We start from the raw sequence: 55842 nt of genomic DNA, 5'->3' as shown, positions 1-55842 counted from the left end.
AGGTCTCCGGAGCCGGGCTTTTGCCAAGTGTGCTCTATGGTTTTCTGGGTGCGCTGTGCACATATGGTGTTCTTTTATTGCTCTCCCGGATTCCCGGTTTGTTCCCGGATAACCTTGATCGACAAATGCGTGGCCTTTACAGGTTTGCATCCGGCTATTCTTGGTCTGTGCTTCTTCTGCTTTCAATCTTTGCCGGTGTAGGCGAAGAACTCCTGTTCCGGGGAACAGTGCAGGGGTGGCTCGCCGTGCACACCAATGCCACTACCGCTGTGCTGGCTGCATCCGTGCTTTTCGGTTTAGTGCACTGCGTTTCCTTTGCATACTTTGTTATCGCTACAGGCCTTGGGCTGGTGCTTGGGTTGGCTTACGCAATAACCGACAGTATTCTGCTAGTCATGATCTGGCACAGTGTTTACGACATGATAGCGCTGTTCTGTCTGCTTCGATTTCCTGAGTGGTTTGGTATCCGCGTGCGACAGAAAAGCTAAGGGTTTGCCGCCTTCAACGCAGCCGTTAGCCGCTCCATAACATTCCCGCTGTGACGCCAGAAGTGCCAGTAAAGCTGAACATCAAGGGATTGGCCAGGAGCAATGCTAATCAATCGGCCCGCCTTGATCTCCGGCCTCGCCTGAATCTCCGGGATCATTCCGTAACCCATGCTCGCCAACGCCAGTTTTACAAAGCCTTCAGAAGAAGGGCACAAATGATAGGGGAAGGGGCCGTGGTAGCCACTCTGAGCCAAGAATCGGTGCTGTAACTGATCATTTGGCCCGAATACAATCGCAGGTGCTGACTGCAGGCTTTGTTCATTAAAGCCTTGGTTGAAATACCGTGTTTTATACGAAGGTGTCGCTAGGGGCATGTAAGTCATGGTGCCAAGTGGAACGCAGCGGGCCCCGGCGACGGCCTGTGGATTGCTGCACAGGCAGGCGGCGACATCACCTTCGCGCATCCGTCGCAGCGCTATGTCCTGATCTTCAACCACCATATCCAGCAACAGTGTTTCCTCATCACAGAACTCACCAATGGCGTCTGCCCACCAAGTTGCGAGGCTGTCGGCATTGAGCGCGATACGTAACCGTGCGGCAGGCTCGGAAAGCGTAGGCAACGATTTCGCCAGATCTCGCTCAAGAAGCTGAACCTGCTGAACGTGGTTCAGCAGCTGCTGCCCGGCCGGTGTGGCTCTGGGAACAGGGCTGCGTAACAGAACCGGTTGTCCGATGCGAACCTCTAGGGTGCGGATACGCTGAGAAATAGCAGATTGACTCAGGCCAAGCACAGCGCCTGCGCGCTCAAAACCACCGGTCTCAACAACCGTGGCAAGGGCTTCTAGTAATTTATAATCGATCATAAGAAAAACTGATGCGTCATTAGGAATATGAATTTCAAGTATAGCGGTAAGTCGTTATTCTTGCGGCATCAAAATGGAGAAAACAGCGGTGCTTGAGAATTACCTAGAGAGTTACTTAACGGGTTTGATTGTCTGCGGCGGAATGATCGTTGCTATTGGAGCGCAGAATGCTTACGTGCTGAGCCAGGCGATCCGGCGCGAGCACCACTGGTGGGCGGCCGGTCTGTGCATGGCATCGGATATTGCTCTTTTCACGCTTGGCATGTTCGGAGTCAGCGCGGCTTTGATGGCCATGCCCCAGGCATTGGAAGTCTTGCGCTGGCTTGGGGTGATTTTTCTTGGGTGGCTGGCTATCCAGGCCTTTGTTCGAGCTGGCCGGGGTAGGGCTGTGCTTGAAGCCGGCGAGGTGTCTCGCCGAAGCCTTAAGGGCGTTCTACTAACCACGCTCGCGGTTACCCTGCTGAACCCTCAGGTGTATCTGGATACGCTTTTGCTGATCCCAGCGGTAGGTGCACAGCAGGACAACGCAACGACGTTTGTGGCGGGCGCCAGCAGCGCGTCTGTTCTGTGGTTTGGTTTGTTGGCTTGGAGTGGGTCTGCTTTGGCGCCTATTCTTTCACGCCCGCTGGCCTGGCGGATAATAGATGGCGTTATTGGTTTGATGATGGCAGCCATCGCGTTTCATCTTGCGTTCAACGGCGGCCTTTAGCGTCAATAAAGAGTTTTAATACAAAGAGTTAATCAAACCGTCGAGCGCTGGAGAATCGGTCTTTCCAATAATAGCCGTTCAGTTCCGACATGATCACGCCGGAGGATGTGGACGCGTGGATAAAGCGGTTGTCACCCATATAGATGCCAGCATGCTGGTCTTTTCCTGCGATTCTGAAAAACACGATGTCGCCGGGCTTAACATCTCTGGGCTGAACCACATCACCGTAGCGCAGCATTTGCGAGGTTGTACGTGGCAGTTGTTGCCCAAGGCCCTCGCGATAGGCCGTAGTGATAAAGCCTGAGCAGTCGAACCCGCGGCCTGTGGTGCCGCCGTATTGGTAAGGCGTGCCTTCATAGCGCTCAAATGCCTGCCAGAGTTTTTCCGCCTTCGCAGATCCAGGTACGGACTCAACAGGTGAGTATTGAGAGTGCGCAGTGCGGGGCTGAAAGCTCTGATTGCTGGCGCAGCCGCCCATCACAAGGGACGAGAAGACCAAAATGAAGGCATACCTGAAAGTCTGAGCCATGCAAAATCCTGAGCTACGGTTCTTTGTCTCCACTGTATTATCGAATTGCCGGGATGTCAGGTTACGGTTTGCGGTATTTGGTATCCTTGGGCCATGTTGAAAATATCAAATGCTGTTGAAATTGCTGACTGGGAACTAGAAATTACCCAGATTAGAGCTCAGGGCAATGGTGGCCAGAACGTTAATAAAGTGGCATCGGCCGTGCATCTTCGCTTCGATATTCAAAATTCCGCCCTGCCTCCGTTCTATAAGGAGCGTCTTCTGGCGCTTCAGGGTCAGCGCATAAGTAAGGAGGGCGTTATTATTATCAAAGCCCAGTCGCATCGTACGCTGGAGCTGAATAAGGACGATGCGCTTGAACGCCTGAAGGAGTTGATACAGGAGGCAGTCAAAGTACAGAAGGCGCGTCGCGCTACCCGACCCTCAAAATCCGCTCGGCGTAAAAGGGTTGATCGCAAGACACAGAAAGGCAAAACCAAATCCCTCCGGGGCAAGGTTCAGGTCTGAGCCAACTCTGGTTGCGCTTTGTGTGATTCAAGCTTGCTGACAAACAATTCTATATCGGCGAAGGCTTCTTCGGCTTCCGGCAGCATGGGCGTGAAAATCTGCCAGACATGAACCATGCCGGGCCAAGTGTGCAGCGTCACTTGGGAGCCCTGAGCGTTTGCCTTTGCAGCGTAGCGTCGGGCGTTGTCCAGTAGCATCTCCGTATCGCTGACCTGAATCAGAATGGGAGGCAGGTTGGCGAGGCTGCCCAAGAGCGGCGATGCAACTGGGCTGGTGGGGGAAACACGAAATGCGGCGAACGTCGCCCACCAGATAACCGGCCGGGGGATTTTGGATAGACTGCCAAATGCAGGGCCTAATAGGGGGTCTGTCGCGATGTTGTTGCGGTTGCTGGGTGCCGAGAGGGTGAGGTCTGTAGAGGGCGAAAACGCAACGGCACCGTCGGCCTGGCGCAGCCCGCTTTCCCGAATCCAGGCCAGAAGCCCAAGGGTATGGCTGCCGCCTGCTGAATCTCCCGCCACCAGAATAAACGTGGCTTCACTTGGGCCGTCTGGGCCATTTTCTGTCAGCCAAGTATAGGCTTTACGGCAATCGCGCACGCCGTCCATAAACCGGTGTTCTGGCATAAGGCGGTAATCCACCACAAAGACGGCTGCTTTGGCAGCATGGGACAGGCGATCCGTAATGGCCCGATGGCTGCGCGGGCTGCCCGCTGCCCAGGCACCACCGTGAATGTAAAGAATTCGCCGCTGGGTATCCGTGCCTGGCGCAATGACCCACTCACCGTTCGGATTTTCGCAATGCCGGATCTCCGATTCCAATTCTAGGCCATCACTCAGGCTGTCCATATGCTTTCGCACAGCCATTAGCCGCGCTTTGCCACGAAGGCCTTTAGCCGCCCGGCCCATGTCCCCGATGCGATCCAAAACGTCCTGGTTTTCTGCGCTGGGTGGTGTGTCGCTCACGGAATGCTCTTCTTGGTCCAGATAGGACAAATCTTCAATCCGAAACAGGAAGAGAGTGAGTGCAACGATGAGTAAGGCAACTGCAACAACAATCCAGACCATAATTTGTCCGTACTCTAAGTGTAGTGTTGGCGAAGGTTGGCCCTGTTAGCTTGGGCACACTATGCTTTAGGTAGGTTACATCGCATTTTTGCGATGAACGCCTTCAAATGTCACAAAAGGAGAAGGGCTTTGCAAATTGCATATAGGGCCAAGGACATCATTGAAGCGCATATTGTAGCTGGATTGCTGAAAGCTAATGGCATTGAAACCTACGTAGGTGGGCTCTATCTACAAGGTGCAATGGGCGAGATAGGCGCAGCTGGCTTCAGCAATGTCCATGTAGAAGATGAGGATCTTTACCCGGCCCGGCAGGTGATTACGGAGTATGAGGCGAGTAGCTGTGTTACCACAGCCGTGGAAAGTGGCGATGACAAACCGGATTCTTACGCCCGCTGGGTTTTGCTGGTTATGGCGGTGTTGGTGCTGATCTGGCTAAATTTCTGATAAGCACAGAGATACGAAACGTAGCTGATAAATGGAGTGTAAAAAGTATGGCAGATAATCCCGTTATGTTGATCACCGGCGCATCTTCCGGCATTGGTGCTGCAACGGCTCGCGCGGCCGCCAAAGAGGGCTATCGTCTTGTTCTTGCAGCCCGCTCTGCAGACAAACTGAAAGCTTTGCAGGCGGAACTCGGTGGTGACAACGAAGTGCTGATTGTTGAGTGCGATGTACAGAAGGGCGAAGATCAGAGGTCTATGGTTGAACAGGCCCTGAAAACCTTCGGTCGTATCGATTCTGTCTTTGCTAATGCTGGCCGAGGCGGGGAGCCGGGTGGCTTTAGCGAAGCCGACCCGGAGGTTTGGAAAGATATGATCCTCACCAACATTTACGGCGTGGGCCTGACCCTTCAGCATTGTCTGCCGGCCCTGCGAGAAAGTAAGGGGCACTTGTTGCTGACAGGCTCTGCCGCAGGCAGGGTCACAATTCCTGGCTCTATGTACAGCGCCACTAAATGGGCTGTTTCCGCGATTGGCTATGGCGTGCGGGAAGAGTTACGCGGTTCCGGGGTGCGGGTGACTTTGATAGAGCCCGGCATGGTTGATACGCCGTTTTTTGATAAGCCACCCGCACATGCGTTGATGCCGGAAGACATCGCCCGTGCTGTGATCTATGCGGTATCCCAGCCTTCCCACGTGGATGTAAACGAAATTTTGGTGCGGCCAACGCCGGCGGAATAGCTAGTTAGTCCCCCCCCCGGTTCAGCTTTGGCTATCGTTTGATGCTGCGCTGCCTTGGCTTTCCGGCTTTGGGGCGTTTCGACGATTTGGGCTTTTTGCCTGTTTCTGGTCTGGAACCAGGTATTTTAGGCCGGACACCCGGAGCTTTAGGCCCAGCTTTGTGGCCGAACCCCAGTGGTTTCGGTGTGTGCTTGGGTTTGCCAGCGGGTTTCTTACTTGCAGGTGCAGGCTTGTCTGGTGCGCCATCGGAAGATGAATCACGAATGGCATCAAACAGGCCTGCGAGTTCTTTCTCTGTAAGGTCGCGCCACTGGCCCACTGCTAATCCTTTCAGGTTAACGTTCATAATGCGGACGCGCTCAAGCCGCGTTACTTCAAACCCGAAATGCTCGCTCATTCTGCGAATCTGGCGGTTTAGTCCTTGCACCAGCGTTAAGCGAAATACAAAACGGCTTTCCTGCACCACTTTACATTTTTTGGTCATGGTGCCGAGGATGGGAACGCCTCCGGCCATGCCTTGAATAAACGATTTGGTAATCGGCTTATCGACCGTGACAACGTATTCTTTTTCGTGATTGTTGCCGGCGCGCAGGATTTTATTCACCAAGTCGCCGTTGCTGGTCATGAAGATCAGCCCCTGTGAGTCCTTGTCTAGGCGCCCGATTGGAAAAATGCGCGCACCGTGGCCAACAAAACGCTGAATGTTGTACTTTTCTGCGTCATCGGTGGTGCTTACGATGCCGACCGGCTTGTTCAGGGCGATAAATACCAAATCTTCTTCCGTGCGGGGCTCGATAACCTGGCCGTTTACTTTAACGGTGTCGGTCGGTAATACCTGGTCGCCTACGCTGGCCCGCTTGCCATTGATAAAGACGGCTCGCTGCTCAATGTAGCGATCCGCTTCCCGGCGGGAACACATGCCGCTTTCGCTGATGTATTTGTTAAGACGGGTGGAGTGATTGCTGGTCATCGGTTATCCGGTTACGTATCAAAGTTTGGGCATGATACCAGCCAGATTTTCTTTCTGCGCCCTTGGGCCGTATAAAAAAAGGGGGGGGAACCCGTTGAAGGGAGAGAGCCTCCGGAACACCGGAGGCTCGATTAGCCTTAGTGGCCGTATATCCGCATTGCAGTGTTCTGAACGGAGAGGTTGTCCAGAGCCACTGAGCCGATGGAGGTGCCACCAACAAGAATCTGCCCAATGGACATGTCGGCCTCAAAGGTGTTCAGGTCGATTGCCAGAGCTGAATCGCCATTGGCCCTAGTACCATGGTAGATGTCCATGTCTACTTTGGCGCCAAGTTTTGTAACTATAGGGTCGTCCGGATCTAATCTTGCGCCGGTTAGGTGCAGGTCGCGAATGCCGAGAGCTAGGAACTCAACGTCAACATCCAGATCATCGATTGCAAACAGGGTTTGCACGTTCATCTCATCAGTTGCAGTGTCGATACGGATTTTAAGTTCTGTTACCACACCGTCCATGGCGAAATTATTCGCCAGTACAGTGGAGTCGGTGTGCCCTTGCAGAGACCATTCGCCGGTTTTCACGGAAAAGTCGATGGGCGCAGCAACCAGTGGGAATACGTTGATCAACGCATCACCGTCATCTGCAATATCGATTTCGACCTTGATGTTGTCGATCAAGTCGCTGGACTCGGCGAACAGGAAGTTGCGGATTGCCGGATCGGTAAATTCAGCAAACATGTCGGTGCGATTGGCACCGCCAATGAAAATATCCTTCACGGAGAGTGAGCCTTCATCCGTGTAAATGAATTCGCCAATATTGACCTGGGTTTCCAGTTCAATAGTGACACCGGCCTGGCCGGTAATGTTACCCATATGGGCGTCTTCAAGTGGCTTGAGTTCCGCGTGTGCCGCGAACGACAGGCTTGCAATTGCTAGCACCAGTACTGATTTCTTCAGGCTTTTCATAATAATTCCTTTTTTGCTTTTGTTATGAAGGCCAGCCGGGATATGAGGCCGGCTGGCCAGGCGAGGGCTTCTTCAGAAAGCCCTCTTTTTCCTTAAAGCTCCGGAGTCAACGTTAGGTTGATAGTGTTGTCGGAACCAGACAGGAACTGGTTGAGAACGTCTGTCAACAGGCCGCAGTTTTCAAGAGGCGGCAGGTCGTATACACCGCTCACATCACCGCCAGTTGCCGGCGAGAAGTTAGAGCCTTCGTTTGAGATCAGAGTGATATCCACAGGCTGGATCGACTGGCACTGATCGCCGCCGCCAACTCTGATGGGGATGCCCCACAGCTTGAGCTGGACCTTAGGCACCTTCACATACAGGTGGGAATTGGCAGTCAGCTTTCCGTTAACCAGTGAGCCGGTCGTCATTTCGGACTGCTCGAATTCTACGTTCGCTACACCTTTCAGGCGGCTCCACAGAATTTTGATCGAGAAGTGACCAACCGTTGGGTCGATGGCTAGGTCTGCCTCAAAAGTACCACTTGCTAGCTCCAGCAGGGTTGCGATGCTGCCGTTAAGAGGCAAGGTGCTGTCTGAAGACTTGATGTAGGTAGAGCCTTTCAGGCCCAACAGAAGTTCGATTGCATCGCCCGATGCTTCGAAGCCCTCTGCACTTACTGGAACGGAGATTTCTGGGCTCTCAGCGTCGTTGGATCCGATTACTAGCTCGGCGTTACGGACGCCAGTAGCGGCAGCTGTGAAGCTCACATCAATAGCGCAGGTTTGCTCAGGTGCGACCGTGGTGCAGTTATTGGTCTGCAGGAACTCACTTGCGTCGGGGCCGGCTAGGTTGATGCTGTTGATCAGCAGGGTTTCGTTGCCGTTGTTAGAAACGGTGACCTGAGCAGATTTGCTCTGGCCCAACTGAACCTGGCCTAAGCTTACAGATGCCGGTGTAACGGCAATCTCAGGAATCGGCGCAAGAACACTGCGACCGCTCAGTGCAACGTCTACAGAGCTGTTGTCTGCGTCGGTTGAGTTGATGGTCAGTGTTGCATTCTGAGTGCCTTCGCCATCTGGAATGTAGGTAACGTTTACGTCACAGCTTTCGCCGGCAGCGATAGTGCTGCAGCTGTTGCTCTGCATAAACGAACTGGCGTTTGCGCCAGCAATTGAAACACCGTTGATGCCTAGTGCGGCATTGCCGGTGTTGCTGAGGGTAACGGTTTCATCTTTGGTTACACCAGCCTGCACATTACCAAACGCTATCTCATCACGGTTTACCGCAATGCGTGGCGTTTCGACAACGTCACCTTCCACGGTAACGGTTTGCAGCAAGTTGTCCTGACCCGCGAGCAGGGTACAGTTCGTTGTAATCTCACCGATAGGGGCCGGAGCTATATCGCCGTTGGCTGTGCGTGCAACCAAATTCAGTGTCAGCCCGCCAACGCGGATTTCTGCATTGCCTACATCTTGGTCGGTAAATGTGAATTCTGGCGCCTGGCCGTTGGCCGGAACAGTGAATGCGCCGGATTCTTCAGGGATTGGACTCTGAGGAATGGTGAGGGTAACAATCTGCTCAACGGTACGGCCTGCAGTGATGATCTGGTTGGTGTTTACCGCTGAACCTTCAACGGTTTTTGAGCCGACCAGTTTCAAACCAACGCGTGAGTCGTCGTTTACCAGTGTCATCGCCGTTACAGCAAATGAGGGGAACGGGGTGCCAACGGTTGCGCTTGTTGGGATATCTGCGCTGATTTCGGCACTGATAGGCTGTTCGCCGATCAGTGGGAATGGGCAGGTGAACTGTAGATTAGTAGATACAGGGCTGGCAAGAGCGCTTCCGGCGCCGGACATTAATGCCGCAGCTGCCAGCGCAGGCGCGATAGGCTTTGGTAAAACTTGCTTGGTCGCTGAAACCAAGCTTTTCAGCAATGGACTCCAGCGGTACATTTGTGTCGTTCAGGTAAAGGGTCGCGAAGTTTTTGCGAATTTCGTTTCTTACTTCACGAAACGATGTGCCTGCGCTGGCAAGGTGCTGGCGCAGGGTGCGTGTACTAATATTGAGCCGTCGGGCAATGTTGTTGGTGGTGCACGGTCGGCCAGGCTGGCCCATGATCATTTCGCGCACCTGCATCAGTGTTTCGTCGGCCAGCCGGACTTTTTCTCCGGCGCCTTGCCGCTTGCGGGCCAGCAGAAACTGCAGGCTGGCATTATCTTTCTGGGTAGGTTGTCCTTTAAGCGCCATGGTTATTTGGTTATAGGGCGCATCAAAGTGGAATTCGCAATCCGGGGCGAGTGACTGCCATGAGTTGGCGTCGCGTTGTGCGGGGAACGCAAATTGGATATCAAAGTGCCCGCAAACCTCTGCAGACACACGATGAATACTGCCCATATACATTTTGATTACGCAGGGGGTCAGTTCGCCTAGCCCCCAAGTATCGAGCAGGCGTATGTGAAATGTTGATCCTGTTGAGCTCAGCTCCATGTCCATCAGCGGAAGGCCAACACGGATATACTGCACAATCATGCTGATGAGTTGCCGGGGGTTGTCCTGGCCGAGTACCGCAAAGCCTAGTAAGCCATGGCTGGGCAGATCCAGTTGTTGGCCAAACTGGAAAGCAGCCCGTTCGTCATTCATCAGCCAATCGGCCTTGCGCAGCACTGAGGTTATCTGCTGCATTGTGATGCTGGAGTCGGGATCATTCAGTATGGCTTCGGTTATATCGGTATCGTTTAGAAGGGCCGCGCGTTTTACGCCCCTGCGTTCCATAAATTCAATGAAACGTCGCGCGTAGCGTGCCGAGATGAGAGGCACCTCTAAGGCCATACGATTCGAAATGTCCATATTCCTGTCCCTGGGACGGGTGTAACCCGTAACATCGTCATGTTTTACGATTGTTATTACTGGAAGCTGTATACAGCAGGCTTTCCTTAGCGAACAGTATAGGCAGGTCGGGGCTGTGTTATTTTCGGGGCCCGTCACGAAATGGTTGTCATGGCCGGATATGACAATGAAACATTCGTTAGGTCTGAGCTTAAGAGACTGGAGAGCGCTTGCAGAATTCGTCTGTAGTATCAAAAAAAGTATCAAAACAAGTATCAAAAATAGCATCGGGAATCAGCGTTTGCGACGGCACAGGCTGCACTGTTTGTGGGCAGGGCGGGCTGAGTCGCTTTCGGATAGTGAAGGGGCGGGAATACCTGCGCTGTTCCAACTGCGAAGCAACGATTATGGCGCAGGCAAGCTGGCTTACGCCCGATGAAGAGCGGGCGATTTACGATCTTCACAACAATGATTCAGACGACCCGGGTTATCGGGCTTTTCTCGAGAAACTTGTCACGCCCTTGCTTGAGCGTGTTCATGCGGGCGCTTTAGGACTGGATTTTGGCTGTGGGCCTGGCCCAGCGCTTGCAGAAATGCTGCGTGAGTCGAGAATGGATGTGGCGCTTTACGACCCCTTTTACTATCCAGAACAATCAGCCCTGAGTCGTCAGTACGACTTTATTACCTGCACAGAGGTGGTGGAGCATTTGCACCGCCCTGCAAAGGTATTCAATCAATTGGATGGTTTATTAAAGCCTGGAGGATGGCTTGGCATAATGACGTGCTTTCAAACCTGCGATGACCGATTTGATAACTGGCATTACCGGCGAGATCCCACACATGTTGTGTTCTATCGTGAGGTGACACTGGCCATTATTGCCGGCCGTCTGGGCTGGACAATGTCTGTGCCCCAAAAGGATGTAGCGATCTTTCAGAAGCCTGCACCTTCTTTTTGAGCTCAGAATGTCGAAAACCCGGTTGCTTCCATCAAGCGATAGCGCCAGTAACGCAGCATCGAATCGTCGGCCCAATGTTCATAGGGAAGGCTCATAACAGTGTCGCTGCCGGGGCCAGACTGCCACTGCTGTTCAAAAAATCCGACAGCTTTTGTGGCTACCGTAGAATCTGGCAGTACCGAAACCCATACATCGGTTTCAAGATTAAGGTCGTCCAGATTGCGCCGGGTAAAGTTGGCTGAGCCCATCAGGAGTTCGGTAGGGCCGGCTTTTGGGCGCAGAATGAGCGATTTGCTATGGCACTGCTCGCCGGAGGTATTGCACCAGCGAACAGGGACGCCGGCTTTATGAAGTTCCAAAGCAACCTGTCGGTTGGGTATGCCGCTTTTTTGATGGCCGAAGGCTTCGTTGTTGGCATCGAGAAGTACGCGCAGGTTCGCGCCGCGTTCGTGGGCGTCGAGCAGGGTCGCAACAATTTCTCGGTGTGAGAGATAGAAAAACGAAAGATCCAGCCGGCTTCCGCTTTGCGCACTGTTGATCATCTGAAGTGCCGAATCCAAGATCGCAGATTCGGTTTTTACCGCAATCTTACCCGCTGTCTGTTGGCCTGCTGTCTGATTGGTATTAGCCTCACTGATCAGCCTGTCAAGCGTTGGACTGGTCTGGCCGGACATGTTCAGAACCGCTTGCTCGCTCTTCAAAACATCGATGACCGCAGGGCCAGTAAAGCTGATTGCGGTATTACTGTGCCGGCTGCTGCCATCGTGAGGATTGGCAGAGGTTACCAGGGCGCGTAGCTTTTCCCCGTCATCTGTCACCAGAACTTTGCGATGGTTTGCTTTGAAGTTGGGTAACGCAAGGTAGCTGCGGATGGTGACAGGTTGCGATCCTATGGCGTTCGGCAACCAGCCACCTTCGGGATTGTTGCCGAACCACTGACAACAGAGCCGCCAGAATGCGGACCAGCCCGGGTTGCTGTCACGAAGTGGTTGCAGGTTGGTTTCCGTTACCGAAATGCCCGCCTGACGTAATGCCTGAAACCAGGGCGACACCGAGCCTCCGTAGAGGGTGTTCAGCGGGTCAGAGATAACAACAATCTCCAGTCCCGGCTGCTCGGCCTTCCGGCTGATCAGGGCCCTAGTCAGTTGTTCTGAGAGAGGTCGGTGCTTCATGCCCTCAGGACTGCTGCTGTTGAAGAGGAACATGTCGACCAGTACGAAGGACTTGGCCTGGCTGATAAGGCGCAGTATTTCGTCAAAAATTTCATGGTCGCGCGTTTCTGACCCATCGCTGTGATGATAAGTCGCATCCACCAGCAGTGCTGCACCACTCAAGGGGAGTGCGTCGCCGCTGTGGCTAATGCCAGGAGGCAGAGGCTTGTAGGTATGATAGAGACCCACACCGACGAGCGTCAGAATAATGAGTGCGAACAATATCTTCCATGACATAAAGATCCCGTATTTACGATGCAATTTCAGCCGATTTTGTTCTCAGTAACCAAGGCGGAAAAGCGTTCGAGTAACCCCGACGCTTCTGGAGCACTGATAACCGAGTTGATCATATCCTGTGAGTCAAACCCTTCGCTTTCCAAGTCTGGAGCCTGCACGCCCAAATAGGCTCTCATGATGGCATCAGAAAACTCTGGATGAAATTGCACGCCCCAGGCGCACTTGCCCACCCGGAATGCCTGATGCGGCTCGAACTCGTTGTGGCCAAGCAACACGGCGCCCGGTGGCAGGCGTAATACCGACTGTTTGTGGGTGAGCTGTGCGCTGAAGGTGCTTGGCATGCTACCAAACAGTGGGTCATCCTGGGCACTGGCCAGCAGTTCAACGCGCTGGGTACCGCTCTCGCGCCCCTCAGGGTGATAGCCTACCTCGCCACCCAGGGCGTGTGCCAATAGTTGGTGCCCATAACATACGCCGAGTATCGGCACAGCTTGATTTGCTGCCTGTGCGAGCCATTTTGCAGCGTTCTCGCTCCAAGGCTCCCGGTTGCTGACCATGGCGGGCGAACCGGTTACCACAATGCCATCCCAGTCTGTGGGGTCTCCGGGTAGCTCTCCGGCTTCCGTATTAATCACGGTAATGTCTAGCCCGGGCGATAGACCACTCAAGAACCATTCGTCGAAATCGCCGAACTGGTCTTTGATGGCTGGATAGGTGCTACCCGTTTTAAGGATCACCACTTTTGGGTTGGGTTGGCTCACTCCGCTGGCAGCTCCGCATTGTGGAAGATGTTCTGCACGTCGTCTAGCTCGTTCAGCATATCGAGAAACTTCTCGAACATCGGGATGTCATCGCCCTCCACAACTGTGGTGGTTTTCGGCAGGAACTGGATGTCATCCACGTCGAAATCAATGTCGGCGAAGGCGTCGGTCAGTGCTTGGCGGGCTTTAGCGTATTCGGTGTTCGGCGTGAAAACGGTGATCTGGCCGTCTTCATTCTCAATATCGGTAACGTCGACATCCGCTTCCATCAGCGCTTCAAGTGCGGATTCTTCTTCACCCTTGAATACAAAAATTGCGCTGTGATCAAACATGTGGGCGACGGTGCCCGGTGTGCCGATCTTGGCTTTGGTCTTGGTGAAGGCCAGGCGAACGTCGCCGAAGGTGCGGTTGGGATTATCAGTCAGGCAGTCCACGATCACCATGCAGTTGCCGGGGCCGTAGCCTTCGTAGCGGGCAGGTGAGTAGTCTTCGCCGGCGCCGCCACGGGCTTTATCGATGGCTTTATCGATAACGTGAGAAGGCACCTGATCTTTTTTTGCGCGCTCAATCAGCCCCCGCAGTGACAGGTTGCCATCCGGGTCGGTTCCACCGGATTTTGCGCTCATGTAGATTTCACGCCCGTACTTGCTGTAGACCTTGGTTTTGGCGTCCGCAGTTTTGGCCATGGATTGTTTGCGGTTCTGATAGGCTCTGCCCATTTTTGCGCTGCCTCATGCTTGCTGGGGAAAGGGCGGGATTTTACGCAAGAATAGCAGTTTGGGACAGGCCTATTTGGTTGACCTGTCCCGTAGGGCTCATATGAGATCGCCTGACAGCCCGGGCTAGGCCAGTCGAGGCACCTGCTTGATTCCACGTCGTATAGCGTGCTCCAAGCCTGCGCTGACTAATTTCCCGGTAAACGGCACGATATCGTCAAATGAAATGCGATAGCGCACGCGGGTGTGCCCTTCGGGCGTATCCTCAAAGCGAATACGGCCCAGATGATTTCGGATCGGGCTTAAGCTGGTAATGGTGTACTCGATTAGCGAGTCGGGCTCGAAACTGGTTACGGTTTCTTCTAAGCCAATAGGCCCGATGCCAAGCTTGCGTACCGAACCAAGGCCGTTGGGATCCGCTTGATTGCTGTTCTTTATTCGCTTTACCGGTGCCCCAAGGAGTTTTCCGAAGCTTTGGTGGTCGGCAAACAGAGCAAAGACTTTGCTGCGGGGCACATTGAAGGTTTCATCAATTTCAAAGGTATGTGTATCCATTAGGATGCTCTTATTTGTCGTCGTTTGGCCAAGACTAGCGGTTTAATCTCCGCAACAAAAGTCGTCGTCAACGGGAGGCCAAGAGCCGGCCCGATGTGCTGGGTCAGTGCCGCGGCGTATGTCGGTAATCTCTGGGTGCCTGGCCCATGGTTTTCTTGAATAGCCGCGAAAAATAATAGGCGTCGTCGTAGCCAAGGCGGTGGCTTATTTCTGTAAAGCTCAGGCTTGTTGTGTCCAGCATCTGGCAGGCCCGCTCTACTTTCAAATGCAGAAAGTGCTGGATCGGGGAAGTGCCGGTCTGCTCTTTGTAGCGCGTAGCAAAGTGTGCTGGAGAAAGGCCTGCTAGGTCTGCAAGCTGTTCCAGGGTAATACGCTCGTCGAGATGTTCATGCATATAGTTATTGATGACATCCAGTTCCGCTTGTCGCTTATGGCCGGTTTCATCAACGCTGATCGGAACCGCTGCCAGCAGTTGGCGTAAACGATTGGCTGCGTGAATTAGGCCGCGGGCCCGGAAGCCTGTCTGGCGAACGGAAAGCAGGCCGTTAAAATCCACCAACAGCCTTGGCTGCCGCCCAAGATGGCGGATTGGCGTGGCGTCGTCGAACCCCATGTATTTTCGAAACTCTTCGGCCAGTGGCCCAGTGTAATGCACCCAGTAAATGGTCCAGGGGTTGTCTGGATCGGCCGTATATCGGTGATTGGCGCCAGCAGGCAGCAATAAAAGATCTCCAGCTTCCATGGTGTAAGGCTCGCCCTCTACGTTTAAAAACGCTTTTCCCTCTGTGCAGTAAATCAAAAGATTGTCGCGATGATGCTCTCGGTGCATGTGGTGGCCGGTGGCGCGGCGATAGTGGCCAAACGCTCTGGGATAGAGGTCCCGGGTGAGGGGGTGCTCAGACAAAAGCCTAATAATGGGGGCTGGTACTACGTAGCGAATGCTGTTCTTGGGGACCGGCCACTGGGAGGTTTGTGTCATGTTTATTGCTGCAGCTGTTTGTGTGTCAATCAAAAGATAGTCCATTACGAACGAAATTTAGTCAATCACCAAGTGCCATAGAAGGTGCTAAGGTCATACTATACATCGCTAAAGCAATCGTGCTTTGGCTCGCTTCCCGCACAACAACAAACAGGGGTTATGAGATGAAAAACGTTCCACTGTACCTAGCCGGTGAATTTGTTCAGAGCCAGACCAGCGAATGGATTGACGTGACCAACCCGGCCACCAACGAAGTGATCGCCAGAGCACCGTGCACCACAGACGCTGAGATGCGTAAGGCCATAGATACCGCCGGCGAGATATTCAAAACCTGGAAGGAAGTGCCGGTTTCTGAGCGTGCCCGTGTGATGCTGCGCTATCAGGCATTGCTGAAAGAGCACCACGACGAAATCGCAGAAATACTGTCTCAAGAAACCGGTAAGACGTTTGATGATGCCAAGGGTGACGTGTGGCGTGGTATTGAAGTGGTTGAGCATGCGGCCAACGTTGCTTCCATGATGATGGGCGAGACCGTTGGGAACGTTGCGCGGGGGGTGGATACCCACTCATGGATTCAGCCGTTGGGTGTGTGCACGGGTATTACGCCGTTCAACTTTCCCGCAATGATTCCGCTGTGGATGTTCCCCCTGGCGATTGCCTGCGGTAACACCTTTATACTCAAGCCCTCCGAGCAGGATCCGCTTACCCCCATGCGTCTTGCCGAGCTGTTTGAAGAAGCGGGTGCGCCCAAGGGTGTGCTTCAGGTGGTACACGGCGGCAAGGAACAGGTGGATATACTGCTCACCGATCCCGCCGTTAAGGCAATCTCCTTTGTAGGCTCCGTGCCGGTTGGCCGTTATATCTACGAAACCGGCACCAAAAACATGAAGCGTGTTCAGAGCTTCGCCGGTGCCAAGAACCATATGGTCATCATGCCGGATGCCGACAAGCAGCAGGTCCTCAACGCCTTAGTGGGCGCTTCGGTAGGCGCTGCGGGCCAACGTTGTATGGCTATTTCCGTCGCTGTGTTTGTAGGTGAAGCCCAGTCCTGGATTCCGGAACTTAAAGAAGCCATGGCGAAAGTTCGCCCGGGTGCCTGGAACGATTCTGGTGCCAGCTATGGTCCGATTATCTCCTCCAAAGCAAAAGGTCGTGTTGAATCCCTTATCGCCACCGGCGAAGCACAGGGTGCGAATCTGCTTCTGGACGGCCGCGGCTGCACAGTGGATGGTTTGCCTGATGGAAACTGGATTGGCCCTACCTTGTTCTCGGGTGTGACCACCGAAATGGACATCTACACCGAGGAAGTCTTCGGCCCTGTGCTTGCCTGCATGGAAGAGGAAAGCCTGGCTGGTGCAATCACTCTGATCAACAACAGCCCTTACGGTAACGGTGTATCTATCTTCACCGGCTCCGGCGGTGCAGCTCGTCGCTTCCAGCACGAAATTGAGGTTGGTCAGGTGGGTGTAAACATTCCCATTCCAGTACCCCTACCGTTCTTCTCGTTCACTGGCTGGAAGGGCTCCTTCTACGGTGATCAACACGCATATGGCAAGCAGGCGGTGCGCTTCTATACTGAAACCAAAACGGTTACCTCGCGCTGGTTCTCCAGTGAAGTGGAAGCCGAAGCGGAAGCGAACTTCTCGATCCAGTTGCGTTAATTGCGTTGAGGGTGGGTATGTTTAATCTGGAGCCTGACGATGGACTTTAATCTGACTGAAGATCAGCTGGCGTTTCGCGAAGCGGCCCGCACTTTTGCTGAGAAATCCATGGCGCCCCATGCGGCCAAATGGGACAACGAGCATATCTTTCCGGTCGACACGCTGAAAGAAGCCGGCGAGATGGGCTTTATGGGGATCTATACCCCGGAAGCGCTCGGCGGCATGGGTCTTTCACGGCTAGACACGTCTGTCATCGTGGAAGAGCTGGCGGCTGCCTGCCCCTCAACGGCTGCGTTCATCACCATCCACAACATGGCGACCTGGATGGTGGCAAGCTTCGCGCCTGATGACCTCAAGCAGGAAATCGTTCCGAAGCTGGCTAGTGGTGAATGGCTTGCATCTTACTGCCTGACTGAACCCGGTGCGGGCTCTGATGCGGCCAGCTTGCGAACCAAAGCGGTTCGTGACGGCGACAGTTATGTCATCAACGGCAGTAAAATCTTTATATCCGGTGCTGGCGATACCGATATTCTGGTGCTGATGGCGCGCACGGGTGCGCCGGACTCGGGCCCCAAAGGCATCTCCACCTTCGTGATTCCGGCGGATGCCGACGGCATTTCCTACGGCAAAAACGAAGAGAAAATGGGTTGGCACAGCCAGCCTACGCGAACGATTAATCTTGAGAACGTTCGTATTCCCGCAACCAGCCGGCTGGGTGAAGAAGGCGACGGCTTCGCCATTGCCATGAAAGGCCTTGATGGTGGTCGCCTCAACATTGCCACCTGTTCTCTGGGCGGCGCGCAAGCGGCGTTGCTGCGGGCCCGCAACTATATGCACGAGCGTGAACAGTTTGGTAAACCCTTGGCAGCCTTTCAGGCTTTGCAGTTCAAGCTGGCGGATATGGCGACCAACTTGGTAGCCGCCCGGCAGATGGTGCGCCTTGGGGCTTTCAAATTGGATAATGCTGATACAGAAGCCACGTTGCACTGTGCCATGGCCAAGCGCTTCGCCACCGACGCCTGCTTTGATGTGGTGAATGACGCTCTGCAGCTGCACGGCGGCTATGGTTATATCCGGGAGTATCCTCTGGAGCGCTATTTGCGCGACCTGCGTGTGCATCAGATTCTGGAGGGCACCAACGAAATCATGCGTTTAATTATTGCCCGCCGCCTGCTGGATAACGGTGTGGCCGAGGCCATTCAATAAATCGCAAGAATAACAGGAGTACGATGATGAGCGATCTGATTCAGCTCGAAAAACGCGGACACATTGCAATACTGACCATCAATAACCCGCCGGCCAATACCTGGACGGCGGACTCTCTGCCAGCGCTGACAAAAACCATTCGTGAGCTTAACGAAGACACGAACATTTTTGCGTTGGTTCTGACCGGGCAGGGCGGGAAATTCTTCTCCGCGGGCGCCGATCTTAAAACCTTTGCCGATGGCGACAAAGCCCGGGCCAATCAAATGGCCCAGCTCTTTGGTGAAGCCTTTGCAGAATTGACGGCGTTCCGTGGCGTATCCATTGCTGCGATAAACGGTTACGCCATGGGCGGTGGCCTGGAGTGCGCATTGGCTTGTGATATCCGTATCGCCGAAGAGCATGCCCAGATGGCCCTGCCAGAAGCCTCTGTTGGCCTGCTGCCCTGTGCGGGTGGCACGCAGAATCTGCCCTGGATCGTGGGCGAGGGCTGGGCCAAGCGCATGATTTTGTGCGGTGAGCGAGTCAAGGCTGACAAGGCGTTGCAAATCGGCCTGGTTGAGGAAGTTGTCCCTACGGGACAAGGCCTGGAAAAGGCGCTGGAACTGGCTGAAATGGCGTGTAAGCAAAGCCCATCTTCCGTCGCCCGCTGCAAGACTCTGGTGATGAGTTCCCGTGATGGCCGCAGCCACACCGATAGCTGGCGCATGGAGCGGGAGCTGTTTGTTGAGCTGTTCTCAACCGAAGACCAGAAAGAAGGCGTAAACGCCTTTCTCGATAAGCGCAAACCGGAATGGAAAAACCGCTAAAACCCGCAGACATACCGGTGCAAGGATTTTTATGAGTCATCAACCTGTGAATAGTCATCAACCGATTGTTTTTGAAGAGTGGAAAACCGCTGACGGCGCAATGATTGCCGTGGCTAGGCTGAATACGCCCAAAGCACTCAACTCCCTCTCTCTTGAGATGATTCGGCAGCTGACACCTCAGCTAAAACGCTGGGCTGAGGACGACAATGTTCGTGCCGTCTGGATCGAGGCGGAAGGCGATAGGGCGTTTTGTGCGGGCGGCGACATTGTGGCGCTTTATCGAAGCATGACCGAGCCACAAAGCGGAAGTGGCGCCAGCGAAGGCATAGCGTTCTTTACCGAAGAATACGAGATGGATTATCTGATCCACTCGTTCCCAAAACCGGTGGTGTGTTGGGGCCACGGCATAGTGATGGGCGGCGGCATCGGCATCATGGCCGGCGCCTCTCACCGGGTAGTAACCGAAGCATCCAAGCTGGCTATGCCCGAGAGTAGCATCGGGCTATATCCAGACGTCGCTGCGGGCTGGTTCCTGAATCGCACTCCAGGCCGCACAGGGTTGTTTTTGGGGCTGACAGGTGCCCGCATGAACGCGGCCGATGCACTATTTGTTGGCCTTGCCGATCGCTTCATCAAACATGATTTGAAAGCTGCCGTGGTCGCGGATCTGACTGCTCACAACTGGCAGGGTAAAGATGCTTTTGCGGTGGTGGGTAGTGTGCTTAGGCAGCACGAGAATCAAAGCACGGATGCATTGCCGGAGTCCCCAGTGCGGACTCATTTTGATGAGATCAACCGTGTAACCGATGCCGACAGCCTGACCGAGATGGTTGCGCAGATGATGGAGCTCTCGAACGGTGAGGGTTGGCTGGCCAAAGCAACTCGGCCGCTTGAGGCCGCGTCTCCTACGTCGCTGGCCCTGTGCTGGCAGCATCTGCGTAACTGCCGCTTAGATAGCCTTAGTGAAGTTCTTGATAAAGAACTCACGCTATCTAAGAACTGTTTGAGCAAAGGGGAGTTTGTCGAAGGGGTGCGTGCGCTCCTGATTGATAAAGACAAGCAGCCCCGCTGGCGCTACGCATCGCTGGCGGAAATGGACAGCGAGTGGATAGACAGTTTTTTCGAAAACTAGCCAAACAGGCCGACTAGCTGCTGGATAAGAGCCGCGGCCTACTCAACCGAATACAAAAACAAGGGGATGATTATGGCGACGATTACCTTTATTGGTCTGGGCAACATGGGTGGCCCTATGGCCAGCAATCTTATGAAAGCCGGCCACGACGTAACGGTGTTTGACCTGTCAAAAGACGCGGTAGCGGCATTGGTTTCCGAGGGTGCGAAAACCGCAGACACGGCTCATGACGCAGTCAAAGGAGCTGAATGCGTAATCAGCATGCTGCCAGCGGGCCAACACGTTGAGGCAGTGTACCTGGGCGATGATGGCCTGCTGGCTAGTTTGCCTGAGGGCACTCTGGTAGTGGATTCATCAACGATCGCACCAGAAACGTCTCGCGTCGTGGCTGAACAAGCTAAAGCTAAGAACATCCCATTCATCGATGCCCCTGTCTCCGGTGGTGTGGGCGGTGCCAAAGCCGGCACCCTCACCTTCATTTGCGGTGGCGACGAAGAGACCTTCAGCAAGGCAAAGCCGATTCTGGAAGCCATGGGCAAGAACATCTTCCACGCCGGCGAAAGTGGGGCGGGTCAGATTGCCAAAATTTGCAATAATATGCTGCTAGCTATCCTTATGGCAGGCACCAGTGAAGCTTTGGCCTTGGGTGTGAAAAATGGGCTGGATCCAGCAGTTCTCTCAGAAATCATGAAGCAGAGTTCCGGCGGCAACTGGGCGCTGAACGGCTACAATCCTTGGCCTGGTGTGATGGAAGCTGCGCCCGCGTCACGGGGATACGAAGGTGGCTTTTTGGTGAATCTGATGAACAAGGATCTCGGGTTGGCCTTTGATAATGCCGTAAAAAATCACGCAGCGATTCCCATGGGCTCTCTCGCCCGCAACTTATTTGAGCTCCATGCCGGGCAGGGCAACGGAACACTGGATTTTTCCAGCATCCAGCGTCTTTATAATCCGGAATAGGGCATGCCGGGGCACGGCTTTCTGTGCCCCGTAATCCCACCCCGCAACGACTTATGTCTGGATCGGTCAGCACAATAACTATTGAGCAAGATAACTATAAGGAGGAGAATGAATCCTCTTAATGTTGGATCGGTAGCGAGTTAAACGTAGCCGGTTTTTGATTACGGTTGCAGGCCTCTCTACCTATGCTGACGAATACCTTTGTGCTCTATTTATCGACGGTGTTGATCTGGGGATCGACGTTTATTGCGATACCTTTGCAGCTGGGGGAAGTGCCCGGTGACGTGTCCATTGCCTACCGATTTGGGCTGGCCGCGTTGGTGCTGATGCTCTGGTGCTGCCTGACCAAACGTAATATGAAATTCGGCTTTCAGCAGCATCTATGGATGGCAGGCCAAGGCCTGATGTTGTTCGGGTTCAACTATATGCTGGTTTATCAGGCCGCCGCTGATATCACCAGTGGGTTGATCGCGGTGGTGTTCTCTACGATCATAGTAATGAACATCGTTAACGGAGCGCTGTTTTTTGGTAACCGCGTACCGCGTTCCGTTATTGTCGGAGCAGCTTTTGGGCTGGTGGGCATCTGTTTAGTGTTCTTGCCAGAGATCCGCGCCCTGGACGCCGACGGCACTACCTTACGCGCTATTATCCTGAGTTTGGTGGGAACGGTTATCACCTCGTTCGGTAACATGCTCTCCGCCCGCAATCAGTCTTCAAAATTGCCCATCATGCAGAGCAATGCCTACGGTATGGCTTATGGCGCCCTTGTATTGGCGCTCATTGCCTGGGGCCGGGGTGAACTGTTTGTTTTCGAAACTACGTGGGCTTACACGGGTTCTCTTGTTTATCTGGCCCTGATTGGTTCGGTGCTCGGGTTCGGGAGTTTTCTCACGCTGCTCGGGCGCATAGGGCCTGAACGTGCGGCCTACTGCATGGTTCTCTTCCCAATCGTGGCGCTTACGCTTTCAACTGTGTTCGAAAACTACCGCTGGACGGCGGAGGCCGTTGCAGGTGTGTCTCTGGTGCTTGCCGGTAACCTGCTGGTGATTGTGCCCAAAGGAAAACTGCAGCGGGTGTTTCAGATTTTTCGCCCAGCCGTGAGTCGTTCTACACAGAGCACACCGCGCGACGGCCAGTGAACCTCACGGGGTACGCGTGTTGCGATGTTAAGTCTATAATGGCCGCAACGCGTGGCCGCGGCGCGCCAAATTCTACAAATCGGTACCCTCGCAATGGAAATCAACGTCAATTATCTCGACAACCTCCGAGTTGAAGCCAAGTTTGATGACTTCTCGGTGATTGCCGACCAGCCCATCCGCTACAAAGGCGACGGCTCGGCACCCGGCCCTTTCGACTATTTCCTGGCTTCATCGGCCTTATGCGCCGCTTATTTCGTGAGGGTGTACTGTCTGGCGAGGGATATTCCAACCGATAACATCCGTCTGTCGCAGAACAATATTGTTGATCCTGAAAACCGCTACAAACAGATTTTCAAGATTCAGGTTGAGTTGCCAGAGGATCTGCCCGAGAAACACCGTCAGGGCATTGTGCGTTCGATCGACCGCTGTACGGTCAAAAAAGTTGTGCAAACCGGCCCCGAGTTCCAGATTGAAATCGTCGACAGTCTGGATGGCGATGCCCAAGCCCTGTTGATGACCAAACCCGAGGCTGAGGCCCATACCTTCATTGCGGGTAAAGACCTGCCGCTGGAGCAAACCATCGCCAACATGACCGCCATCCTGGCGGATCTGGGCATGAAGATTGAAATCGCGTCCTGGCGCAACATCGTGCCTCACGTTTGGTCACTGCACATGCGCGATGCAGCCTCGCCCATGTGCTTCACCAATGGCAAAGGCTCCACCAAAGAAAGCGCCCTGTGTTCGGCGCTGGGCGAGTTTATTGAGCGCCTGAACTGCAACTTCTTTTACAACGATCAGTTTTTTGGCGAGGAAATCGCCAACAGCGAATTTGTTCATTACCCAAGGGAGAGGTGGTTCAAACCGGGGCCCAATGACGAACTGCCGCAGGGCATACTGGATGACCACTGCCTGGCCATCTATAACCCCGAAGATGAACTGTTCGGCTCCAACCTGATCGATACCAACTCTGGCAAAGTGGAGCGCGGTATTTGTTCCTTGCCCTTTGTGCGCCATTCCGACGGCGAAGTTGTGTTCTTCCCCACGAACCTGATTGAGAACCTGTTCCTGAGCAATGGTATGAGTGCAGGCAACACCCTGTACGAGGCACAGGTACAGTGCTTGTCAGAAATCTTTGAGCGGGCGGTAAAAAAACAGATCATCCAGGAAGAAATTGCCCTCCCTGACGTGCCCCTGCACGTGTTGGAAAAATACCCGAACATTCTCGAAGGGGTTCGGGCGCTGGAAGCACAGGGTTATCCTGTACTGGTCAAGGATGCCTCGCTGGGCGGCCAGTTCCCGGTGGCTTGTGTCACCCTGATGAATCCGAAAACCTGCGGCGTTTTTGCCTCCTTTGGCGCGCATCCAACCCTAGAAGTGGCTCTGGAACGCAGTCTCACCGAATTAATGCAGGGCCGCAGTTTTGAAGGCCTGAACGATCTGCCGCCGCCCACCTTTAACAGCCTCGCGATCACTGAGCCGAACAACTATGTGGAGCACTTCATTGATTCGTCCGGGGTGGTTTCCTGGCGCTTCTTCAGTGCCCAGGCAGATTACGAGTTCAACGAGTGGGATTTCTCGGGAACCAACGAAGAGGAGGCGGCTTCTCTGTTCGGCATCCTCGCAGACATGGGCAAAGAAGTGTACACGGCTGTTTATGACGACCTGGGTGCCCCGGTCTGCCGCATGCTGGTACCGGGCTATTCCGAGGTCTATCAGGTAGAGGATCTGATCTGGGATAACACCAACCGGGCGCTGGACTACCGTGAAGATATCCTCAACCTGCACTCCCTGAGTGATGAGCAACTGGCCGCCTTGGTGGAGCGCTTGGAAGACAGCCAGATCGACGATTACACGGATATCATTACCCTGATCGGTATCGAGTTCGATGAAAACACGGTTTGGGGGCAGCTCACCATTCTAGAGCTTAAGCTTTTGATTCACCTCGCTCTGCAACAGCATGAAGAAGCCCTTGAACAGGCCGAAATGTTCATGCAGTTCAATGACAACACCGTTGAACGCGGATTGTTTTACCGTGCAATGAATGCGGTGCTGGAAGTCACTCTTGATGACGAACTGGAACTGAGTGACTACCTGGTTAACTTCCAGCGCATGTTTGGTGAGCAGACCATGGAGGCAGTGGTGGGCTCGGTGAATGGCAGCGTGCGCTTCTACGGGCTTACGCCGACTAACATGCAGCTGGAAGGCCTGGAAAAACACCTGCGCCTGATCGAAAGTTATAAAAAACTGCATGCAGCGCGTGCCGCGAGAGCAGGGCACGGATAGAGCTAGTCATGAACCCATGACTGAGTGCTTCGCAAAAAAAGTTGAAATTTATCGGGTTTTATTGGAATAACTTTTCAGCTGAGCCGTCCTCCTAATGAAGACTACCCATAAAGGGTCATCAAAGGAGGACGAAATCATGAAAAAGCATATTCTGACATTTGCCATCTGTTCTATCCTTTCTACCGGTGCGTTTGCCGCCGAGGGTTCTGGTTCTAGCAATGTGCAAGCCGACGCAAACATGAACGCTAGCGCCAGTGCTAATAATGGCGTCTCTGCCCAAGGCGGTGGATCAGCTTCTGCTAAAAGTAGTGTGAACGGCGAAGCCGCGCGCAGCGAGGCATCTGAGCAGGGCCGTGCGGCTAGTAGTGAAGCGCGCCAGAAACAGAACGCAGCCGTTCGCGCCGGTGTCGAGGTGGGCGAGAAAGTGCGTGGTAAAGCTAACGCCGCTGCGGATGCTGCCACCACCACGGCCGCTGAAAAACGTGCAACCGCGCAGGAACGCATGAACAAGACTCGCAATACTGAACTCCGAGTAGAAACCAATCAGCAAGTCGGTACCTCGGTTTCCGATTCGGTAAAAAGTGAAGTCCAGAACTCCGTGAAAGGAAGTGTGAAAAGTGCCGCCGGCGGCGGTGTACTTTAATCACCCCAGATTGCGGCAGCCGGGCCCTTCGGGCCCGGCTTTTTTCTGGCCAGGAGATGTCCCATGAAGTTAAAAAAAATCTTTTTCAGGCTGCCTCTGGTGGCCGCGCTGTGCGCAACGACACCGCTTCTTCATGCGTCGGAGCATGCCGAATTGAACGGCCATGTGGACGGCGGAATGGAGTACGACAGCAACCTGACGGTAGATGAGCTGAACCGTTCTTCAGACTCCAGTGATGAAGCCTGGGTGTTCGATGCCGGGCTGGAAGCTATATTGAAACCGACCAAAGCTCTAAATTTGACGCTGGGCTACTTGCTTTCCGGTAGTCGCTATCAGACCTACGATGAGTTTGATCAGGATATTCATTTGGCTTCTGCCGATCTGAGCTACGATTTTGATCCGGTCACTTTCGGCACTAGCTATCACTATTCCCGCGCCACACTGGCCTCGGATCCTTTCCTCGATTTCAAGCGTGCCAGTGTCTATCTGGGTAGTCTGGTGGGGGAGGATGTCTATGTGATGGCTAGTCTGCAGCAAAAATCCAAGGATTATGAAGAGGGTGATGCTCGAAATGCCGACATTCGAGGTGTCAGTATGGATGCCTTTTTCTTCTTTAACGAAGCCCGCAGTCACGTGTTGATCGGGGTCGATGGCGACCAGGAAGACGCCAACACCGATGCTTACGACAATCGGCTGATTCGCGTTCGTGTCAGTCTGGCCCAAAAGTTCCAGATGGCGGGACAAGAAAACCGCTTGCGGTTGAAATGGCGTTACGAAAACCGAGAATATGATGAAGTCAGCATCGCACCGTCTGATCCACTGCTGAACAACCCGTTCACCGAGGATTTACGGGAGCGTACCTCGGATCAGCGGTTAGATCGGGTTTACACCGTCGAAGCCGGTTGGCGCATCGGCCTGACCGAGGTGCTGAGTTTGGAGCCACGGATTTCTTACGGCCACTATACCTCGAACGTGGAGTCTGCGGATTACGATAAAACCGTGGCAGGCGTTACGCTGCGGGCGGGGTTTTGAGCTGATCCGACAGGTCGTCCAGAAAGCCGTGGCCGAACCTTGGATCACGGCCCGGTTCGCCCAAATCTTCAGCGTCGTCGATCATTGTCTGCAATGCCTGCTCCGGACTCAGCCGGAGCAGGCGGCAGGCGAGTAGCGCCGTAACTACAGGTGCAGCCAAGGATGTGCCGCTGTTCGTGACCTGGCCGCCATCTGGATGTGCCACTGTAATGTCTACACCACGGGCGGCGAATGTCACCTGCTGCCCCCGATTCGCCCACCGATACAAAGCTCGCGTATTGTCCACGGCCGTCACGCCGACCACGCCGTCATACGCCGCAGGGTAGAGTGGCGGCGCGGCGGGCCCTTCGTTGCCCACAGCGGCCACCAGCACCCGTCCCTGCTGATGCAGGCGCCTGATCACCGCCGCCAACACCCGGTTATCCGGCCCGGTCAGGCTGATGTTTATCACCGCAACGTTTTGCTCGGTCAGCCAGTTCAAGCCCTCCAGTAAATGCGCGAGTGTCGCCCCCGACGCCACAGCGGAGCGCTCGTAGAACACCGAGGCACTAAAGAGGTTGGCACCCGGCAGACGAGCTTCCGCTTGTGTCGAAGATCGTCCCACTAACACACTGGCGACGGCGGTGCCGTGGGCCCGTGGTGCGGCAAGATCGCCGGAGTGGTTACCCACCGCCAGAAAACGCTGTTGAACGATACGGGCCTCCGTAAATGCCGGATGTTCGCTACTGACTAAGGTATCCACCATGCCAACACGTACTGGCTCCGTGCACAGACTGTGCACAGAGGGGATGGCGGCTTGGGGGTCAGCTTGAGTAGTGGCGCTTTGCGGAGTGTAGATGTGATTGCGGTCGAGCTGATCTGCCAGTTCCGGCAGCAGTTCGCGCAGTGCCGCGCGGGAGTCCCGCTCCGGTTTCACCCGAAAACGCACCACGGTGAGTCCAAGCCCGTTAAGTTGCTGGCGCTGCAGGATCGTGATGTCGGGGTGGTGGAGTTTGCCCAGTTCTTCTTCAGAGACGGTCAGCAGCCATTGCTTTGCTACTGCCCGGGTACCGTCACTCTGGCGGGCATCTAAGAAGGCGGTAACGCCGTCATTGGTTCTGATCGGCAGCACCTCAGGCAGTAAAGCTTCTAAGTCTGTCGGCATTTCAGAGGCCTCGACAATGCGACGTTTGACGTCCTCAGTGATCTTGCGCTCTATTAGCCTTTCAGCCCTGCGCTCGACCTGTTGGGTGATCGCTTCAATCCTTCCATCAAGCAGGTTGCCCGGGCCGGCGCCCAGGGCAAGCGTGGGAAGAGCAGGAACGGTCAGGAACATCAGCCAATGGATATTTAATCGGAGTATCATCGTGTGCAACCATAATTTGTCGGGTTTTATGCAAGATAACGGCTGGGTCGGAAAATAATTCCCGATCAGCGGGAATAAACCCTGATGTGACCCGTTATACACGAAACACATAGCAACAAAGAGCGCCATGCGACAGGAAATCACCCAACTACTGCCCAGTTTACGACGCTTTGCCTACTCACTGACCGGCTCCATGCCGGACGCGGATGATTTGCTGCAGAATACGGTAGAGCGGCTGTTGAGCCGGCCGCGCCCAGATGATGCGGACATGACACCTTGGGCATTCCGGATTTGCCGGAATGTGTGGATAGACGAGTGCAGGGCCAGAAAGGTTCGTCGGGATGCTTCGGAACAGCCAGAGCTCAGTGAAGGCCAGGTGGTTGACGGGGAACGTCAGGTGGTTAACGAAATCGAGGTTAGTCGAGTCGATGATGCCATGGGCCGATTGCCGGGAGATCAACGCCAGATAATCTCGCTGGTGGCAATCCGGGGTCTGTCGTATCAAGCCGTTGCGGAGATTCTTTCGGTGCCCAAGGGCACTGTAATGAGTCGGCTGGCCCGGGCCAGGGCCGCATTGAGCGAGGCGCTCACACCTGAAACAACGAGGACCGAGCAATGACCAACGTTGATGAAACACTCTCTGCTTTTCTTGACGGCGAGCTGTCGCCTGAGGAAATGCAGCAGATCCGGAATCGGCTAGCGGTGGAGCCGGCACTGGCGGCACGTCTCAGTGAGCTGGCACTGGTTGACCAGGCCCTGCAGGCTCACTATGGCGAAATTGATGACCGGCCTCTACCAGAAGCGGTGACTCAGCTGTTAGCAACCACGCACGATGAACCTGAGCGGCCGGACAACGTGATTCGCTTCCCGCTATGGCAGCGGCTCCAAGCAAATACCGGTAAGGCGATTGCCGCAGCATTGGTGGCCGGTTTTGCACTGGCTCAGTGGCTTCCACTATCCCCAACCGACACTGACGCAGCTTGGCGTGCGGTGGCGCAGGGGTTGGAAACCACACCCAGTGGCGTCAGCCACACTCTGGCGAGCGGTGAACTGCTGATGCCGCGGCTGACTTTTGCGAACCATGAAGGTGAATACTGCCGCCAGTTTCGACTGCAAGGCCACGCTCGGAGTTCTGAGAATATTGCCTGCCGTAGCGACGCCGGCAAAGATGGTTGGAGTTTAGCGGTGCGCTTGGAAGTGACGGATACGGTTCCTGCCGATCGCTATCAAGTGGCCAGTGGAGATTCGGTACTGGATGACACGCTGGACCAGATGATATCCGGTCCGCTGCTTACACCAGACGTTGAGCAGCGCCTGATCCAGCATCGCTGGTTACCGCAGCCGTAAGCACCGCCTTTGAGGGTTGGCGCTTGACGCCATTAATGCCCAAGGTCACCATTCTGACTTGTTTTTGATTCCCCGGGTAAAATCATATGAACGTTCCTCTAGAATATCAGGAGCTCGTCTCACTGGGGGAGCAATCCGTCGTGGCCTGTTGCCATATTAGAGTGGCCTGGCTTTACAGTGCTTTTCTGAAAAGCGCGTTTGAAAAAGTGTGCATAAGCGAATGATGATTGAAGCGGTAACCTTACCCGATCCCAGCGTTAGCTGTTCGAGCTGCGAGGCTTGCTGTTGCCGCTTGGAAGTGATGCTGATCACCGAAACGGGCGTGCCCGAGCGGTTTATTGAAGAAGACGAATGGGGTGGTTTAACCATGGCGCGTTTGGACGATGGCTGGTGCGCAGCGCTGGATCGCACCACCATGTCTTGCTCGATTTATGAGAAGCGGCCATTCATTTGTCGGGAGTTTGAAATGGGCGGCTACGAGTGTGTAGCTGAACGCGCCGCCAATGCTCCGATAACGTAAAATACCGCTTTCATCTTAGGGTTAAAGTCGATTACGCCTCTGGCTCCGGGGCGTATTTCACTCGTATTCTGCTTTTATTGATACGGGCGTCGTTCAAGCGTGCCTTGGCCATTTTGGCCTCCTTTGGATCCGGCATTTCCACGAAGCCAAAACCCTTTGATGTACCCGTTTCTTTATCTAAAACCAGAGTGCACTCAGTGACCGTGCCGTGGGCAGCAAACAGCTCTTGGATTTCCTGTTCTGTTGTTGTGCGTGCGAGGTTACGAACTAATAATTTCATGATAGGCCATATAGAAAGGTAAGTATGGCCTCAATTGTTCCAGTGTGGGGTAGTAAGAACAAGCTGTTTTGTTTGTTCTGGGCACCGGCACCTCTGGCTTATCACTCGTTTTTTGGGGTTTGTGACTATGTATTATGCGTTTCCGCTACTGGCTGTCATATTCTGGGCGGGAAATACCGTAGTTAACAAGCTGACTGTAGGCGTAATCTTCCCTGCAGAAATCGGTTTTTATCGCTGGCTGTTTGCGGCGGCCATGCTCACGCCCGTGCTGCTCCGCCCGACGCTGCGGTCCTGGCCGGTGATTAAGGCGAATATGTGCAAAATTTTTGTGCTGGGTGTGTTGGGCATGGCGGTTTATCAGAGCCTCGCCTATTTCGCGGCCCCAAAAACCACCGCCACCAACATGGGTATTGTATTGGCGCTGATGCCAGTGATGTCATTGGTCCTTGCCATACTGACACTGGGCCACCGCCTGACCTTGGGCGCCGTGGTCGGTTCATTGTTTTCGTTTTTGGGCGTGTTGGTTGTTATCACCTCCGGGGATTTGACCACTCTTACTAAACAGGGGATTAATGGCGGCGATGCCATGATGCTGGTAGCGGTTGCTGCCTACGCTATTTACAGCACCTTGCTGAAAAAATGGCAGATTCCCTTGCCTGCAATGCAGTTACTATACGCACAGGTTCTTGTGGCTGTGGTGGTGTTATTCCCGTTGTTTGCTGTATCACCACAAGCCGGGCTGAACAGCGACAACCTGCCGTTGGTGTTGTTCGCCTGTGTGTTCGCCTCTATTGGCGCACCCCTGGCCTGGATGACGGGAATCAAACACTTGGGGCCAAGCCGAACCACCGTCTTTTTTAACCTCGTACCTATTTTAACGGCGGTTATTGCCTCTGTGATGCTGAACGAAAAACTGGGGCTGCATCACTTTACGGGCGGCGGGCTGACCTTGTTCGGCGTACTGATCTCTCAATGGTGGACGCGACCGTTTAGGGCGAAAGCACGGTCGCAAGCATCGCCCTGATGCTTCTTTGAAGTAGGGCTGATGCTCCTTTTAGGCAAGAGGAGTTTGATTAACCGCCGTTTTTGCTACAGAATCCCCGCCCAGACTCATACAGAACCATACCTTCAAGGATTGAAGATATGCCTCAGGCAAGCGGATTGCAGTTTACCGCCCGTGTTGGCGAACTCCCCTCTGATTTATTTTCCGTTGTCGGCTTTACGCTGACCGAACGGCTATCCGAGCTATTTCACGGCCGCCTTGAATTGGCCAGCACCGATCCAGATGTGGATGTTTCAGACGTTCTGGAGCAGCCGGTGGATTTGGTAGTTTGGCAGGACGGTATGGCGCTTCGCCGCTTCACAGGCGTGGTAAACGAGTTTGCCCGTGGTGACAGCGGCCATCGCCGTACCCGCTACGAGCTCATCATCCAGCCGCCCTTATGGCGCTTAGGGTTGATGCACAACAGCCGCATATTCCAAACCCAGACCACAGACGCCATCGTGCGCACCCTGTTGGAAGAGCGTGGCATTGTGAACTCGGTGTTTGATTTAAAACGCGCTCCGCAAGAACGGGAATACTGCGTACAGCACCGGGAAAGCGACTTGGCGTTCATTGAACGGATGGCTTCAGAAGAAGGCTGGCATTACCGCTACCAGCACGGCAGCGAAGATGCGAGCGAGCAGCCCGGCTTGATCCTAGCCGATCATCACGGCGATGCGCCTCGGCTGGAAGCTGCCGAATATAACGGCAAATCAGGCGGAAGCACCAAGCAGCCTGCCGTTTTCCGCTTTCGCTACGAAGAACGAGTTCGCGTTGCCTCCGTAGCCACGAAGGATTACACCTTCAAGAATCCGGCTTACGCCCTGATGCACGAGCGGAGTGCAGCCAGCTCCAACCAGCGCCAAGACTATCAGCACTTCGACTATCCGGGTCGTTTCAAGGCCGACGCCAGCGGCCAGCCGTTTACCGACGCGCGATTGGATGCTCTCCGAAATGACGCCAGCACCGCCAACGGCGAAAGCAACCGTGCGGACTTTACCTGCGGTGCCAAAGCCGAACTGACTGAGCACGATAACGCCAACCTGAACCGCGACTGGTTACTCACCGCAGTTACCCACACCGGCAAACAGCCCCAGGCGATGGAAGAAGAGGGCGGTTCTAGCCCGACCACTTACCATAATGCGTTCAGTGCCATTCCGGCCGATAAAACCTGGCGACCCCTGAGCGACCACCGCCCGCTGATGGACGGCCCTCAGATAGCCACTGTTACCGGCCCCGAAGGTGAAGAAATTCACTGTGACGAATTTGGCCGGGTAAAAGTACGATTTCCCTGGGACAGATACAGCAAAAGCGATGAACACAGCAGCGCCTGGCTCAGAGTCAGCCAAGGCTGGGCCGGTGGTCAATATGGCTTCATGGCCTTACCCCGAATCGGCAACGAAGTCATCGTCTCGTTCCTGGATGGTGACCCGGATCAGCCCATTATTACTGGCCGCACGTACCACGCCACCAACACAACGCCTTACGCGCTGCCAGAACATAAAACCCGAACCACCCTGAAAACCCAAACCCACAAAGGCGAGGGCAGCAACGAATTACGATTCGAGGACGAAGCAGACAAACAACAGGTCTACGTTCATGCCCAAAAAGACCTGGATCTGCTCACCGAAAACAACCGCACCGAAGTCATCAACAACGACAGCCACCTCACCGTTGAAAATGACCGCTTCAGCCACGTAAAGGGCAGTCAGCACCAAACCACCGATGGCGAAAAACGCGATCAGACCGGTAAAGATCACAGCTTTAACGTAACCGGCACCATACACCTGAAAGCCGGCACCGCCTGGCTCAGTGACTCCGGTACCGAGCTACATATTAAGGCTGGGCAAAAAGCTGTTATTGAAGCCGGTGCCGAGATTATTCTCAAGGCGGGTGGTAGCTTTGTGAAGATTGATCCCAGCAGTGTTGCCATCGTTGGGGCGTCTATCAAAATGAACGCCGGTGGCGCGCCGGGTGTGGGTAGTGGGCAGAAGGTGCAGGTGCCAGAAATGCCGGGGTTGGTGGAGAAGAACGGTGGGGCCGTGGCGCCTGTGGAGTTGGCGGATGTTGGGCAGAGGGCGAATGCCGAACCAAAACCAATAGTTGCCCATCGATTGACGCAGGCAAGAATAAACAGGTTTGCAGTGGTGGAGCAATGTCAGGAACGGCCAGACGGCTCTTGCCCCTTGAGCAATTGCCCGTGTGGTAAAGCGCAGCAGGTCTAAATGGAGAGGTCGTACACCATGGTAAGCTCAACCGATGCGCGCTATCTGGTTCTGGAATCCCGGCAGAAAAAGACTGTGCTTCAGGCGCTCTACAATATCTCCGATAATCCTCGATGGGTCTATCTGTTTGCGGACAGCGAGTGGCAAGCCTACCTGGGTGAAAGCCCGATTCTGTTGGAAACGGAACAGAACAGCGCGGAATACCGCTGGGCATTGACGGGCCTCGAAGAAGAAAGGTTGAGCGGTTTACTTTTAGAGTCTACACAGGGACTGGATGCTGTAGTCAGTTGGTTAAGAGCCCGGCTGACTGTGTGTTTTGACGGCAACCGAAAAGGGCTTTTGCGGCTCTACGACCCAAAGATCTGGCACCGCCTGGCGGTAAAGTCAAAGCCGGAGGCTGAGATCATTGAACGTGCACTATACTGGCACGGCAAACCCGGCCAGCAGTGCTGGGTAATGGATGAAAACCCGGAGCCGATTGCCATGTCGCCAATACCGACACTGGACGAGCAACAGTGGCGGGCACTGAATGACGCCAGTGCCTAACCATGAATTCATCGTTTTAAGGGAAAGGAATCACAGGGATGTCTGAAACCACGTCTACCCAGACAGCAGGAAGCTGTGGCCCGGCCTGCGAAGGTGAATCGTTGATCATTGAGGTGATTGGGCAAACCCTCGAAGAGGGGCATTCGTTCCGGATCTTTGACGAGAGTGACAGTGAACAGCAGGAGTGGCTGGAGAACCAGGTTTCTCTGGAGGAACCTGCCAACAGCGTGCTTCATGTCTGGCCCTGGAAGGCCCAGCCTGCGAGAAACATCTGGCTGGATATTGATGCAGAGGAGGGTGCTCCTGTGCGGGTGCCGATGTTTGAAGCGGTTTCCTCCACCGAAAGGCAAATGGAAAAACAGAGGAACCGTATCCTGCCGCTGGTTCCCCTGACACTCATTCACGATCCCGAACCTGAGCCCGGCCACCCGAACGAACACCTGGTACCTGTGCGCCCAGGCTTTATTTATGTATTCAGAAAGGGGCACCTCTGGCGCGAACTGGAAGTTCGCTACTCCGATTCAGAAACCATGGAGTTGCTGGATATTCGCCTGACGGATTACCGGAACAACGAGGAATTCGGTCTGACGGAAGACCGGCGACCAGCCTCAGGAAAACCTCAGCAGGCCATATGGGTGCCGGTCAGCGAAAGGAATCGCTCTCTTCTTTCCGAGTTCCAGATGGCGTTCTCTGAAGTTCAGTGGTCCTCGCAGCGTGTCGCTTATCTTGAGACTTCTGATTCGGCTCGGGCCGAAAGGTGTCAGGCGTTAAAAGGGCCGGAGCCAAAGCTGGAGGTCGCCTCGCAACTGAGCGACCGGCAGACGCCGGGTCACCTGATTTCCCTGTTACAACTTCCTGAAATGAGGCCCCGGGAGCCCTATCTGGAGCAGCATCTGCCGAAGCCCTGGAGCAGTGTTTATGATTTACGCGGCCAATATGCAAAAAACCTGTACGGACAGGCACGAGAGGAAGCTCAGGCTTTCGATGCAGGCAAGGAATCCGGAGAGGCAGCCTGGGAAGCCGCGCATTACCGAGACGCCCCCTTGAGACGAGCGCCCGCAGCGCGAGTAGCGGCGTTTACGGATGAAACGTCCGGCACTGAAGAAAATTCCCTCTGGCAAACACTGGAGTCCAGTGAGGACAGTCTTGCCGCCCCGCGGGAGAGGGGCTATGGCGGCATTGTCCTGGAAGACCGCCTGTTCTCCCTTCGGCATCGCCTGACCGAAGCACTGGAAACTCACCGATTTCTGACTAGTCTGCTCGAAGCCATTGGAAAGAAGCCCCATAGCGATAGCGCCCAGTTGGTCTACCGGCTGATGGGGCCCGAACGACTGGGGGGCCAGGCCAACCCGCTGCATCATCATCTGGAAGAAATTGATACCGGCCGTTTTAGTCCCCTGCATACCCACCTGCTGACTGCCCAGCGCCAGCTTGCGAGGGAGGAGCTGGCTGAGGCCCAGAAGCAATTGGCGGACCTGATCCGGCAAACTGATAACCAGGTCGCCATGGCGGACCTGTTCAGCCTTTCCGGTGCCGACTATCTCGAGGGTTTTGTTCTCACGCGGGACCTGTTCCATGTCCTGGCCATGGACCCCAACAGCGTCGATCATCTCGCTCGCACGGCCCCCACCAGCAAAGCCCAGGTGCGGGACGCCAACGATCTGGTATTAAAGATTATTGAAGACGGCAGTGACCAGCCCCTGCACACCATGTTGTTCCCACCGGAACAACCAAACGGAACTGGCAGCGCAGTCGCAGAGAGTGGAGCCAAGGGAGAGTGCGGTGATGGCCGCTGCCGACCTACAGATCTTAAGCAGTTGCCCGACCAGCCACCGCAACCGGACGAATTACAAACCCTCACCGCTGCAGCACTGGCAGGTCTGGCAAAGACCGATGCCATCGATCTCTCCTCAGAAGCCAAGCGATGGATGGCCGGTGTCGGCGCCATCCTGGACGGGATCGACAAGCACGCTCGGGCACTGGCCAACCGTCTGAAATCCCAGGCTTACAGGCTTGATAGCCGGCTTTACGGCCCCCTGCTACGGATGGCCAAGGCGCGCGATCCTTCACTGCTGGGCGGCGTCCAGATGGTTGCTCGCAATGCCGTCCCGCAGGGCTGGATCATCCTCGGGCTACGCGACCCGGCTTCCGGCCTGGACATGGGGCTAACGGAAGCAGACCGGGAATACACCCACAAAGCCAATGGCCACCGGCGCTTCTACGGGGAATACCTGGATGCCGACGGCCAGCCCTTGGCCACCACCCGTAAATCCGCCATCCCCGATCTGGCCGACACCGCCGAAGCCCGGCGGATGCAGGTGTACGCCGCTCCTGAGACTTCTGAGGTGGTCCGGGCCCAGCGGGATATGCGCAGGCTCAAACGGTGGGATGACCTTTTTAGCCGGGTACGGGTGCCTTATTTAGTGCTGGTGTTTGAGGGGCATAATATTCTGACCGAGTACAACTTGGCCCAAACGACTTTCCGAAGGAAAGGTGCAGTGAGAGCGGCAGCGGGCATTTTCAGTTCAACTATGGATCTAGGCTTTGCTGTGACAATAGCAGCCGAGCGGTTAAGCAAAGATCTGGGTATCTGGGGCAATGTGTCGCCCAAGCTTAGCGAGAAAGCCTTCCAGACCACTAGCCCAGTCTTTCAGAGAGCGCTACCGTCTTTGGCCCGCGCAATTCCAGAAATAGTGACAAAACGCCTGCTCGGGGGCATCGTCACAGCCGGGCTCACCATTACGGTGTCGCTATTGGACATGGCCCATGAGTGGGACACCGGTGATATGGACGCCGCTGCAGCCTACGGGGCCTCAGCCGTCGGTGGGGGCATGATGCTAATGGGCGGCATGATGATGGCCAAAATGACCGAAGCGGGTATTGCTCCCATACTGCTGGGATTGGGTCCCTGGGGCTGGGTGGTGGCCGGTGCCACCCTGGCTATCGGGGCCGGGTTACTGGCAATAGTGCTGGACGACCCGCCCCTGGTAGACTGGCTGAAGCGTGGACCTTTCGGAATAGAGCAGGACGGTGCCTATCCCCACTTGGCCAACAACCCGCAAGAGACGTACTACCGGCTGGTTGATTTGTTAGCCAGGCCTCGTATTACCATTGAGGAGGCCCACAACATGTCGGCCAGACTGGCGGACCAGGGGTTTGTCATAGATCCTCGGCAGGACAGAGAGTTTGCGAAAATAGACACAGTGGTACTAGTGGAAAACAATCTGGTGGCCATGTTGGACGATGCCAGCCTGACCGTCGCCATGCGCCCGGTGCAGGTCACCCGCAGGCCCACGCGCCGTGGCCTGAGAACCCAACGGGAAACCCTGCAGGAACCATCGAAGGTGGTGCTGGAAAAACCCCTGCCTAACGGCAAGGCCTACTACCTGGCCCTGCCTAACGGCAAGGCCTACTACCTGGCCCTGCCACCCCGGGAGACCTTCAAGAATTTCCGGGGGCAGGAGGGCGTAAGGACCAGCGAAGTGCTGGTCCGGGCCCAATGGCACGGAGGCTCGGACTCCAGCAAGGCCAGCCGCAACCTGGTGTTCCCCGCCCCGGAGCTGCACGACCCGACCACCTTTGATCTGGCCAAACATGGCGAACCAGACTTCAGTGAAACCGGCCAGCTTTTCTGGGCGGATGAGCAGACCCATAGAGCGGAGGAAGGCACATGACCGCCGCCCTGGATGACTTCGGCTACGCTCCCACTGCCTACCGTAGCAACCGCAAAGCCCCGGAACCGGCGGAGATCAGCCAACAGAGCACGCTGTTCCGCAAGAGCTGGACCATGGGGCCACCGTTGCCCAAGGGGAAGCTGTCCGGCGTTTATCCCCCGAACTTTCTCAAGACTTGGGGGCCCAAAGAAGTCAGGGAAGATGAGGAGAACCTTCGTCGCTTCAAAGCTGAGTCGGAAGCCGGAGGAGAGCCGTTTAACCCGGTTGGATGGATTAATGGCGACAGCATACGCTACGCCACCCTGCCCAAGATAAGCTGGGCGCTTCTGTGGATGCAGCACGGGGGGCGGATATTGTTCACTTGGTTACTGCCAGTCTTTGCCATTTCCATGGTGCTCCTATGGACCCAGTTGTCGGAAATTGAGAGCTTCACGCGGTTTTTTTGGGATGGCATTTTCCCTTTCCTAGCCTATTTTTTCCTACCCATGCTCCTCTGCTGGGGCATTGGCCGCTTCCTCGAGAAAAAATACCCCAAAGTGGTCTACCAGGAACCCAAAGGCCCTCTCTGGGAACTCAACCGCCGCACCGGCATGGTGACCTTGTTCAAAAACCCAGAAAAGGACGGCCAGTCCGGAGAAATCCGGGAGCAGGCCCCTTTCCATGAATGGGACGGCTACCTGCTGAGCCTGCCGGATCATCAGGGCAATATCTGGTACCGGCTGGTGCTGGTCCACAAGACTCAGGAATGGGCCCTGCCCATGAACCAGCTTCTCGCCGCCACCACCAACCGCGAAGACGTACTGGCCTACTGGGACCTGATCCGCCAGTACATGGACGTGACCAAGTCGCTGCCGGATATTCCCCTGTTCGAAGCCCATCGTCAGCTGGATTTCACCACCCGCGCCCAAGACGAGAAGAAGGGGCGGGATCCCTTGTACTGGCGCAATATGAACGAAGAAGACTACGAAGCCTTCAAGCGTGAAAACCGGACCGCTCTGGCGAATCACTCATGGCGCTAGTCCAGCCTCTGCCCAGCCGCAACCTGGTGTTCCCCGCGCCGGAACTGCACGACCCGACCACCTTCGATCTGGCCACACATGGCCAGCCAGACTTCAGTGAATCCGGCCAGTTTTTCTGGGCGGATGAGCAGACCCATAAAGCGGAGAATGGCACATGACTGCCGTCCTGGATAACTCCGGCTACGCTCCCACCGCCTACCGCAGCAATCGCAAGGCATCCGGGCCAGCGGAACCCACCCAGCAAAGCGCCCTGTTTCGCAAGAGTTGGACCATGGTTCAGTCAAAAGGTACCGGAAGATGCTGGATAACGGCTCTAACAATATTGGTGCACGTGATTATTATGGGGCGTTTGCCTATCGCTCCTATGCAATACCTCCGCAGGAAAATCAATGGGAGGAATTGAACCGATCTAGGCTGGAGCGTTCCGCCAGCCTGAGGCTGCCGTGGGGAAATACCCGTGAGGTCATACCCCCGAACTTTATGTCTGATACTTCTCCCAAGAAATTGCGAAAGTTGGAGAAGAAAGAGGATCTGGCTGAGAAATACGGACTTCAGGTCGAGAACAGTCACGAATGCTTTCGTCACGCCCCCGAATGGGAGTTCAACCGCCGCACCGGCATGATCAAGGTCTGGCAATACTCCCGTAAGTTCCCTTTCTGGCCGGCAAAACCGCCGGTAGTAACCGAAAAGCCCTTCTATGAGTTTGATGCCTGGTGCTGTGCCCGGGTTGATCGACACGGAACCTTGTTTGATCTGGTGCTCTCCCATCGCTACAGCAAGCTGGATGCGACCGTTGGTGATATTCTGGGGGCCCATGGCAGTGCCTCCATGTGTTACGCCTATTGGGACTTCATCCAGAATTACATGGATGTGACGCGGCCTCTGCCGGAGCTTCCCATGCTGGAGAGGTATCGTCCGTTGGATCCAATCACAGCGGAATCTGACCGAAAGACCGACCGCCCCCCTCGCTACTGGCGCGATATGGATAACGAAACGTTCAAAAAGAAAGTGAACCGAATGTTCACCGATGTTTCCATCATAAACACCGCCCAACGACCGAATCTGATGGAAGAGAAGTTGAACTACGCCTCTTAAAAACTAGGGGCCAGGTCTCTTAATGGGCACGCTCCGCGCCCAGAAAACGATCAGCAACGTGTATCGTTCCTACAGCAAGGGCTGATTTTATGATGCCTCCGACTAAGAACGGTAAAACGCCTTTTATGAAAGCATCTGCCGGGCCGATGGTAAGTGCAAGCCATATCCCGCCGAACCCCAGGCAAACGGCATGACCCAACAGCATCGCTAAGAAGGCTAGAGCAACATTTTTTACGTTCCAGCCACGCTCAAAGAGTAAACCAACAACGGCAACGGCCAATGGAAAGGCAAAGAGGTAGCCAGCCGTCGGTCCGGAGAAATAATCTAGTCCACTGGAGCCGCCAGCAAGAACAGGAAGCCCCAGAGCTCCGAGGGCCAGCCATAGGATCGTTGAGACGGTTCCAAGTTTCCAACCGAGAAGCCCTGCAGCGGTGAGAAGCACATAGGTTTGCGCGGTAATAGGCACAGGTACCATTGGAACCTTGATGTACGATGCTACGGATAGGCACACGATTGTGATCGCGACACTAACCAGTTTCCAGCTTGCTGACTGGCCATTCGGATCGACAGGGCTGAAACTTTGGTTTGGTTCGGAAATCATCCTTCTTTCCTCATCTTGAATACGGGTTTTATATCTCGCCGCAATATCTTATACAGGTAAGCACGATACGTAGAAAGAAGTCGGAGACTACCCCAAGCGTAATAGGGCAGTGCTGCACGTAGCACCCGAACCCAACATCAAAACATAGGTCAAGGTTAATGAAAGGACTCATAATTCCCATATTATTGCTAGTTACCCCCATTACCCAGGCCGGCGCCTACCGCTGGGTTGATGGGAATGGCCAGACTCACTTTGGTGATCGGCCCCCTGCGAATGCAGCTGCTGACGAGGTGCGCTTAATAGCAGCACAGCCAACGTTGGATGCGGCTGCTAGTGAACGTAAACAGCGGGTGAGTGAGTTCCTTGCGCAAAGCCAAAAGGAGCGTGCTGCCCGGGAAAAGGTCGAAGCCAAGCGGGAGGCCAAGGCAGCCAAGCTTAAAGCTCGCTGTGATGCCTTGAGGGCGCGCGTGAAGTATCTAAAGAGCGTGTCGGGGATCTATCGGCTGAACAAGGAAGGCGAGCGTGTTTTCGTTAACGATGAAGAAAACGAGCGCATTCGTAAGGAGTTTCAGGTGCGAGTCCAGAGTGAGTGCAATATTTAGATCTGTTTTGGTTTACTGGCGTCGCTCTGCCCCAAGCCGTTCTATGATGCGGTCAGGCTTCACCAAAGGTACACTGATTGGCCTGCATGCTGCCTGAAACCCTTGGTGGCACACTAAATTACGCGGGTGGCGCCCTGCAGTGCTGCCCAGCCGACAGGCTACGGATCTCCTATGGAAGACGAACAGCACTCGAGTGAGCAAAGCAATCCCAGAACCGGCAAGACTCTCACCGATCTTTCTACGCCAATCTATGGCCTCTTTACTTTGGGTGTGCTTTACACCCTGTATCTCGCTCATCAGATCGTTTTGCCGATGGTGCTGGCGCTGCTGACAAGCTTGCTACTGTCGCCTCTGGTTTCCCGCATGGGTACTGGGTTGCGTATGCCCAGAATGGTCAGTTCGCTGATTCTGGTATTGCTGCTACTTGCCGCTATCGCAGGTGTGTCCATTGCTGTTGCCACGCCGGCGTTGGAATGGGCGGGTAAGGCGCCCGAGGGAATTTCCCGTTTACTGGTCGGGGAAAGTGAGCTGATGCGGCAGATCAGCAGGGTTTCGGAGTCGGCACAGAAAGTCGAGGACTCGGTTAATGAGCTCTCGGAGGGGGACGGCAAAAAGCCTAGCCAGGAGCCAACTACAGTCGTTCTGCAGACTGAATCCTGGCGAGCTCAGCTTATGAATAAAGCTCGCAATGGTATTGCGGGTCTTGCGCTTGCGATGGCGCTGACTTATTTCCTTCTGGTCAGTGGCGACAGGCTGGTGTTTAACTTTGTGCGGCAGCTGCCGAGGGCCCAGCGCAGAAAAGTGCTGCGCATTACCCGGGATTCTCAGCACCAGATTGCCCAATATCTTGGCGTTCTCGGTATCAGCAATACATCGGTTGGCGTGGCTACCGGTCTGATGGCCTGGGCTATAGGCCTGCCAGATCCGGCTGTCTGGGGACTGGTGGCTGGACTGGCCCGCTTCATCCCTTATCTTGGCGTTATTCTCACCATTCTGCTGCTTGCTGTTGTCTCAGCCGTAAGCCTGGACACCTTGTGGATGATGGCCATTGCGCCGGTCGGTTATCTTGTCCTGACCACGATGGTGGGGTTCTTCATAGAACCCTGGGTACACGGTTTTCGCATGGCCATTAACCCGGTGATTATTTTCGTTTCTATCTTTTTCTGGGGTTGGCTCTGGGGCCCTGTTGGTGTGTTGCTGGCGGTGCCGTTGATGACCGTTATTCAGGTTGTTTTAAAACAGATTCCCAAGTTGCGCCCTGTGTACAAGGTGATTGCCCGTTAGTTTGGGCCTGCAAATAATGAATACTCGGAACACTCCCTGACACCTGTGTGAATGTCGCCTATTCTGATGGGACACTTCACATTCCGCAGGTAGGGAGGGTCATTTGCTTATGATGCCGAACACCATGAAAGCCATAGTTCTTACAGGCCATGGCGACATTGATAAGCTTGAGTATAAGAGCGTACCCACCCCGTCTCCTGCGCCTGGCGAAGTGCTTGTTCAGGTAACGGCTACGGCCAAAAACAATACAGATCGCAAAGCCCGGGAAGGGCTGTATCCCACCAAAAAGGGCGAAACCACCTCATTTCAGATGGGTGGTAAACCCACTCTGATTTTCCCCCGTATTCAAGGCGCAGACATTGCCGGCCGCGTTGTGGCCGTGGGTGATGGTGTTGATAGTCGCCGTATTGGCGAGCGCGGCCTGCTGGACTTCAATATCTATGCGGATAACCGCTGGGACATCAACCTGACTCCGGATTATTACGGCCATGGCGCAGATGGCGGTTATGCCGAATACGTTGCGGTGCCATCGGATCAGTTCCACGTTGTGCCGAATGAGAATCTGACGGATGCCGGGCTCGCGGCAATGGGGATGTGTTCGTACCAAACCGCCATGCACATGCTCACATCTGCTCAGGTAAAAGCCGGAGAGCGAGTTCTCGTTACCGGCGCAAGCGGTGGTGTGGGCACCGCTCTGATCCAACTCTGTCGGATTATGGGCGCCATTCCTTTCGCACTGAGTACACGGGATAAAGCGGCAGCTCTCGAGGAACTGGGGGCAGAGTCAGTGCTTGATCGGTCTGATATGGACAGCTTCGTGGAGCGCGTAAAGGCAGAAACCGGCGGCAAGCCCCTTGATGCGGTTATGGATCTGGTGGGTGGCGACATGACCGATCGCTTTATCGACGCCATGATCTTTGATATGAACGCTCGCCAAACCTATCCCCGCCTCAGTATTGCCGGCGCCAGTGGCGGCAATATCAGCGAAATCCTGTGGACACGAATTTACCTGTACCAGGTGCAAATTTTTGGCGTCTCTCACGGTACCCGGGAGGAAGCGGAACAGCTTATTGAGTGGATTCGGAACGAGCAGCTCAAGCCGGTGCTACACGGTGCTTTTCGGCTTTCAGAGCTGCATCAGGCAGAGCGTTACTTCATGAACCGCGGCAGCAATTATCTCGGCAAAATTGTCATAGTTCCGGATTCGCAGTGGGAGGAGCACGGCAAGCCCTGGTCTTTGGAGGGCAGCACATGAAACAGGAACTGACGATTCAACTTATGGACACCCACGCCGGAGGCGATGTCAGCCGCATTGTGACCGGTGGTATCGATCTGCTGCCGGGCGACAGTGTGCGGGCACAAATGGAGTATCTGCGTGATAACGCCGATGGGCTGAGAAGACTGTTGCTGGAGGAACCCTACGGCATCCCTGAGATGTCCGTGGATTTGCTGGTTCCTCCATCCGACCCCCGGGCAGCGGCCGGGTACATCATTATGGAAGTGATGGGCTACCCGATTTACTCCGGCTCCAACACCATCTGTACGGCGACTGCAGTACTTGAGGCCGGAATCGTACCCAAGAAAGAAGGCAAGCAAAGCTTTCTTCTGGAGTCCCCAGCGGGCTTGGTTCGCATCGATGCGCGGGTTGAAAACGGCGTGGTTGAAGCGATCACCTGCGAAGGCCTGCCAAGCTACATCGATACCCATCGAGCTACTATCGAAGTGCCGTCACTCGGCATGGTCACTTATAGCGTGGCATACAGCGGCGGGTTTTATGCACTGGTGGATGCGGAGTCTTTGGGATTCGAACTCATACTGAATGAAGAGCGCAAGCTCGCGAACGCTGCCCATGCGATTGTTGAGGCAATTCAAGCGGAGCGTGGTTTTTCTCACTATACCCTCGGCGATGTGGGACCCCTGCCATTTTTGCACTTTATGGGGCCGGTAGAGCATGTTGCCGAGGGCTATTACCGCTCCCGTTCCGCGACTTATGTCCATCCCGGCGTTATTTGCCGGAGTACCACCGGCACAGGCACGTCAGCGCGGCTGGCGCTGATGCATTACGAGGGGCTTATCCACCCAGGAGACAGGCTTGAAACCGTGTCGCTTCGGGAAACAGGCTTTGTTGGTGAGTTCTCTGCCATGGAGCAAGATGGCGATTATCAGGTTGTGAAAAACAACATAACCGGGAAGGGCTATGTTATTGCGCGCTCCGACATTATTGTGAATTGCGAGGACTCGCTGGTGGACTGTAATGGGCTTCATCATATCCTCAGTAGCCGCATTTCATACTGACGTGTACGCCTAAAGTTTACCTTTACGTAAGGTGAAGGCTGTGCTAAATCTTGATCCATGCATTCAATGATAAAAATAGCAGGAGTTGATCATGAGCCTTCCGGAATACGCCGACGTTTATAAAAACTTCGATCCCGCCGCTCTGGAAGCGGAAATCTTGGATGGAAGCTTAGAAAACGGGCTGAATGTTTGCCATGAAATTTGTGATAAGTGGGCGGCCGATCCAAAGAAAGTCGCGCTTTATTACGAAAAAGACGGTGGCGGCGACGGTGTGCTTACCTTTGCAGAACTAAAGGAGCAGGCCGCCCGATTTGCGAACTATCTAACGTCGCAAGGCATCGGCAAAGGTGATCGGGTAGCAGCTCTGTTGCCAAGAGGGCCGGAGCTGTTGATCGTTATTGCCGGCACACTGCGTGCTGGCGGGGTATATCAGCCGCTGTTTACGGCATTTGGCTCCGGTGCTATCGAATACCGCCTTGAGCGGGCCGGTACAAAGCTGGTGGTCACAGACCCGACCAACTACCCCAAACTCAACGACGTGAAGGATTGCTCGCCAGTACTTTGCGTCGATGCAGAAAAAACCGGCGCCAATGTTCCGGATTTTAGAAGCACTCTTGCGGCGCAGAAGCCAGACTTTGAGCCGGTCATGATCAAGGGCGACGACCCATTTCTACAGATGTTTACCTCTGGCACCGTGGGCAAGTCCAAGGGCGTGGCCGTGCCTGCTCGGGCGTTAATGGGCTTCTATGTGTACATGAAGTACGCCATTGACCTGCGGGATGACGATGCGTTCTGGAACGTTGCGGACCCAGGTTGGGCTTATGGTCTTTATTATGCCGTGGTTGGGCCATTGTTGATGGGGCACGCCACCCACTTCAATCCGGGCGCGTTTACCCCGGAATCCACCTACGACATGATTCGTAAGTACAAGATTACCAACCTTGCCGCTGCGCCTACCGCCTATCGCTTGCTGAAAGCCAATGATCATGTTCTGCCTGAAGGTGAAAACCTTGGGTTGCGTGTTGCCAGCAGTGCAGGCGAGCCCTTGAACCCAGAAGTGGTTAGCTGGATCAAGAATCGCCATTTCTGCCCGGTTACAGATCACTATGGCCAGACCGAAACCGGAATGACTTGCTGCAACTTTTTGGCGCTTGAGCACCCGGAGCGTCCTGGCTCAATGGGCTATTCTTCCCCAGGCCATAGAGTGGTTGCTCTGAACGAGAAAAATGAGGAAGTGGGAGAGGGCGAAGTGGGGCAGATTGCCGTAGATGTGAAAGCGTCTCCGCTGTTCCATTTTGATGGCTACACATGGGGCGAAAAAGACCCCTTCGTAAAAGGCTACTATCTCACCGGTGACATGGCGGTCTGTCACGGCGATGGCAGCTTCTCATTCAGTGGGCGTGACGACGATATCATTACGACGGCCGGTTACCGGGTGGGCCCTGCGGATGTGGAGAGCACATTGCTGGAACACGCTGCGGTTGCAGAATCTGGCGTGGTTGCCAAGCCCGATGAGAAGCGTGGCTCCATCATCAAGGCTTATGTTGTCATCAAGAACGATCAGCAACCTGTAGATGATCAGACCCTACGGGATGAACTGCAGGAGCTGGTTCGCCGTCGCCTTTCCACACACGCATTCCCCCGTGAAATTGAATTTATAGATGAGCTTCCGAAAACCCCCAGCGGTAAGATTCAGCGGTTCGTACTGCGTAACCGGGCCCAGGAAAAACCCGATTCATGAAGATCACCTTTGAGGAGTTGGATAGGTTCCTCCAAGATCAGTTTCCTCAAGGTGCCGCGTACGGCAGCCTTAGGAAACTGGGCGATGGCTGGGCTGAGATGAGTTTGGATGTCGATGATGGGCACCTCAGGCCGGGTGGAACTGTGTCGGGCCCGGTGATGATGGGGCTTGCAGACGTTACCCTTTACGCGGCTCTGTTAAGCAGAATCGGGTTGGTGCCATTGGCGGTAACCACCAACCTGAACATTAACTTTCTGCGCAAGCCGGCCGCCCATACGCCAATCTGGGCGAGAGCGACTATGCTCAAAGTGGGTCGCACCATGGGCGTGGGGGAGGTATTTGTCTACTCCGAAGGCGTAGAAGTGCCGGTTGCTCATTCAACGATGACTTACTCGATTCCACCAAAAAAACACGAGGATTAGATTGACGTATACGTAAACGTCAATCTAGTCTGTAAGTAATTAAAATTGGAAAACAATAACAAAAGGTAGATTGGATCATGAGTGACCAGTACGTGCTGGAGACCCAGAACCTTGTGAAAGAGTTCAAAGGCTTTGTTGCGGTCGACAACGTGAATCTAAAAATTCAGAAAGGCCATATACACGCTCTGATCGGCCCTAACGGTGCAGGCAAGACCACCGTGTTCAACCTGCTTACCAAGTTTCTCATTCCAACACGCGGAAAAATTCTCTTTAAAGGCGAAGATATAACCCCGATGAAGTCAGCGGCGATTGCCCGCAAAGGCATAGTCCGCTCGTTTCAGATTTCCGCTGTTTTCCCGCATATGACGGCCCTGGAAAATATTCGTGTTGCACTGCAAAGCTTTGAAGGCAGTTCTTTCAGTTTCTGGAAGTCCGGAGCCTCGCTGAACAGGCTTAACGAGCGCGCCATGGAACTTCTGGAGTCTGTTGGCCTGACTGAATTTGCGAACACCACAACCGTTGAACTGGCCTATGGCCGTAAACGTGCGCTTGAGCTGGCGACCACTTTGGCTATGAAGCCGGAAATACTGCTGCTCGATGAGCCAACTCAAGGTATGGGCACGGAAGACGTTGATCGTGTTGTGGAGCTGGTGCGCAAGGCAGCTGAGGGCCGAACGGTACTGATGGTTGAACACAACCTCGGCGTGGTTTCTAAGCTGTGCGACCGGATAACAGTGCTGGCGCAGGGTGCCGTACTTACGGAGGGTGACTATGAAGCAGTCTCTGCTGATCCTCGCGTACGCGAGGTTTATATGGGAGCCGGTTCCACTGGCGAACGGGGAACGGTAACCGAAGAGGAGGCCCCCCAATGAGCCAGAATGTGGCAAAGGAGTACGAGCAGCTGCGCATTTCGGGGCTGCATGCGTTTTATGGTGAATCCCATATTCTGCACGGCATTGAAATGGTCGTTAACCGGGGCGAGCTGGTTACACTGCTCGGCCGTAATGGCGCGGGGCGAAGCACCACGCTGAAGGCGATCATGAACATGGTGGGCCGTCGGACTGGCTCCATTATGATCAACGGCGAGGAGACGATGTCTTGCGCGCCGCACAACATTGCAAGGTTGGGTGTTGGGTACTGCCCCGAGCATCGGGGTATTTTTGCGTCCCTCAGCGTTCATGAAAATCTCACGTTACCGCCGGTGGTGCGCAGCGGAGGTATGAGCCTGGAAGAAATCTACACCATGTTTCCCAATCTCTATGAGCGTCGCTTCAGCCAGGGCACCAAGCTCTCGGGTGGGGAGCAGCAGATGCTGGCGGTGGCACGCATTCTTCGCACCGGCGCCAACATGCTTTTGCTGGACGAAATAACCGAAGGCTTAGCTCCGGTTATTGTGGAGAAACTGGGTGAGGTGCTGTTAGCCCTTAAAAAGAAGGGGCTAACCATCATTCTGGTAGAGCAAAATTTTCACTTTGCAGCGCCATTGGCCGACCGGCATTACGTGGTTGAGCATGGCCGGATTGTGGAAGAAGTCAGTGCCGGCGAACTGCACGCGAAACAGTCGGTGTTGAATGGTTACCTGGGCGTCTGAGCCCGGATCAGTGCGTGTGAAAGGAAAAAAATAGCAACAAAAACCCGAACGAACACAAAATAGTAGCGGAGATACAACAATGACAATTATGAAAAAACTACTAGCCTCAGCCGTTGCATCAGCCTTGATGGTGGGTGGCGCCCAAGCGGAAATCACCAACAACACCGTGAAAATCGGCTATCTGGCCGATATGTCCGGCACCTATCGCGACCTGGCAGGCCCGAACGGCCTCACGGCCCTGGAAATGGCCGTTGCCGACTTCGGTGGTACGGTCAAGGGCGCTAAAATCGAAATCGTCACTGCTGATGACCGTAACAGCCCGGACGTAGCTTCCAGCACAGTGCGTCGCTGGCTGGAAAACGACAACGTCGATATGGTGGCTGGTCTTGTTGCATCCTCTGTAACCATCGCTGCAACCAAAGTCATCGAAGAGAACAATAAGCTTGGTCTGGTAAACGGCTCTGCCGCATCCAGTATTACCAACGAGTACTGTACCCCGAACCACATTCACTACGCTTATGACACCTATCCATTGTCTGTCGGCACCCCCACCGCGATCGTTAAGGAAGGTGGCAAAACCTGGTATATCCTGACAGCCGACTACGCGTTCGGGCACTCCCTGGAGGCAGACGTTACCCGCATGGTTGAATCCAATGGCGGGGAAGTTATAGGCACCATCCGCCATCCGTTCCCGACTCCAGACTTCTCCTCATTCATCCTGCAGGCGCAGGCGTCTGGTGCAGATGTTATCGCCTTGGCAAACGCCGGCTCAGATACCACAAACGCCATCACAACAGCCGCAGAATTCGGTTTAACCCGGTCTGACCAGACCCTGGCAGCGTTACTGCTGTTCCTGACCGATGTTCACGCACTGGGCGCTGAAACCGCTCAGGGTATCCAGCTGACCACGGGCTGGTACTGGGATATGAATGAAGAAGCCCGCGCCTGGGCTGATCGTTTCATGAAGGAAACCGGTGTAAGACCGACCATGGTGCACGCGGGGATATACTCCAGTGCGATTCAGTATCTGAATGCTATTGAAGCGACGGGTTCCGATGATTCTCAGATCGTACGTAAGCAGATGATGGATACGCCCATCAACGACATGTTCGCCAAGAACGGCCGCATTCGTGAGGATGGCCGCATGGTGCACGATATGTATCTGGCACAGGTAAAAACGCCGGAAGAGTCCACCAACGAATGGGATCTGTACAAAATCCTACGCACCATTCCAGCTGAAGAAGCATTTCGCCCGCTGGCGGATAGCGACTGCAAGCTGGTCAGCAGCAAATAAAACGTAGGCAACGGAACTCTCCGGCGTTTGCTGGAGAGTTCGGAGCACTACGTAAAATAAAAACTGATTCAACGTTTGTGCTGCTTTTGGAGTTAGCAACATGTCCATGATTTTCGGCGTCCCCATGGCGGTGCTTTTTGGTCAGCTTTTGATAGGCGTGATCAACGGCGCCTTCTATGCACTTTTGAGCCTCGGCCTAGCTGTTATTTTCGGTCTTCTTAAAATTATCAATTTTGCCCATGGCGCCATGTATATGCTCGGTGCCATGGCCACGGTCATCCTGTTTGATACCTTGGGCGTCAACTACTGGGTAGCTCTGTTTCTGGCACCCGTTCTGGTTGGCATCGTCGGGGTGCTTGTTGAGTATTTTCTTCTTCGCCGCATTGGCGGGCAGGATCATATTTACAGTCTGCTCCTGACGTTTGGTGTCGCCCTGATCATGCAGGGGATTCTCACCAACATTTATGGTGTGTCTGGCCTTCGCTATTCCATGCCAGATATGTTCAAAGGTGGCGTAAATCTCGGGTTTATGTTTCTCCCTTACTACCGGGCCTGGGTGATCGTGGCCGCCCTTATCGTGTGCTTTGGCACCTGGTTCATGATTGAGAAGACCAAGCTTGGTGCGTACCTGCGAGCAGGTACTGAAGACTCCCAGCTTATGCAGGGTTTCGGTATTAACGTGCCTTTACTGGTCAGCCTTACATACGGCTTTGGTGTCATGCTGGCCGCGTTTGCGGGTGTGTTGGCTGCGCCCATCTATTCGGTAACCCCCGTCATGGGCTCACACATACTGATTGTCGTTTTTGCTGTCGTGGTTATCGGGGGGCTGGGCTCCATTGGTGGAGCTATCATCACCGGTATTCTTATGGGTGTTGTTGAAGGGCTTACCAAAACGTTCTACCCCCCCGCGTCGTCTGCGGTGATCTTCCTGGTCATGGTAATCGTGCTGATGATCCGGCCCAATGGCCTGTTCGGAAAGGAGGCATAATCATGAGCCAGACTGATATTCGGTCCGATATCCAGAAGACAATCCTGAAACAACAAAAAACCGAGGATCGCAGAAAACTGATACTGAATGGCGTGCTGCTGGTACTTTTGCTGCTCGCGCCGTTCGTGATGTATCCCGTGTTTCTGATGAAAATCCTTTGCTTCGCGCTGTTTGCGGTAGCTTTCAACTTGCTGTTTGGGTTTACCGGCTTGCTGTCTTTCGGCCATGCCGCTTTTCTGGCCTCGGGCGGATACACCACGGGTTACCTGCTCACTAATTACAGTGGCCTTACCACCGAGATGGGCATCATCGCGGGAACGCTGGTGGCGACGGTGCTCGGGCTGGGTTTTGCTCTTCTGTCCATTCGCCGCCAGGGCATTTACTTTGCCATGGTTACACTGGCTCTGGCGCAGTTGGTATTTTTCTTCTTTGTGCAGTCGTCCTTTACCGGCGGCGAGGATGGTATGCACGGCGTACCCAGAGGTGAACTGTTCGGGCTGATCAACCTTGAAGACAATTTAAATATGTATTACTTCGTGCTGGCAGTATTCCTCGGCTGCTACCTATTGGTTCAGCGGATTGTCAGCAGCCCTTATGGCCACGTACTGAAGGCGATTAAACAGAACGAACCTCGTGCTATCTCCCTTGGCTACAAAGTGGATCGCTATAAAATACTGGCGTTTGTAATATCCGCAGCGCTTGCTGGCCTTGCGGGTTCCATGAAGTCAGTGGTGTTCCAGTTGGCCTCCTTGAACGATGCGCATTGGCACATGTCCGGCGAAGTTATTCTGATGACACTGGTAGGCGGTATGGGCACATTGCTGGGGCCAGTTTTGGGCGCAACCCTTGTGGTTAATATAGAGTACCAACTCGGACAAGGCCCGCTCAGGGACTGGGTAGATCCGATTCTGGGGGGCATCTTCGTAATCACCGTGCTGGCTTTCCGTAGCGGTATTGTGGGGGAGATTCAGAAGTTTGTGAGGAAAAATATGGGGTAGGGGCTGAAAGTTCGGATAAAAAAGGACCACTTTTATAGTGGCCCTTTTTGTTTGCCGGCTTCGCCGGGCAAACAAAAGCGCCTTGTGAGGCGCCAAAGACGGGGGATGTATTTCACTCCTAATCGCTGCTAAACAATGCCCGCTTTGCTGAGGGCTGTGCGCTGTTCGGGAGTAATGCCAAGCTCTTCGAGCACGCTTTCAGTATGCTGACCTAAGTGGGGCGGTGCTGTCGTGGCACTCATTTGGGCGCCGTTAATACGGATCGGGTTGGCGACCAAATTCACTTGGCCCGCTTGGGGATGCGGCAGGGTCTGCTTAAGTTTACGAGCTTTCACATGCGGGTCGTCGAACACCCGATCCAGCGTATTGATCGGCCCGCAGGGCACGCCAACGGCTTCAAAGGCGGCAAGCCATTCATCCGTGCTGCGTCGGGCTAGCGCAGCTTCCAACTGTGGTACTAGGAGCTCACGATGGTTCACCCGGGCACCGTTGGTCGCAAAGAGTGGGTCGTCAGCCAAGGCAGGTAGTGAAAGCACTGTGCAAAAACGTTTGAACTGCTGGTCGTTGCCGACGGCCACTATCATATGGCCATCCAAGGTGGCAACCGCCTGATAAGGCACGATGTTGGGGTGGGCATTGCCCAGCCGCTGGGGCACATCGCCGGAGGTAAGGTAGTTAAGCGCCTGGTTGGCGAGTACACCGACCTGTACATCCATCAGTGCCATATCAATATGGCAGCCAAGGCCGCTGTCGCGGCGCTGATAAAGCGCTGCAAGTACCGCGTTCGAGGCATACAGCCCGGTGAAAACATCGGTAAACGCCACACCGCTTTTCATCGGCCCGGCTCCCGGCTCACCGTCTGGATTACCGGTCAGGCTCATAATCCCGCCCATGGCCTGAATCATAAAGTCGTAACCGGGGCGATGAGCGTAGGGGCTGTCCTGGCCAAAGCCGGTAATTGAGCAGTAAATCAATTTGGGGTTCAGCGCCTTCAGGCTGGCGTAATCCAAACCGTAGCGTTTTAAGCCGCCGACTTTAAAGTTTTCAAGCAGCACATCGGATTGGGCGACTAACTGCTTAATCACTGCCTGACCTTCGGGCTTGGCCATATCAACAGTTACCGAACGCTTGCCTCGGTTCGCACACAGGTAATACGCAGACTCTTGTGTGCCAGCAAGCCAGGGAGGGCCCCAGTTGCGAGTATCATCGCCACTGCCGGGGCGTTCGACCTTGATTACATCGGCCCCCATGTCTGCGAGCATTTGCCCGCACCAAGGCCCGGCCAGTACGCGGGAAATGTCCAGTACTTTAATTCCGGCCAGTGGTTTGGGTGTGTTGCTCATTGGTGCTCGCCCTTAGTTATTCAAAAAAATGACTGAATGCCCGTTTGTGCGCGGCCGAGGATTAAGGCGTGGAGATCGTGCGTACCTTCGTAGGTATTCACCGACTCTAAGTTGACCATATGGCGAATGACGCCATACTCGTCGGAAACGCCGTTACCGCCGTGCATATCACGGGACTGACGAGCGATATCCAGTGCCTTGCCACAGTTATTGCGCTTGATCAGCGAAACCATCTCTGGTGCCCAGTTGCCGCTGTCCATCAAGCGACCCACCTGCAACGCTGCCTGTAAGCCCAGGGTGATCTCGGTCTGCATGTCGGCGAGTTTTTTCTGAATCAATTGGTTGGCAGCCAGTGGGCGGCCAAACTGCTTGCGGTCCAGGGTGTACTGACGCGCTGCGTGCCAGCAGAATTCAGCGGTGCCCATTACGCCCCAGGCGATACCGAAGCGGGCTTTGTTCAGGCAACCAAACGGGCCTTTCAGGCCGCTGACGTTTGGCAGCAGGTTTTCTTCGGGAACAAAAACATTATCAAGTACGATTTCGCCTGTGATGGATGCACGCAGAGAAACTTTGCCTTCAATTTTCGGTGTGGTGAAGCCTTCGGTGCCACGCTCGACGATAAAGCCTTTAATCTGGTTGTCGTGGGCAGCTGACTTCGCCCATACCACGGCGATATCCGCAATCGGGCTATTGGTGATCCACATTTTGGCCCCGGTCAAACGGTAGCCACCGTCGACTTTTTCCGCTCGCGTAATCATGGAGCCGGGGTCAGAGCCGTGATCTGGTTCGGTCAAGCCAAAACAACCAACCATTGCGCCGCTGGCCAACTTGGGTAGGTATTTGTGTTTCTGGTCTTCAGAGCCGTACGCCTCGATGGGATACATCACCAGCGAAGACTGTACGCTCATGGCTGAACGGTAACCGGAATCGACACGCTCTACTTCACGGGCAATCAAACCATAGGCAACGTGGTTGACGCCTGCACCACCGTACTCCGGTGCAACGGTGGCGCCGAGTAGGCCAAGCTCGCCCATCTCGCTCATGATCTCGCGATCAAAGCGTTCTTCACGGAAGGCGCTCAGCACGCGAGGTTGAAGTTTTTCCTGGCAATAGTCATGGGCAGCATCACGAATTTGGCGCTCGTCCTCGGTCAGCTGTTGGTCCAGTAAGAGCGGGTCGTCCCAGTTGAAGTGCATCATGGATTAGATCTCTGGTTTGATTTTAGGCGATATAAAGTGCCCACAGCTATGAAACTAACTGCGAAGTCGATAAATGTAAAGATATCGTCGTTTTGAGAAAATATCTACATTTTTTTAAAACGAAGAATTTACTTGATGCCGCGAGTCTTAAGTATTCGAGTAATAATCGGTACTGGAGTCATCAAATGGTCGCGTATCAGGGCGTCAGCTTGAGCAGAGTCGCGGGCTAAAATGACATCCACCAACGCCGCGTGCTCCTGGCGCTTACGCTCAAGTGCCTGAGGGGACATGACGGTCTCCTGAAGCCATAGATGACGATATCGTTCTACCTGATCAAACAGCGTGTTGCGCATTTGCAGCAAGTGAGGGGAGTTACAGCCGCTTGCAATAGCGGTATGGAACGCTTTGTGACGTTGATCCCAAATATCGAGCAGATCGTCGGAGGTGTTAATGTCACTCACTTTGGCCAGGCGGTGGGCAGTGGCAAGTACTGTAGCTTCCCACTCATCATCACCCCGTTCTATAGCAAGGCGCAGAATAAGCCCTTCGAACTGGGCCCGAGCGTCGTAGATATCGTTGAGTTCTGACAGCGACATAGGCGCCACGCGGTAGCCGCGCTGGCTGATAGCGACGACTAACCGCTCAGCTACCAGCTGTGAGAGCGCTTCCCGCAATGGCCCGGTACTTGAGCCGTAATGCTCTCTCAGGCGATCCATCAATAGCTTCTGTTCGGGAGCGTAGCGGCCGCGAATAATGTCCTGTTTAAGTTGGTGATAAGCGTTAGCCGCCAAGTTTTGGCGAGGTGTAGCTGGCTTCATAGCTGTGTGTCTCCTGATGGCTCCAAGAAAAAAATCAGCGGTTATTATCGATAAATGTTAACATTTTGGTATAAGTTAAGATATTCGTTTGTAATTTCGCCGTTTTGGAGTATGATTTTGGGCAGATAATTGCTCGATTACTCAAGCATCTGACAACAAATAAAAATACGGACTACTCTTTAGGAGGTACTGATGCTAAATGCGAACTAATTGTTCGCTTGCTACTTTTTATATCCTGAAGTGCAGACAAAAATTCTGGCTTCAACATATCCTTTATCGTCAACAAAACTAACAAGTCCAAACAGGACGAAGGAAAGCCCATGCGAATTCTAAAATATGCGGTTGCCGTAGCTATGCTAGCGGTCGCGCTCCCAGCGAGCGCACAACAACTCTCTGTAGCTACCGGCGGCACCGGCGGCGTTTACTATCCTATCGGTGGTGGTTTTGCCGAAATGATAAACAATCATATAAAAGGTGCTAAAGCGACTGCTGAAGTAACCGGCGCTTCAGTTGAAAATATGGGTCTGATCATGCGCGGCGATGCGGACCTTGCGTTGGCGCTGGCAGATACGGTGTATCAAGCGTACACCGGCACTGAGAACTTTGAGGATCGTCAGATTGAGAACATCCGTGCGCTGGCGTCGGTATACCCTAATGCCATACAGCTGGTGACGCTGGCGGAATCTGATATCGAGTCGATTGCTGATCTGAAAGGCAAGCGCGTGTCAGTGGGCGCACCGGGCAGTGGCACCGAGCTCAATGTGCGGGCGCTACTGGAAGCGAATGGCATTAGCTACAGCGATTTCACGCCGCAGCGTTTTAACTTCAATGAAACCGCCAATGCGATTCGCGACGGTGATATCGACGCCGGTTTCTGGAGCGTAGGCCCGCCGACCAGCTCCATTCTCAACCTTGCCGCCACACGCGACATTCGCCTGATTGGCCTCTCTGATGAAGAGGTCGCCAATGCCCGGGAAAAAGTTGCGGTCTTTGCGCCGTTTGAGCTGGCAGCAGGTATGTATGAGGGTATGGATGAAGCTGTTCAGACCATTGGCATTCCCAATGTGCTCGTTGTTAATTCTGATATGGACGAAGAGCTGGCTTATCAGTTGACCAAATTGTTGTTTGAAAATACTGATGAGCTAATTGCTGTTCATCCAGCGGCGAACGACACCACCGTAAAATTCACCATGGATTCCACGCCGGTGCCGC

General features: G+C 54.5%; 56 protein-coding genes (2 of these 56 running past the window's edge). 38 read left to right on the top strand and 18 right to left on the bottom strand.

Going from position 1 to position 55842, the window contains the following annotated elements; translation table 11 throughout:
- A protein-coding gene (locus CPH80_RS09845; protein WP_096277360.1) for a CPBP family intramembrane glutamic endopeptidase crosses the window boundary here: on the top strand, positions 1-488 show its 3' portion. It extends 115 nt beyond the left edge of the window; only the last 488 of its 603 coding nucleotides appear in the window; the start codon falls outside the window, past its left edge; the stop codon is at positions 486-488.
- Here the strand turns inward: CPH80_RS09845 and CPH80_RS09840 are convergent.
- On the bottom strand, positions 485-1351 hold the full coding sequence (locus CPH80_RS09840) for a LysR family transcriptional regulator ArgP (RefSeq protein WP_096277358.1): 867 nt from the start codon (positions 1349-1351) through the stop codon (positions 485-487). The genes CPH80_RS09845 and CPH80_RS09840 overlap by 4 nt on opposite strands.
- Positions 1352-1424: 73 nt before the next feature.
- Here CPH80_RS09840 and CPH80_RS09835 point away from each other — a divergent pair, with 73 nt between their 5' ends.
- Positions 1425-2060 carry a LysE/ArgO family amino acid transporter gene (locus CPH80_RS09835; RefSeq protein WP_096277356.1) on the top strand — a complete coding sequence of 212 codons (636 nt, stop codon included), beginning with the start codon at positions 1425-1427 and terminating at the stop codon, positions 2058-2060.
- Positions 2061-2088: 28 nt separating this feature from the next.
- Here the strand turns inward: CPH80_RS09835 and CPH80_RS09830 are convergent, their stop codons facing one another.
- Entirely contained in the window at positions 2089-2589 is a 501-nt protein-coding gene (locus CPH80_RS09830) for a C40 family peptidase (protein ID WP_096277354.1), read from the bottom strand.
- A 93-nt stretch (positions 2590-2682) separates the two neighbouring features.
- On the opposite strand from CPH80_RS09830, the gene arfB reads away from it, so the two are divergent.
- A complete protein-coding gene (gene arfB / locus CPH80_RS09825; protein ID WP_096277352.1) occupies positions 2683-3096 on the top strand; it encodes an alternative ribosome rescue aminoacyl-tRNA hydrolase ArfB in 414 nt (137 codons plus the stop codon).
- Here arfB and CPH80_RS09820 read toward each other — a convergent pair.
- The gene (locus CPH80_RS09820) at positions 3087-4163 is read right to left on the bottom strand and encodes an alpha/beta hydrolase (protein WP_096277350.1); all 1077 of its coding nucleotides are present in this window, start codon (positions 4161-4163) and stop codon (positions 3087-3089) included. The two genes, arfB and CPH80_RS09820, sit on opposite strands and share 10 nt — an antisense overlap.
- A 129-nt stretch (positions 4164-4292) precedes the next feature.
- Here CPH80_RS09820 and CPH80_RS09815 point away from each other — a divergent pair, with 129 nt between their 5' ends.
- A complete protein-coding gene (locus tag CPH80_RS09815; RefSeq protein ID WP_096277348.1) occupies positions 4293-4607 on the top strand; it encodes a DUF2007 domain-containing protein in 315 nt (104 codons plus the stop codon).
- A gap of 47 nt (positions 4608-4654) precedes the next feature.
- Positions 4655-5344, top strand: coding sequence for an SDR family oxidoreductase (locus CPH80_RS09810; RefSeq protein WP_096277347.1), 690 nt, complete (start codon positions 4655-4657; stop codon positions 5342-5344).
- 31 nt (positions 5345-5375) lie between these two features.
- Here CPH80_RS09810 and rluF read toward each other — a convergent pair whose 3' ends face one another.
- The 4 genes from rluF to CPH80_RS09790 form a co-directional block, all read right to left on the bottom strand.
- Complete coding sequence (gene rluF, locus CPH80_RS09805) at positions 5376-6314, bottom strand: 23S rRNA pseudouridine(2604) synthase RluF (RefSeq protein ID WP_096277345.1); 939 nt, start codon at positions 6312-6314, stop codon at positions 5376-5378.
- A 137-nt stretch (positions 6315-6451) separates the two neighbouring features.
- The gene (locus CPH80_RS09800) at positions 6452-7276 is read right to left on the bottom strand and encodes a DUF6160 family protein (protein WP_096277343.1); all 825 of its coding nucleotides are present in this window, start codon (positions 7274-7276) and stop codon (positions 6452-6454) included.
- A gap of 92 nt (positions 7277-7368) precedes the next feature.
- A complete protein-coding gene (locus CPH80_RS09795) occupies positions 7369-9114 on the bottom strand; it encodes a choice-of-anchor D domain-containing protein (protein WP_227520432.1) in 1746 nt (581 codons plus the stop codon).
- The gene (locus tag CPH80_RS09790; RefSeq protein ID WP_227520431.1) at positions 9071-10105 is read right to left on the bottom strand and encodes an AraC family transcriptional regulator; all 1035 of its coding nucleotides are present in this window, start codon (positions 10103-10105) and stop codon (positions 9071-9073) included. The genes CPH80_RS09795 and CPH80_RS09790 overlap by 44 nt, the downstream gene beginning before the upstream one ends.
- 386 nt (positions 10106-10491) lie before the next feature.
- On the opposite strand from CPH80_RS09790, the gene CPH80_RS09785 reads away from it, so the two are divergent.
- Positions 10492-11040 carry a class I SAM-dependent methyltransferase gene (locus CPH80_RS09785; RefSeq protein WP_096277339.1) on the top strand — a complete coding sequence of 183 codons (549 nt, stop codon included), beginning with the start codon at positions 10492-10494 and terminating at the stop codon, positions 11038-11040.
- A 2-nt stretch (positions 11041-11042) separates the two neighbouring features.
- Here CPH80_RS09785 and CPH80_RS09780 read toward each other — a convergent pair whose 3' ends face one another.
- The 5 genes from CPH80_RS09780 to CPH80_RS09760 all read right to left on the bottom strand — a co-directional run bounded on the left by CPH80_RS09780 (position 11043) and on the right by CPH80_RS09760 (position 15499).
- The gene (locus CPH80_RS09780) at positions 11043-12488 is read right to left on the bottom strand and encodes a phospholipase D-like domain-containing protein (protein ID WP_096277337.1); all 1446 of its coding nucleotides are present in this window, start codon (positions 12486-12488) and stop codon (positions 11043-11045) included.
- A 26-nt stretch (positions 12489-12514) separates the two neighbouring features.
- Entirely contained in the window at positions 12515-13249 is a 735-nt protein-coding gene (locus CPH80_RS09775; protein ID WP_227520430.1) for a glutamine amidotransferase, read from the bottom strand.
- Complete coding sequence (locus tag CPH80_RS09770; protein WP_096277335.1) at positions 13246-13968, bottom strand: YebC/PmpR family DNA-binding transcriptional regulator; 723 nt, start codon at positions 13966-13968, stop codon at positions 13246-13248. Before CPH80_RS09770 ends, CPH80_RS09775 begins: the two co-directional genes overlap by 4 nt.
- Before the next feature lie 123 nt (positions 13969-14091).
- On the bottom strand, positions 14092-14520 hold the full coding sequence (locus CPH80_RS09765) for an SRPBCC family protein (protein WP_096277333.1): 429 nt from the start codon (positions 14518-14520) through the stop codon (positions 14092-14094).
- A gap of 103 nt (positions 14521-14623) precedes the next feature.
- On the bottom strand, positions 14624-15499 hold the full coding sequence (locus CPH80_RS09760) for an AraC family transcriptional regulator (protein WP_096281536.1): 876 nt from the start codon (positions 15497-15499) through the stop codon (positions 14624-14626).
- 164 nt (positions 15500-15663) lie between these two features.
- On the opposite strand from CPH80_RS09760, the gene CPH80_RS09755 reads away from it, so the two are divergent.
- From CPH80_RS09755 to CPH80_RS09715, 9 genes are all read left to right on the top strand, one after another.
- Positions 15664-17160 carry a CoA-acylating methylmalonate-semialdehyde dehydrogenase gene (locus tag CPH80_RS09755; protein WP_096277331.1) on the top strand — a complete coding sequence of 499 codons (1497 nt, stop codon included), beginning with the start codon at positions 15664-15666 and terminating at the stop codon, positions 17158-17160.
- A gap of 39 nt (positions 17161-17199) precedes the next feature.
- Entirely contained in the window at positions 17200-18366 is a 1167-nt protein-coding gene (locus CPH80_RS09750) for an acyl-CoA dehydrogenase family protein (RefSeq protein ID WP_096277329.1), read from the top strand.
- Positions 18367-18392: 26 nt separating this feature from the next.
- Positions 18393-19172, top strand: coding sequence for an enoyl-CoA hydratase (locus CPH80_RS09745; RefSeq protein WP_096277327.1), 780 nt, complete (start codon positions 18393-18395; stop codon positions 19170-19172).
- 31 nt (positions 19173-19203) lie between these two features.
- Positions 19204-20304, top strand: a complete 1101-nt coding sequence (locus tag CPH80_RS09740) for an enoyl-CoA hydratase/isomerase family protein (protein ID WP_096277325.1) — start codon at positions 19204-19206, stop codon at positions 20302-20304.
- A gap of 72 nt (positions 20305-20376) precedes the next feature.
- Positions 20377-21264 carry a 3-hydroxyisobutyrate dehydrogenase gene (gene mmsB / locus CPH80_RS09735; RefSeq protein ID WP_096277323.1) on the top strand — a complete coding sequence of 296 codons (888 nt, stop codon included), beginning with the start codon at positions 20377-20379 and terminating at the stop codon, positions 21262-21264.
- A 185-nt stretch (positions 21265-21449) separates the two neighbouring features.
- Entirely contained in the window at positions 21450-22403 is a 954-nt protein-coding gene (locus tag CPH80_RS09730; RefSeq protein WP_096277321.1) for a DMT family transporter, read from the top strand.
- Between the two features lie 93 nt (positions 22404-22496).
- Positions 22497-24686 carry an OsmC domain/YcaO domain-containing protein gene (locus CPH80_RS09725; protein ID WP_096277320.1) on the top strand — a complete coding sequence of 730 codons (2190 nt, stop codon included), beginning with the start codon at positions 22497-22499 and terminating at the stop codon, positions 24684-24686.
- Between the two features lie 136 nt (positions 24687-24822).
- Positions 24823-25329, top strand: a complete 507-nt coding sequence (locus CPH80_RS09720; RefSeq protein ID WP_096277318.1) for a hypothetical protein — start codon at positions 24823-24825, stop codon at positions 25327-25329.
- 63 nt (positions 25330-25392) lie between these two features.
- On the top strand, positions 25393-26361 hold the full coding sequence (locus CPH80_RS09715; protein WP_096277316.1) for a surface lipoprotein assembly modifier: 969 nt from the start codon (positions 25393-25395) through the stop codon (positions 26359-26361).
- Here CPH80_RS09715 and CPH80_RS09710 read toward each other — a convergent pair.
- On the bottom strand, positions 26339-27706 hold the full coding sequence (locus CPH80_RS09710) for a S8 family serine peptidase (protein WP_157746882.1): 1368 nt from the start codon (positions 27704-27706) through the stop codon (positions 26339-26341). The two genes, CPH80_RS09715 and CPH80_RS09710, sit on opposite strands and share 23 nt — an antisense overlap.
- A 127-nt stretch (positions 27707-27833) precedes the next feature.
- Between CPH80_RS09710 and CPH80_RS09705 the strand changes: the two genes are divergently transcribed.
- The 3 genes from CPH80_RS09705 (at position 27834) to CPH80_RS09695 (ending at position 29573) form a co-directional block, all read left to right on the top strand.
- Complete coding sequence (locus CPH80_RS09705; protein ID WP_096277312.1) at positions 27834-28325, top strand: RNA polymerase sigma factor; 492 nt, start codon at positions 27834-27836, stop codon at positions 28323-28325.
- A complete protein-coding gene (locus tag CPH80_RS09700) occupies positions 28322-29053 on the top strand; it encodes a hypothetical protein (protein ID WP_096277310.1) in 732 nt (243 codons plus the stop codon). Before CPH80_RS09705 ends, CPH80_RS09700 begins: the two co-directional genes overlap by 4 nt.
- A gap of 220 nt (positions 29054-29273) precedes the next feature.
- On the top strand, positions 29274-29573 hold the full coding sequence (locus CPH80_RS09695; protein WP_096277308.1) for a YkgJ family cysteine cluster protein: 300 nt from the start codon (positions 29274-29276) through the stop codon (positions 29571-29573).
- Positions 29574-29604: 31 nt separating this feature from the next.
- Here the strand turns inward: CPH80_RS09695 and CPH80_RS09690 are convergent, their stop codons facing one another.
- Positions 29605-29853, bottom strand: a complete 249-nt coding sequence (locus tag CPH80_RS09690) for an RNA recognition motif domain-containing protein (protein ID WP_096277306.1) — start codon at positions 29851-29853, stop codon at positions 29605-29607.
- Positions 29854-29980: 127 nt separating this feature from the next.
- On the opposite strand from CPH80_RS09690, the gene CPH80_RS09685 reads away from it, so the two are divergent.
- The 8 genes from CPH80_RS09685 to CPH80_RS09660 all read left to right on the top strand — a co-directional run bounded on the left by CPH80_RS09685 (position 29981) and on the right by CPH80_RS09660 (position 39454).
- Entirely contained in the window at positions 29981-30877 is an 897-nt protein-coding gene (locus CPH80_RS09685; protein ID WP_096277304.1) for a DMT family transporter, read from the top strand.
- Positions 30878-30996: 119 nt separating this feature from the next.
- On the top strand, positions 30997-33120 hold the full coding sequence (locus CPH80_RS09680) for a type VI secretion system Vgr family protein (protein WP_096277302.1): 2124 nt from the start codon (positions 30997-30999) through the stop codon (positions 33118-33120).
- 18 nt (positions 33121-33138) lie between these two features.
- Entirely contained in the window at positions 33139-33666 is a 528-nt protein-coding gene (locus CPH80_RS09675) for a DUF4123 domain-containing protein (protein WP_096277300.1), read from the top strand.
- 38 nt (positions 33667-33704) lie between these two features.
- Positions 33705-37340: a hypothetical protein gene (locus CPH80_RS09670; RefSeq protein WP_096277298.1), complete on the top strand. Its 3636-nt coding sequence runs from the start codon at positions 33705-33707 to the stop codon at positions 37338-37340.
- A complete protein-coding gene (locus CPH80_RS09665) occupies positions 37337-38359 on the top strand; it encodes a hypothetical protein (protein ID WP_096277296.1) in 1023 nt (340 codons plus the stop codon). Before CPH80_RS09670 ends, CPH80_RS09665 begins: the two co-directional genes overlap by 4 nt.
- Positions 38350-38517, top strand: a complete 168-nt coding sequence (locus CPH80_RS21645) for a hypothetical protein (protein ID WP_157746881.1) — start codon at positions 38350-38352, stop codon at positions 38515-38517. Before CPH80_RS09665 ends, CPH80_RS21645 begins: the two co-directional genes overlap by 10 nt.
- Positions 38514-38762 (top strand): hypothetical protein, encoded by a 249-nt coding sequence (locus CPH80_RS21640; protein WP_157746880.1) that lies wholly within the window; start codon positions 38514-38516, stop codon positions 38760-38762. The genes CPH80_RS21645 and CPH80_RS21640 overlap by 4 nt, the downstream gene beginning before the upstream one ends.
- Before the next feature lie 77 nt (positions 38763-38839).
- Positions 38840-39454, top strand: a complete 615-nt coding sequence (locus CPH80_RS09660; protein WP_227520429.1) for a hypothetical protein — start codon at positions 38840-38842, stop codon at positions 39452-39454.
- 19 nt (positions 39455-39473) lie between these two features.
- Here CPH80_RS09660 and CPH80_RS09655 read toward each other — a convergent pair whose 3' ends face one another.
- Positions 39474-40055, bottom strand: a complete 582-nt coding sequence (locus CPH80_RS09655; RefSeq protein ID WP_096277292.1) for a biotin transporter BioY — start codon at positions 40053-40055, stop codon at positions 39474-39476.
- Positions 40056-40213: 158 nt separating this feature from the next.
- On the opposite strand from CPH80_RS09655, the gene CPH80_RS09650 reads away from it, so the two are divergent.
- The 11 genes from CPH80_RS09650 to CPH80_RS09600 all read left to right on the top strand — a co-directional run bounded on the left by CPH80_RS09650 (position 40214) and on the right by CPH80_RS09600 (position 51270).
- Positions 40214-40657 carry a DUF4124 domain-containing protein gene (locus CPH80_RS09650; RefSeq protein ID WP_172898593.1) on the top strand — a complete coding sequence of 148 codons (444 nt, stop codon included), beginning with the start codon at positions 40214-40216 and terminating at the stop codon, positions 40655-40657.
- A 171-nt stretch (positions 40658-40828) separates the two neighbouring features.
- Positions 40829-41941 (top strand): AI-2E family transporter, encoded by a 1113-nt coding sequence (locus CPH80_RS09645; protein WP_096277290.1) that lies wholly within the window; start codon positions 40829-40831, stop codon positions 41939-41941.
- Positions 41942-42050: 109 nt separating this feature from the next.
- Positions 42051-43196 carry a zinc-binding dehydrogenase gene (locus tag CPH80_RS09640; RefSeq protein ID WP_096277288.1) on the top strand — a complete coding sequence of 382 codons (1146 nt, stop codon included), beginning with the start codon at positions 42051-42053 and terminating at the stop codon, positions 43194-43196.
- On the top strand, positions 43193-44236 hold the full coding sequence (locus CPH80_RS09635; RefSeq protein WP_096277286.1) for a proline racemase family protein: 1044 nt from the start codon (positions 43193-43195) through the stop codon (positions 44234-44236). Before CPH80_RS09640 ends, CPH80_RS09635 begins: the two co-directional genes overlap by 4 nt.
- Before the next feature lie 91 nt (positions 44237-44327).
- Positions 44328-45977, top strand: coding sequence for an AMP-binding protein (locus CPH80_RS09630; protein WP_096277285.1), 1650 nt, complete (start codon positions 44328-44330; stop codon positions 45975-45977).
- The gene (locus CPH80_RS09625) at positions 45974-46399 is read left to right on the top strand and encodes a PaaI family thioesterase (RefSeq protein ID WP_096277283.1); all 426 of its coding nucleotides are present in this window, start codon (positions 45974-45976) and stop codon (positions 46397-46399) included. Before CPH80_RS09630 ends, CPH80_RS09625 begins: the two co-directional genes overlap by 4 nt.
- 77 nt (positions 46400-46476) lie before the next feature.
- A complete protein-coding gene (locus CPH80_RS09620; RefSeq protein ID WP_096277281.1) occupies positions 46477-47271 on the top strand; it encodes an ABC transporter ATP-binding protein in 795 nt (264 codons plus the stop codon).
- Positions 47268-47990, top strand: coding sequence for an ABC transporter ATP-binding protein (locus CPH80_RS09615; protein ID WP_096277279.1), 723 nt, complete (start codon positions 47268-47270; stop codon positions 47988-47990). The genes CPH80_RS09620 and CPH80_RS09615 overlap by 4 nt, the downstream gene beginning before the upstream one ends.
- Before the next feature lie 79 nt (positions 47991-48069).
- On the top strand, positions 48070-49284 hold the full coding sequence (locus CPH80_RS09610) for an ABC transporter substrate-binding protein (RefSeq protein WP_096277277.1): 1215 nt from the start codon (positions 48070-48072) through the stop codon (positions 49282-49284).
- Between the two features lie 100 nt (positions 49285-49384).
- Positions 49385-50272 (top strand): branched-chain amino acid ABC transporter permease, encoded by an 888-nt coding sequence (locus tag CPH80_RS09605; protein WP_096277275.1) that lies wholly within the window; start codon positions 49385-49387, stop codon positions 50270-50272.
- 2 nt (positions 50273-50274) lie between these two features.
- Positions 50275-51270, top strand: coding sequence for a branched-chain amino acid ABC transporter permease (locus CPH80_RS09600; RefSeq protein WP_096277273.1), 996 nt, complete (start codon positions 50275-50277; stop codon positions 51268-51270).
- A gap of 128 nt (positions 51271-51398) precedes the next feature.
- Here the strand turns inward: CPH80_RS09600 and CPH80_RS09595 are convergent, their stop codons facing one another.
- The 3 genes from CPH80_RS09595 to csiR all read right to left on the bottom strand — a co-directional run bounded on the left by CPH80_RS09595 (position 51399) and on the right by csiR (position 54630).
- On the bottom strand, positions 51399-52613 hold the full coding sequence (locus tag CPH80_RS09595; protein WP_096277271.1) for a CaiB/BaiF CoA transferase family protein: 1215 nt from the start codon (positions 52611-52613) through the stop codon (positions 51399-51401).
- 20 nt (positions 52614-52633) lie between these two features.
- Complete coding sequence (locus tag CPH80_RS09590; RefSeq protein WP_096277269.1) at positions 52634-53812, bottom strand: acyl-CoA dehydrogenase; 1179 nt, start codon at positions 53810-53812, stop codon at positions 52634-52636.
- A 128-nt stretch (positions 53813-53940) separates the two neighbouring features.
- Positions 53941-54630 (bottom strand): DNA-binding transcriptional regulator CsiR, encoded by a 690-nt coding sequence (csiR, locus tag CPH80_RS09585; RefSeq protein ID WP_096277267.1) that lies wholly within the window; start codon positions 54628-54630, stop codon positions 53941-53943.
- Between the two features lie 320 nt (positions 54631-54950).
- On the opposite strand from csiR, the gene CPH80_RS09580 reads away from it, so the two are divergent.
- Positions 54951-55842: the 5' portion of a TAXI family TRAP transporter solute-binding subunit gene (locus tag CPH80_RS09580; protein WP_096277265.1), read on the top strand. 68 nt of this gene lie beyond the right edge of the window; the window shows 892 of its 960 coding nt (coding positions 1-892); the start codon lies at positions 54951-54953; the stop codon falls past the right edge of the window.

The organism is Marinobacter sp. LV10R510-11A (assembly GCF_900215155.1).
Taxonomy (GTDB): Bacteria; Pseudomonadota; Gammaproteobacteria; order Pseudomonadales; family Oleiphilaceae; genus Marinobacter.
The sequence above is the reverse complement of the archived record's forward strand: the minus strand, read 5'-3'. Positions and strand labels throughout refer to the sequence as shown.

Excerpts from the sequence above, each read along its gene's own strand:
- CPH80_RS09630 (WP_096277285.1), top strand. The coding sequence starts at position 44,328 with ATGAGCCTTCCGGAATACGCCGACGTTTATAAAAACTTCGATCCCGCC.
- CPH80_RS09645 (WP_096277290.1), top strand. The coding sequence starts at position 40,829 with ATGGAAGACGAACAGCACTCGAGTGAGCAAAGCAATCCCAGAACCGGC.
- CPH80_RS09785 (WP_096277339.1), top strand. The coding sequence starts at position 10,492 with ATGGCGCAGGCAAGCTGGCTTACGCCCGATGAAGAGCGGGCGATTTAC.
- CPH80_RS09685 (WP_096277304.1), top strand. The coding sequence starts at position 29,981 with ATGTATTATGCGTTTCCGCTACTGGCTGTCATATTCTGGGCGGGAAAT.
- CPH80_RS09795 (WP_227520432.1), bottom strand. The coding sequence starts at position 9,114 with ATGTCCGGCGCCGGAAGCGCTCTTGCCAGCCCTGTATCTACTAATCTA.
- CPH80_RS09675 (WP_096277300.1), top strand. The coding sequence starts at position 33,139 with ATGGTAAGCTCAACCGATGCGCGCTATCTGGTTCTGGAATCCCGGCAG.
- CPH80_RS09625 (WP_096277283.1), top strand. The coding sequence starts at position 45,974 with ATGAAGATCACCTTTGAGGAGTTGGATAGGTTCCTCCAAGATCAGTTT.
- CPH80_RS09700 (WP_096277310.1), top strand. The coding sequence starts at position 28,322 with ATGACCAACGTTGATGAAACACTCTCTGCTTTTCTTGACGGCGAGCTG.
- CPH80_RS09835 (WP_096277356.1), top strand. The coding sequence starts at position 1,425 with ATGGAGAAAACAGCGGTGCTTGAGAATTACCTAGAGAGTTACTTAACG.
- CPH80_RS09780 (WP_096277337.1), bottom strand. The coding sequence starts at position 12,488 with ATGTCATGGAAGATATTGTTCGCACTCATTATTCTGACGCTCGTCGGT.
- CPH80_RS09730 (WP_096277321.1), top strand. The coding sequence starts at position 21,450 with ATGCTGACGAATACCTTTGTGCTCTATTTATCGACGGTGTTGATCTGG.
- CPH80_RS09670 (WP_096277298.1), top strand. The coding sequence starts at position 33,705 with ATGTCTGAAACCACGTCTACCCAGACAGCAGGAAGCTGTGGCCCGGCC.
- CPH80_RS09615 (WP_096277279.1), top strand. The coding sequence starts at position 47,268 with ATGAGCCAGAATGTGGCAAAGGAGTACGAGCAGCTGCGCATTTCGGGG.
- CPH80_RS09650 (WP_172898593.1), top strand. The coding sequence starts at position 40,214 with ATGAAAGGACTCATAATTCCCATATTATTGCTAGTTACCCCCATTACC.
- CPH80_RS09595 (WP_096277271.1), bottom strand. The coding sequence starts at position 52,613 with ATGAGCAACACACCCAAACCACTGGCCGGAATTAAAGTACTGGACATT.
- CPH80_RS09610 (WP_096277277.1), top strand. The coding sequence starts at position 48,070 with ATGACAATTATGAAAAAACTACTAGCCTCAGCCGTTGCATCAGCCTTG.
- CPH80_RS09840 (WP_096277358.1), bottom strand. The coding sequence starts at position 1,351 with ATGATCGATTATAAATTACTAGAAGCCCTTGCCACGGTTGTTGAGACC.
- CPH80_RS09810 (WP_096277347.1), top strand. The coding sequence starts at position 4,655 with ATGGCAGATAATCCCGTTATGTTGATCACCGGCGCATCTTCCGGCATT.
- CPH80_RS09800 (WP_096277343.1), bottom strand. The coding sequence starts at position 7,276 with ATGAAAAGCCTGAAGAAATCAGTACTGGTGCTAGCAATTGCAAGCCTG.
- CPH80_RS09830 (WP_096277354.1), bottom strand. The coding sequence starts at position 2,589 with ATGGCTCAGACTTTCAGGTATGCCTTCATTTTGGTCTTCTCGTCCCTT.
- rluF (WP_096277345.1), bottom strand. The coding sequence starts at position 6,314 with ATGACCAGCAATCACTCCACCCGTCTTAACAAATACATCAGCGAAAGC.
- CPH80_RS21645 (WP_157746881.1), top strand. The coding sequence starts at position 38,350 with ATGGCGCTAGTCCAGCCTCTGCCCAGCCGCAACCTGGTGTTCCCCGCG.
- CPH80_RS09760 (WP_096281536.1), bottom strand. The coding sequence starts at position 15,499 with ATGACACAAACCTCCCAGTGGCCGGTCCCCAAGAACAGCATTCGCTAC.
- CPH80_RS09765 (WP_096277333.1), bottom strand. The coding sequence starts at position 14,520 with ATGGATACACATACCTTTGAAATTGATGAAACCTTCAATGTGCCCCGC.
- CPH80_RS09695 (WP_096277308.1), top strand. The coding sequence starts at position 29,274 with ATGATGATTGAAGCGGTAACCTTACCCGATCCCAGCGTTAGCTGTTCG.
- CPH80_RS09820 (WP_096277350.1), bottom strand. The coding sequence starts at position 4,163 with ATGGTCTGGATTGTTGTTGCAGTTGCCTTACTCATCGTTGCACTCACT.
- CPH80_RS09790 (WP_227520431.1), bottom strand. The coding sequence starts at position 10,105 with ATGGACATTTCGAATCGTATGGCCTTAGAGGTGCCTCTCATCTCGGCA.
- CPH80_RS09720 (WP_096277318.1), top strand. The coding sequence starts at position 24,823 with ATGAAAAAGCATATTCTGACATTTGCCATCTGTTCTATCCTTTCTACC.
- mmsB (WP_096277323.1), top strand. The coding sequence starts at position 20,377 with ATGGCGACGATTACCTTTATTGGTCTGGGCAACATGGGTGGCCCTATG.
- CPH80_RS09705 (WP_096277312.1), top strand. The coding sequence starts at position 27,834 with ATGCGACAGGAAATCACCCAACTACTGCCCAGTTTACGACGCTTTGCC.
- CPH80_RS09745 (WP_096277327.1), top strand. The coding sequence starts at position 18,393 with ATGAGCGATCTGATTCAGCTCGAAAAACGCGGACACATTGCAATACTG.
- CPH80_RS09750 (WP_096277329.1), top strand. The coding sequence starts at position 17,200 with ATGGACTTTAATCTGACTGAAGATCAGCTGGCGTTTCGCGAAGCGGCC.
- CPH80_RS21640 (WP_157746880.1), top strand. The coding sequence starts at position 38,514 with ATGACTGCCGTCCTGGATAACTCCGGCTACGCTCCCACCGCCTACCGC.
- CPH80_RS09660 (WP_227520429.1), top strand. The coding sequence starts at position 38,840 with ATGTCTGATACTTCTCCCAAGAAATTGCGAAAGTTGGAGAAGAAAGAG.
- CPH80_RS09690 (WP_096277306.1), bottom strand. The coding sequence starts at position 29,853 with ATGAAATTATTAGTTCGTAACCTCGCACGCACAACAACAGAACAGGAA.
- CPH80_RS09770 (WP_096277335.1), bottom strand. The coding sequence starts at position 13,968 with ATGGGCAGAGCCTATCAGAACCGCAAACAATCCATGGCCAAAACTGCG.
- CPH80_RS09600 (WP_096277273.1), top strand. The coding sequence starts at position 50,275 with ATGAGCCAGACTGATATTCGGTCCGATATCCAGAAGACAATCCTGAAA.
- CPH80_RS09620 (WP_096277281.1), top strand. The coding sequence starts at position 46,477 with ATGAGTGACCAGTACGTGCTGGAGACCCAGAACCTTGTGAAAGAGTTC.
- CPH80_RS09755 (WP_096277331.1), top strand. The coding sequence starts at position 15,664 with ATGAAAAACGTTCCACTGTACCTAGCCGGTGAATTTGTTCAGAGCCAG.
- CPH80_RS09635 (WP_096277286.1), top strand. The coding sequence starts at position 43,193 with ATGAAACAGGAACTGACGATTCAACTTATGGACACCCACGCCGGAGGC.
- CPH80_RS09655 (WP_096277292.1), bottom strand. The coding sequence starts at position 40,055 with ATGATTTCCGAACCAAACCAAAGTTTCAGCCCTGTCGATCCGAATGGC.
- CPH80_RS09715 (WP_096277316.1), top strand. The coding sequence starts at position 25,393 with ATGAAGTTAAAAAAAATCTTTTTCAGGCTGCCTCTGGTGGCCGCGCTG.
- arfB (WP_096277352.1), top strand. The coding sequence starts at position 2,683 with ATGTTGAAAATATCAAATGCTGTTGAAATTGCTGACTGGGAACTAGAA.
- CPH80_RS09665 (WP_096277296.1), top strand. The coding sequence starts at position 37,337 with ATGACCGCCGCCCTGGATGACTTCGGCTACGCTCCCACTGCCTACCGT.
- CPH80_RS09680 (WP_096277302.1), top strand. The coding sequence starts at position 30,997 with ATGCCTCAGGCAAGCGGATTGCAGTTTACCGCCCGTGTTGGCGAACTC.
- CPH80_RS09640 (WP_096277288.1), top strand. The coding sequence starts at position 42,051 with ATGATGCCGAACACCATGAAAGCCATAGTTCTTACAGGCCATGGCGAC.
- CPH80_RS09590 (WP_096277269.1), bottom strand. The coding sequence starts at position 53,812 with ATGATGCACTTCAACTGGGACGACCCGCTCTTACTGGACCAACAGCTG.
- CPH80_RS09740 (WP_096277325.1), top strand. The coding sequence starts at position 19,204 with ATGAGTCATCAACCTGTGAATAGTCATCAACCGATTGTTTTTGAAGAG.
- csiR (WP_096277267.1), bottom strand. The coding sequence starts at position 54,630 with ATGAAGCCAGCTACACCTCGCCAAAACTTGGCGGCTAACGCTTATCAC.
- CPH80_RS09710 (WP_157746882.1), bottom strand. The coding sequence starts at position 27,706 with ATGATACTCCGATTAAATATCCATTGGCTGATGTTCCTGACCGTTCCT.
- CPH80_RS09605 (WP_096277275.1), top strand. The coding sequence starts at position 49,385 with ATGTCCATGATTTTCGGCGTCCCCATGGCGGTGCTTTTTGGTCAGCTT.
- CPH80_RS09725 (WP_096277320.1), top strand. The coding sequence starts at position 22,497 with ATGGAAATCAACGTCAATTATCTCGACAACCTCCGAGTTGAAGCCAAG.